Annotated in this window: 47 protein-coding genes and 2 tRNA genes (1 of these 49 running past the window's edge); 18 read left to right on the forward strand and 31 right to left on the reverse strand. The window is 66.0% G+C overall.

What is annotated here, in order from left to right; genetic code table 11:
• Nucleotides 1–1,260 (forward strand): ATP-binding protein (locus ACNTAO_RS01735; protein WP_435160224.1); only part of this gene is annotated, 1,260 nt, incomplete at its 5' end.
• A gap of 57 nt (nt 1,261–1,317) precedes the next feature.
• On the opposite strand, the gene ACNTAO_RS01740 is transcribed toward ACNTAO_RS01735, so the two are convergent.
• The 10 genes from ACNTAO_RS01740 to trpC form a co-directional block, all read right to left on the reverse strand.
• A complete protein-coding gene (locus ACNTAO_RS01740) occupies nt 1,318–2,220 on the reverse strand; it encodes a DUF7504 family protein (protein ID WP_435160225.1) in 903 nt (300 codons plus the stop codon).
• Between the two features lie 204 nt (nt 2,221–2,424).
• Entirely contained in the window at nt 2,425–5,724 is a 3,300-nt protein-coding gene (locus ACNTAO_RS01745) for a PAS domain S-box protein (RefSeq protein ID WP_435160226.1), read from the reverse strand.
• Nucleotides 5,725–5,817: 93 nt separating this feature from the next.
• Nucleotides 5,818–7,101 carry a Glu-tRNA(Gln) amidotransferase subunit GatD gene (gatD, locus tag ACNTAO_RS01750; protein WP_435160227.1) on the reverse strand — a complete coding sequence of 428 codons (1,284 nt, stop codon included), beginning with the start codon at nt 7,099–7,101 and terminating at the stop codon, nt 5,818–5,820.
• A 90-nt stretch (nt 7,102–7,191) separates the two neighbouring features.
• The gene (locus ACNTAO_RS01755) at nt 7,192–7,788 is read right to left on the reverse strand and encodes an NUDIX hydrolase (protein ID WP_435160228.1); all 597 of its coding nucleotides are present in this window, start codon (nt 7,786–7,788) and stop codon (nt 7,192–7,194) included.
• A gap of 474 nt (nt 7,789–8,262) precedes the next feature.
• Entirely contained in the window at nt 8,263–9,345 is a 1,083-nt protein-coding gene (locus ACNTAO_RS01760) for an NAD(P)/FAD-dependent oxidoreductase (RefSeq protein WP_435160229.1), read from the reverse strand.
• A gap of 72 nt (nt 9,346–9,417) precedes the next feature.
• Nucleotides 9,418–10,590 carry a 3-dehydroquinate synthase II gene (locus ACNTAO_RS01765; RefSeq protein ID WP_435160230.1) on the reverse strand — a complete coding sequence of 391 codons (1,173 nt, stop codon included), beginning with the start codon at nt 10,588–10,590 and terminating at the stop codon, nt 9,418–9,420.
• An 85-nt stretch (nt 10,591–10,675) separates the two neighbouring features.
• Complete coding sequence (locus ACNTAO_RS01770; protein ID WP_435160231.1) at nt 10,676–11,467, reverse strand: 2-amino-3,7-dideoxy-D-threo-hept-6-ulosonate synthase; 792 nt, start codon at nt 11,465–11,467, stop codon at nt 10,676–10,678.
• 136 nt (nt 11,468–11,603) lie between these two features.
• Nucleotides 11,604–12,464, reverse strand: a complete 861-nt coding sequence (gene trpA / locus ACNTAO_RS01775; RefSeq protein WP_435160232.1) for a tryptophan synthase subunit alpha — start codon at nt 12,462–12,464, stop codon at nt 11,604–11,606.
• Nucleotides 12,465–13,760 carry a tryptophan synthase subunit beta gene (trpB, locus tag ACNTAO_RS01780; RefSeq protein WP_435160233.1) on the reverse strand — a complete coding sequence of 432 codons (1,296 nt, stop codon included), beginning with the start codon at nt 13,758–13,760 and terminating at the stop codon, nt 12,465–12,467. It abuts the gene before it with no gap.
• Nucleotides 13,757–14,635, reverse strand: a complete 879-nt coding sequence (trpC, locus tag ACNTAO_RS01785) for an indole-3-glycerol phosphate synthase (RefSeq protein ID WP_435160234.1) — start codon at nt 14,633–14,635, stop codon at nt 13,757–13,759. The genes trpB and trpC overlap by 4 nt, the downstream gene beginning before the upstream one ends.
• Before the next feature lie 103 nt (nt 14,636–14,738).
• Here trpC and ACNTAO_RS01790 point away from each other — a divergent pair, with 103 nt between their 5' ends.
• The 9 genes from ACNTAO_RS01790 to ACNTAO_RS01830 all read left to right on the forward strand — a co-directional run bounded on the left by ACNTAO_RS01790 (nt 14,739) and on the right by ACNTAO_RS01830 (nt 25,840).
• Nucleotides 14,739–15,212 (forward strand): MGMT family protein, encoded by a 474-nt coding sequence (locus ACNTAO_RS01790; RefSeq protein ID WP_435160235.1) that lies wholly within the window; start codon nt 14,739–14,741, stop codon nt 15,210–15,212.
• Nucleotides 15,213–15,302: 90 nt separating this feature from the next.
• Nucleotides 15,303–17,282 carry an acetate--CoA ligase gene (locus ACNTAO_RS01795; protein ID WP_435160236.1) on the forward strand — a complete coding sequence of 660 codons (1,980 nt, stop codon included), beginning with the start codon at nt 15,303–15,305 and terminating at the stop codon, nt 17,280–17,282.
• Between the two features lie 153 nt (nt 17,283–17,435).
• The gene (locus ACNTAO_RS01800; RefSeq protein ID WP_435160238.1) at nt 17,436–19,085 is read left to right on the forward strand and encodes a bacterio-opsin activator domain-containing protein; all 1,650 of its coding nucleotides are present in this window, start codon (nt 17,436–17,438) and stop codon (nt 19,083–19,085) included.
• 72 nt (nt 19,086–19,157) lie between these two features.
• Nucleotides 19,158–21,149: an acetate--CoA ligase gene (gene acs / locus ACNTAO_RS01805; RefSeq protein ID WP_435160239.1), complete on the forward strand. Its 1,992-nt coding sequence runs from the start codon at nt 19,158–19,160 to the stop codon at nt 21,147–21,149.
• A 142-nt stretch (nt 21,150–21,291) separates the two neighbouring features.
• Nucleotides 21,292–21,888, forward strand: coding sequence for a DUF4212 domain-containing protein (locus ACNTAO_RS01810; protein WP_435160240.1), 597 nt, complete (start codon nt 21,292–21,294; stop codon nt 21,886–21,888).
• Nucleotides 21,885–23,588: a sodium:solute symporter family transporter gene (locus ACNTAO_RS01815; RefSeq protein WP_435160241.1), complete on the forward strand. Its 1,704-nt coding sequence runs from the start codon at nt 21,885–21,887 to the stop codon at nt 23,586–23,588. Before ACNTAO_RS01810 ends, ACNTAO_RS01815 begins: the two co-directional genes overlap by 4 nt.
• 2 nt (nt 23,589–23,590) lie before the next feature.
• Nucleotides 23,591–24,055 (forward strand): universal stress protein, encoded by a 465-nt coding sequence (locus ACNTAO_RS01820; RefSeq protein WP_435160242.1) that lies wholly within the window; start codon nt 23,591–23,593, stop codon nt 24,053–24,055.
• Nucleotides 24,056–24,062: 7 nt separating this feature from the next.
• On the forward strand, nt 24,063–24,278 hold the full coding sequence (locus ACNTAO_RS01825; RefSeq protein ID WP_435160243.1) for a DUF8119 family protein: 216 nt from the start codon (nt 24,063–24,065) through the stop codon (nt 24,276–24,278).
• A 137-nt stretch (nt 24,279–24,415) separates the two neighbouring features.
• Nucleotides 24,416–25,840 carry a M20/M25/M40 family metallo-hydrolase gene (locus ACNTAO_RS01830; protein WP_435160244.1) on the forward strand — a complete coding sequence of 475 codons (1,425 nt, stop codon included), beginning with the start codon at nt 24,416–24,418 and terminating at the stop codon, nt 25,838–25,840.
• Between the two features lie 53 nt (nt 25,841–25,893).
• On the opposite strand, the gene ACNTAO_RS01835 is transcribed toward ACNTAO_RS01830, so the two are convergent.
• Nucleotides 25,894–28,623: a heavy metal translocating P-type ATPase gene (locus tag ACNTAO_RS01835; protein ID WP_435160245.1), complete on the reverse strand. Its 2,730-nt coding sequence runs from the start codon at nt 28,621–28,623 to the stop codon at nt 25,894–25,896.
• Nucleotides 28,624–28,824: 201 nt separating this feature from the next.
• Between ACNTAO_RS01835 and ACNTAO_RS01840 the strand changes: the two genes are divergently transcribed.
• Nucleotides 28,825–29,019 carry a cold-shock protein gene (locus ACNTAO_RS01840; RefSeq protein ID WP_095635894.1) on the forward strand — a complete coding sequence of 65 codons (195 nt, stop codon included), beginning with the start codon at nt 28,825–28,827 and terminating at the stop codon, nt 29,017–29,019.
• Nucleotides 29,020–29,151: 132 nt separating this feature from the next.
• Nucleotides 29,152–29,943, forward strand: coding sequence for a type 1 glutamine amidotransferase (locus ACNTAO_RS01845; RefSeq protein WP_435160246.1), 792 nt, complete (start codon nt 29,152–29,154; stop codon nt 29,941–29,943).
• Here the strand turns inward: ACNTAO_RS01845 and ACNTAO_RS01850 are convergent.
• Together ACNTAO_RS01850 and ACNTAO_RS01855 are read right to left on the reverse strand one after the other, a co-directional pair.
• Entirely contained in the window at nt 29,920–30,915 is a 996-nt protein-coding gene (locus tag ACNTAO_RS01850) for an agmatinase family protein (RefSeq protein ID WP_435160671.1), read from the reverse strand. The genes ACNTAO_RS01845 and ACNTAO_RS01850 overlap by 24 nt on opposite strands.
• A 219-nt stretch (nt 30,916–31,134) precedes the next feature.
• Complete coding sequence (locus ACNTAO_RS01855) at nt 31,135–31,587, reverse strand: desampylase (protein WP_435160247.1); 453 nt, start codon at nt 31,585–31,587, stop codon at nt 31,135–31,137.
• A 157-nt stretch (nt 31,588–31,744) separates the two neighbouring features.
• On the opposite strand from ACNTAO_RS01855, the gene ACNTAO_RS01860 reads away from it, so the two are divergent.
• A complete protein-coding gene (locus ACNTAO_RS01860) occupies nt 31,745–35,938 on the forward strand; it encodes an ATP-binding protein (protein WP_435160248.1) in 4,194 nt (1,397 codons plus the stop codon).
• 1 nt (nt 35,939) lies between these two features.
• Nucleotides 35,940–37,025 carry a DNA topoisomerase IV subunit A gene (locus ACNTAO_RS01865; RefSeq protein WP_435160249.1) on the forward strand — a complete coding sequence of 362 codons (1,086 nt, stop codon included), beginning with the start codon at nt 35,940–35,942 and terminating at the stop codon, nt 37,023–37,025.
• 25 nt (nt 37,026–37,050) lie between these two features.
• On the opposite strand, the gene ACNTAO_RS01870 is transcribed toward ACNTAO_RS01865, so the two are convergent.
• Nucleotides 37,051–37,287 carry a CDGSH iron-sulfur domain-containing protein gene (locus ACNTAO_RS01870; protein WP_435160250.1) on the reverse strand — a complete coding sequence of 79 codons (237 nt, stop codon included), beginning with the start codon at nt 37,285–37,287 and terminating at the stop codon, nt 37,051–37,053.
• Nucleotides 37,288–37,385: 98 nt separating this feature from the next.
• On the opposite strand from ACNTAO_RS01870, the gene msrB reads away from it, so the two are divergent.
• Nucleotides 37,386–37,802, forward strand: coding sequence for a peptide-methionine (R)-S-oxide reductase MsrB (gene msrB / locus ACNTAO_RS01875; protein ID WP_435160251.1), 417 nt, complete (start codon nt 37,386–37,388; stop codon nt 37,800–37,802).
• Nucleotides 37,803–37,862: 60 nt separating this feature from the next.
• Here msrB and ACNTAO_RS01880 read toward each other — a convergent pair whose 3' ends face one another.
• The 6 genes from ACNTAO_RS01880 to ACNTAO_RS01905 are packed head-to-tail and all read right to left on the reverse strand — an operon-like array spanning nt 37,863 to nt 43,387.
• Nucleotides 37,863–38,564: a sensor histidine kinase gene (locus tag ACNTAO_RS01880; RefSeq protein ID WP_435160252.1), complete on the reverse strand. Its 702-nt coding sequence runs from the start codon at nt 38,562–38,564 to the stop codon at nt 37,863–37,865.
• 56 nt (nt 38,565–38,620) lie between these two features.
• A complete protein-coding gene (locus ACNTAO_RS01885; protein ID WP_435160253.1) occupies nt 38,621–39,778 on the reverse strand; it encodes a pyridoxal phosphate-dependent aminotransferase in 1,158 nt (385 codons plus the stop codon).
• Entirely contained in the window at nt 39,775–40,263 is a 489-nt protein-coding gene (locus ACNTAO_RS01890) for an Lrp/AsnC family transcriptional regulator (protein ID WP_435160254.1), read from the reverse strand. Before ACNTAO_RS01890 ends, ACNTAO_RS01885 begins: the two co-directional genes overlap by 4 nt.
• Nucleotides 40,264–40,321: 58 nt before the next feature.
• Nucleotides 40,322–42,268 carry a threonine--tRNA ligase gene (thrS, locus tag ACNTAO_RS01895; RefSeq protein WP_435160255.1) on the reverse strand — a complete coding sequence of 649 codons (1,947 nt, stop codon included), beginning with the start codon at nt 42,266–42,268 and terminating at the stop codon, nt 40,322–40,324.
• 53 nt (nt 42,269–42,321) lie between these two features.
• Entirely contained in the window at nt 42,322–42,744 is a 423-nt protein-coding gene (locus ACNTAO_RS01900) for a CoA-binding protein (protein WP_435160256.1), read from the reverse strand.
• 40 nt (nt 42,745–42,784) lie between these two features.
• Entirely contained in the window at nt 42,785–43,387 is a 603-nt protein-coding gene (locus tag ACNTAO_RS01905) for a DUF7504 family protein (protein WP_435160257.1), read from the reverse strand.
• A gap of 183 nt (nt 43,388–43,570) precedes the next feature.
• On the opposite strand from ACNTAO_RS01905, the gene ACNTAO_RS01910 reads away from it, so the two are divergent.
• Nucleotides 43,571–43,645 (forward strand) — tRNA-Arg (locus ACNTAO_RS01910).
• A 281-nt stretch (nt 43,646–43,926) separates the two neighbouring features.
• Here ACNTAO_RS01910 and ACNTAO_RS01915 read toward each other — a convergent pair.
• The 6 genes from ACNTAO_RS01915 to ACNTAO_RS01940 all read right to left on the reverse strand — a co-directional run bounded on the left by ACNTAO_RS01915 (nt 43,927) and on the right by ACNTAO_RS01940 (nt 47,237).
• Nucleotides 43,927–44,253: a hypothetical protein gene (locus ACNTAO_RS01915; protein ID WP_435160258.1), complete on the reverse strand. Its 327-nt coding sequence runs from the start codon at nt 44,251–44,253 to the stop codon at nt 43,927–43,929.
• A gap of 197 nt (nt 44,254–44,450) precedes the next feature.
• Nucleotides 44,451–44,714, reverse strand: coding sequence for a DUF8150 family protein (locus tag ACNTAO_RS01920; RefSeq protein ID WP_435160259.1), 264 nt, complete (start codon nt 44,712–44,714; stop codon nt 44,451–44,453).
• Nucleotides 44,692–45,294, reverse strand: a complete 603-nt coding sequence (locus ACNTAO_RS01925; protein ID WP_435160260.1) for a hypothetical protein — start codon at nt 45,292–45,294, stop codon at nt 44,692–44,694. Before ACNTAO_RS01925 ends, ACNTAO_RS01920 begins: the two co-directional genes overlap by 23 nt.
• A 58-nt stretch (nt 45,295–45,352) precedes the next feature.
• The gene (locus ACNTAO_RS01930; protein WP_435160261.1) at nt 45,353–45,691 is read right to left on the reverse strand and encodes a hypothetical protein; all 339 of its coding nucleotides are present in this window, start codon (nt 45,689–45,691) and stop codon (nt 45,353–45,355) included.
• Between the two features lie 15 nt (nt 45,692–45,706).
• Nucleotides 45,707–45,779 (reverse strand) — tRNA-Gly (locus ACNTAO_RS01935).
• Between the two features lie 27 nt (nt 45,780–45,806).
• Nucleotides 45,807–47,237 carry a TROVE domain-containing protein gene (locus ACNTAO_RS01940; protein ID WP_435160262.1) on the reverse strand — a complete coding sequence of 477 codons (1,431 nt, stop codon included), beginning with the start codon at nt 47,235–47,237 and terminating at the stop codon, nt 45,807–45,809.
• An 822-nt stretch (nt 47,238–48,059) separates the two neighbouring features.
• Here ACNTAO_RS01940 and ACNTAO_RS01945 point away from each other — a divergent pair.
• A complete protein-coding gene (locus tag ACNTAO_RS01945; protein WP_435160263.1) occupies nt 48,060–48,239 on the forward strand; it encodes a hypothetical protein in 180 nt (59 codons plus the stop codon).
• 37 nt (nt 48,240–48,276) lie between these two features.
• Here the strand turns inward: ACNTAO_RS01945 and ACNTAO_RS01950 are convergent, their stop codons facing one another.
• The 3 genes from ACNTAO_RS01950 to ACNTAO_RS01960 all read right to left on the reverse strand — a co-directional run bounded on the left by ACNTAO_RS01950 (nt 48,277) and on the right by ACNTAO_RS01960 (nt 53,515).
• The gene (locus ACNTAO_RS01950) at nt 48,277–48,915 is read right to left on the reverse strand and encodes an IS6 family transposase (protein ID WP_435160264.1); all 639 of its coding nucleotides are present in this window, start codon (nt 48,913–48,915) and stop codon (nt 48,277–48,279) included.
• An 836-nt stretch (nt 48,916–49,751) separates the two neighbouring features.
• On the reverse strand, nt 49,752–51,104 hold the full coding sequence (locus tag ACNTAO_RS01955; protein ID WP_435160265.1) for an NtaA/DmoA family FMN-dependent monooxygenase: 1,353 nt from the start codon (nt 51,102–51,104) through the stop codon (nt 49,752–49,754).
• Nucleotides 51,105–51,610: 506 nt separating this feature from the next.
• Nucleotides 51,611–53,515, reverse strand: a complete 1,905-nt coding sequence (locus ACNTAO_RS01960; protein WP_435160266.1) for an ABC transporter ATP-binding protein — start codon at nt 53,513–53,515, stop codon at nt 51,611–51,613.
• A gap of 735 nt (nt 53,516–54,250) precedes the next feature.
• Between ACNTAO_RS01960 and ACNTAO_RS01965 the strand changes: the two genes are divergently transcribed.
• Nucleotides 54,251–54,967: an SDR family NAD(P)-dependent oxidoreductase gene (locus ACNTAO_RS01965; protein ID WP_435160267.1), complete on the forward strand. Its 717-nt coding sequence runs from the start codon at nt 54,251–54,253 to the stop codon at nt 54,965–54,967.
• Between the two features lie 390 nt (nt 54,968–55,357).
• Here ACNTAO_RS01965 and ACNTAO_RS01970 read toward each other — a convergent pair whose 3' ends face one another.
• Both ACNTAO_RS01970 and ACNTAO_RS01975 read right to left on the reverse strand, forming a co-directional pair.
• A complete protein-coding gene (locus ACNTAO_RS01970; RefSeq protein WP_435160268.1) occupies nt 55,358–57,046 on the reverse strand; it encodes a ribonucleoside-diphosphate reductase subunit alpha in 1,689 nt (562 codons plus the stop codon).
• A gap of 2 nt (nt 57,047–57,048) precedes the next feature.
• Nucleotides 57,049–57,671, reverse strand: partial view of a ribonucleotide-diphosphate reductase subunit beta gene (locus tag ACNTAO_RS01975; protein WP_435160269.1) — the 3' portion only. 388 nt of this gene lie beyond the right edge of the window; the window shows 623 of its 1,011 coding nt (coding positions 389–1,011); the start codon falls outside the window, past its right edge — the gene reads right to left on this strand; the stop codon is at nt 57,049–57,051.

Raw genomic sequence — 57,671 nt, forward strand, 5'->3', positions numbered from 1 at the left:
GACCAGTATCGCGCGCTCTTCGAGGGCGGCACCGACGGTCCCGTCTCGACGCTGCCGAACGGGCGACAGACCCGACTCGCGACGGGAGCGGGCGACACCGTCCCGGTCGAGACGAACCTCACGACCGTCGAACTCGACGACGGACCGGTGACGTACGGCGTGTTCCGCGACGTCTCCGAGCGGAAGAAGTACACCAGACGCCTCGAAGCCGTCTTCAACGGGACGGTCCAGCTCACGGGGCTGGTAGACCCGGACGGCACCGTCGTGAGCATCAACGACGCCGCGGTCACGTTCACCGGCACGGGCCGCGACCGGCTGGTTGGAAGTCACCTCAAACACGCACTGTGGACCGATGCGGACGCCGAGGCCGACTTCGACGTCGACGAGGCGATACGTCGGGCGGCGAACGGCGAGTCGGTCAGACGCGAGACGGAGCTCCGCGGGACGGATCGGATCGCGACCGTCGACTTCTCCGTGAAGCCGGTGCAGACCGACGACGGCGACGTGCCGCTGCTCGTCGTCGAAGGCAACGACATCACCGCGCAGAAACGACAACAACAACACCTCCAGGTGCTCCAGCGCGTGATGCGGCACAACATCCGCAACGACCTGAACGCGCTCCGCGGCTGGACGAACCTGCTCGTCGAAGAGCCCGACCCGGACCGGCGGGCGGCCCACTTCGACCGGATCGAACGCGGCTTCGACCGGTGGGAGCGCATCGCCGAGAACATCCACCGGATAGAGCGAGCGATCGGCACGCAGCCGGCGGACGCAGAGCGCGTCTCGGCGGCCACGCTCGCGCGGCGCGTCGTCGACGACCGACGCGACGACCACCCGGCGGCGACCATCCGGGTTCACGCGGACGACGCGGTGGGGACGATCCCGCGGCTGATCGACGTCCCGCTCGGCGAGCTGGTAGACAACGCGGTCCAGGCACACCCCGGCGAGCGTCCGACGGTGGACGTCACGGTGACGCGTCGAGACGGCGGATGGCTGCGGATCGCCGTCGCGGACGACGGTCCGGGGATGCCGCCGATGGAGGCCTCGGTGCTCGAAACCGGCGAGGAATCGCCGCTGAGCCACGGGAGCGGGCTCGGCGTCTGGACCGTGCGGATGGTCGTCACGCACTTCGGTGGCGACGTCGAGGTGAAGACGGCCGACGACGGCACGCAGGTCGTCCTGTGGATTCCGACCGGCGAGACGAGCCACGAGGACGGCCGACCCACCGCACCCTCGTCGGCGGTCGCGAACCACGGCTAACACGTCGCGAGACGAACGGGCAGTGAGGTGCGTGACGGACGACGGGGGTCGAAGGGGCTACTCCGGGGCGACTCCTGCCGTCGGCCGAGACGTCTCGGCCGGCTGTGTCGACTCGTCCGTGACTCGCGGTGATCCGAGCGTCCGCCAGGTTGGATCGACGTCGCGTTTGCCGCGGACTCGCGCTTCGACGGACTCGGCGTCGGCTCGCACCTCGACGACGTAATCGAAGTGGGCGGCTCCGTACGGCTGGTCGCCTCGCGCCGGCGGGACGTGTACGAGCCCGCCCACGTCGTGGTTACGCCACTGTCCGACGAGTTCGTGGAGGAACTGCTCTAGCGGCCTGGACGCGTGGTGTGACCGCAGCTGGGTGACGGTCGACACCCCGAACACCCGTGGTCCGTCACGCTCGGCGAGTCGGTCGGTGACCGACTGTGCGGCGACGCCCATCGCGGTCAGGTCGTCACACCGGAGCGCCTCGCCGCGGCCGGCCGCCTCACGCTCGCGGGCGGTCGCCCCCGGGGTGCAGTCGAGGACGACCGGATCGACGTCCGGGAGTCGGGCCCGCACCGCGTCGTCGGGATACTTTGTCGTGAGCACCGCGCCCGTCTCCGCGACCGAGCGGAACAGCGCGTAGTAGATGTCGTCACAGAGCTGGGTGCTCGGCCCGGCGACGCCGACGATGTCGCCCGCTCCCATCGCGACGTCGTCGGCGAACGCCGGAACGATCGTCTCCGGGTCGGGGTCGACAGCAGAGACGAACGCCTCGCCGGGGTATCGCTCGGCATCGATCAGTTCCTCGACGAGCGGCGAGTCACCGATCGCGTCGGCGTACACCGACGGGTCGACCCACGCCTCGTAGGACTCGGCCGTCTCGTCCGTCGAGCCCATCCGGTCCGCGTCGGCGACGAGCTGTTGGTACTCGTACGAGAGCCTCGCGATGCGGTCGGGCGTCCGACTCACGGGTGGGACACCTCCGTTCGACCGACCGCGACCAGGGAACCGAAGAGCGCCGTGGGACCGACGCCGTCGACGCCGACGCACTGCGGTAAGTTCATGTACGACATCACACTGTACACCCACATATTACCACGCACAGAGATGTGTGCCCGAACGCGACGACACCTCACATGTCCGGTCCCGGACGCACTCGGCGTCGGTCGCCGGTCACTCGTCGAAGAACTCGCGGATGACCTTCGCCTCTGCCGCCCGGAGGTGTTGATGCAGCGTCGACGACGAGACGTCGAATCGGTCGGCGAGTTCGGAGCCGCTCGTCGCGCGCGGGTCGTCGTAGTACCCCTGTCGGAGCGCAGACTCGAGTATCTCGCGCTGGCGGTCGGTGAGTTCGGCCGCGCGGCCGCGGCCGGTCGACCCCGTTCCCTCCGCGGACGCCTGCCGCTTCGCGACGAGCGAACACGACCCACAACGCGACTCGAGCTGTGCGCGGACGGCACCGATCTGTGTCGGGTCACGCGTGTGGAAGCCGAAGACCACCGCGTTCGACCGGGCTCTGGCGCCGACGAGCCGCGTCTCGCTGCGGTCTAACACGTCGAGCAGTGTCCCGACGTCCGTCTGTGGCGTGTCGACGACCTGGAGTTCGACCTCGTGTGTGCCGGTCTCGCGCTTCGTGATCGACTCGAGTTCGAGCCCCGGCGTCCGGGCGACGTACGACCGGACCGTGGGCACGGTGTAGCCGTCCGTGTGCCCGTACAACAACAGCGACGCGTCGCCGCCGACCGCAACCTGATCGACGACCACCGACCCGTCGGGCGGCAGGTCCGGGAAGAAAGCCGGCGGGTCACGACACTCGAGGTCGAACGTCACCGCGTCGGTCCGCTGGCCGCCCGTCTCGAGCGTCGACAGGCGTTCGCCTGCGGCCGCTGCGACCGCCTCGACCGCCTGCCGACGGTCGGCCCCGAACGCGTCGGCGCGCGGGCTCGCGAACTCGGCCACGCCGTGGACCGTACCGCGATGACTCAGCGGGACCGCGATCGACGACCGGTACCCGAAGTACAACAGCTGGGTGGCCCACGCGCCGTGCTCGTCGGTGGCGTCGTCGGCGACGTGTTGGGTCGTGTCGGTCGCGCCGGCGACCACGGCCGGGAATCGCTCGTCGCGTTCGTACAGCTTCGCCGGCCCGCCCGCCGCCGACACGACGGTCGGGTCGACGCGGTCGGTGACGGAGTCGTAGGTGCCGACGACCGCGTAGGCGGCGACGTCCTCGCCGAAGGTCGACACGGCGTCGTACACGGCGTCTATCGTTCGCGCGTCGGCGATGGTCTCGACGGCGCCGACGACTGCCTCCCAGAGCGACCGGTACTGCGCCGCGCGCTCTCGACTCTCCGTGACGTCGTCGGAGAGGCTCTGGATCGATCGCTGTTGTCGGAGCTGCGTGAGCGCCGCGGTCACCTGTCGCCCGACGGCACCGATGAACGACTCGAGCTCCGGGTCGCGGTCGGCGACGGAGACGGCGAGCACGCCGGTGTCGTCGAGCGAGACGGCGAGCACCTCGTCTGCCGCCGGGCCACGGTGCTGGTCGTCGAAGCGGTCGCCGTCGATCCACTGTGGCTCGTCGCTGCCGAACGCACGCCACGCGTCGCCTCGCCCCGGCTCGATCCGGGTCGGAAACGCGCTGCTCGTCGACGCGTCGGCGACGGCTCGCCTGCGAAGCGCGCCGTCGTCCTCGTCGCGCGCGTAGATCGCGACCTGGTCGTTCGAGACGACGTCTGCGACCGCGTCGACGCACGCCTCGAACGCGTCCGACGGGGTCGACGCCTGCAACACGCGGTTGCTCACCGTGTAGAGGTTCGTGAGCTGGCGCTGGCGGTTCAGCTCCGCCTGCACGTCGGTGAGCTCGGTGATGTCGTTGGCGACGCCGAGTACGGCCTCGTCGTCGCCGTCGACCGGCGAGAACGGAATCTTCCACGTCTCGAGCACCCGCTCTGTGCCCTCGGCGTCGGTGAGCGTCTCTTCGGTTCGGTGAAGCGGCTCGCCCGTCTCGAGCACGCGCCGGTCGTCGTCGGTGAACGCCTCGACCTCGTCGGGATCGGAGGCGTAGTCGGCGTCGGTCGAGCCGATGAGGTCGTCGACGGTTGTGCCGTACGCGTCCGCGACGGCCTCGTTCGCGAGGATGAACTTCCCGTCGGAGTTCTTCGCGAAGATCAGCTGTGGGACCGTGTCGATGACCTGCTTGAGCTGGTTCCGTTCGGCCGCGATCCGCTCGCGGGCGTCCTGTAGCCGGCGGCGACGGTCGGCGAGCGTGAGCGCCGTCTGGAGGTGTCTGGCGATGATGACGATCAGCTCGCGGTCCTCGACCGGCACGTCGTCCGCCGACGGCGACCCGACGATCAACACCCCGTCGTCGCCGACCGGGACGATGAACTCCGAGCCGAGCGGCGTGTCCGGGTTGTGGGCGGCCGATTCGGCGGCGAGGTCGGCACAGTACCGCGGCTCTCCGCGCTCGAACGCCTCCCAGGCGACCGACGCGCCGGGCTCGAAGCGCGGCACCGTTTCGACGATGTCGGTTCCCTGCGTCGACACCTCGACCGGGACCAGCGCCTCGGCCGTCTCGTCGTGTGCCCAGTAGCCCGCGAGCGGTCGACCGACGATCACTGTGATGGCGTCGATGACGGACTTGATGACCGACTCGCGGTCCGCAGCAGTCATCACCGTCTCGACGAGCGCACGGGTCTCTTCGATTCGCTCGCGGGTTCGCTCCCGTTCGGTCAGGTCGATGTTGACGCAGGCGAGCCCGCCGTCGGGGAGCACGCCCAGTGCGACCCGCTGGGTGAGCGGCGAGCCGTCTTTCTGCTGACCGACGAGCTCGCCGTCCCACGTCCCCTCGGCTTCGAGGACGGGGAACACCTCGCGCTCGATGTGTTCGGCGACCGTGTCGTCGTAGAACTGCCGCCAGCTGCCGCCGAGCAGTTCCTCGGCCTCGTCATAGCCGAACATCGTGACGTGCGCCTCGTTGAGGTAGGTGTAGTCGCCCTCCTCGTCGAGTAGCGCGATCCCCGACGGCGAGATGTCCATCGCGGCGGCCTGTCGCTCGAGTCGTTCCTGTCGTTCGAGCCGGTCGGTCGCGTCCTGGAACACGCCCACCACGTACGCCGTCTCGCGGTGGGTGACCGTCGTCGACCAGACGTCGACCGGGACGACCTCGCCGTCGCCGCGCTGGATCCGGACCGCCTCTTCTTCGTCTGCGTACACTCGCTGTCGGCGGTCCGTCGGGACCGCGTCGAAGCCCTTTCGACGCTGTGGCTCGTCTCCAGGTGGGTGCAGCTCCGTCTGGTGGGCACCGATGAGTGACGACCGACTCCGCGCGAACAGGCTCGTCGCCGCCTCGTTGACCGCCACGACGGTACCCGTCTCGGCCTCGGCGACGACCAGTGCGGACGGCGCCTCGATGGCCATCCGGGCGAGGAAGTTGCCCGCGTCGTCGCGAGGCGTGATCTGTTCTCGGCTCATCACGCGTTCTCTCCGATACCCACGAGCGTCCCCGTCTTGAGCCTATCGGAGCCGTGATTGCGGGTCTCACCGCCAGGGACGACCCTCGGCGGGTCACCGCCAGGGACGAGATTCGGCCGTGCGTTCGCCGGCGACGTCGCGGCGCATCGCGGCCGCCGGGTCGTCGGTGTTTGCTATCGCCCACATGAGTTTCACCGTGGCGGTCCCGGGGAGGGTGTCACCGGCCTCGACGACGCCGGCGTCGAGGAGGTCGCGGCCGGTGTCGTACACCCGGTCACAGACCCGCCCGGCGAGACACTGGCTCGTCATCACGACGGTCGTCCCGTCCGCGACGAGCGACTCGAGACGCGGGATCAGGTCGGTGTGGACGTGGCCCAGTCCGGTGCCCGCGACGACGACGCCGTCCATGCCGTCGAGGTACGACCACGCGTCCGGGTCCATCCCGGGCGTGAACCGAACGAGCTCGACGTCGACGGCGAGGTCGGGGGCGATGGTCGGGTCCGCGTCGGTGTCTCGTGGCGTCGGCTCGCGGTTCCACGCGACCGCCTCGGTCGCGACCGCCCCATCGCTGCCGGCCTCGGCCGCCCGCTCGTAGTCCACCGTCCCGAGCGGCTTCGCACCGACGGTCTCGAAGGCGTCGCGTCTGGAGGTGTGGTTCTTCCTGACGCGGGTGCCACGGTGGAGCGCACAACGGTCGTCGTTCGGCGTCGCGTGCATACACACGAGCGTCTCCGCGTGGTCGGCCTTGGCGGCCTCGACGGCACACACCGCGTTCATCACGTTGTCAGAAGAAGGGCGATCCGCAGAGCGCTGGCTCCCGGTGAAGACGATCGGCACCGGCACGTTGAGGACGAACGAGAGCGCGGACGCCGAGAACTGCATCGTGTCGGTCCCGTGCATCACGACGACGCCGTCGGCACCGTCTTCGACCTCCTCGTAGACGGCCCGGGCGAGGTCGCGCCAGATCGCCGGCTCCATGTTCTCGGAGAGGATGTTGGCGACGACGCGGCCGCGGTAGTTCGCTCGCCCGGCGAGCTCTGGGACGGCCCGGAGGACGTCTTCGGCGTCGAACCGGGCCGTGACGGCCCCCGTTCGGTAGTCGACCGTCGAAGCGATTGTTCCGCCCGTCGAGATGAGCGCCACCGTGGGGAGGTCGTCGTCGAACGTGATCTCGCTCGACTCGGTCGCACCGGCCGCGTCGTCGACGGCGCGCGCACCGGACTCGATCACCTCGGTCGTCGCCGCCGCACGATCGATGCCGACGTTGTACCCGCCGTCGAGCTTGAGCACGAGGTGCTCGTCGGTCGTCGACGGCAACACCACCCCCTCGTTCGTGACGTCGCCGCGCTCGGCGCGAACGCGATCGCCTGGTTGCATGCGAACCGCTACCCCGGCCGCGGACTTGAATCCAGCCGTTCGTCCCTGGCACGCTCTGGCGGCCGGGTGGGTCGGCTTCGTCGCCTGCGTTCAGGTCGGGAGGTCGGCGTCGGGCCCGACGACCCGGTCTGGGGCCGGCGGTACCTGCCAGTCGGTCGTCCGCTCGAGTAGCTGTACGACGATGCCACCAGTGGCGCCCCAGACGAGGTAGCCGTCGACGTGGAAGAAGTGGAGTCGGTGTGGGTCGCCGTCGCGCCCGACTCGGCGTTCCGACTCGTAGTTCGTCGGGTCAGTGAACGCGTCGACCGGGAGCAGCACGACCTCCGCCACCTCCGACTCGTCAGGAACGTACTCGCGATCGGGCGCGACGCCGACGAACGGCCTGACCGCGTAGTCGCTGGTGGTGGTCACGTCGTCGATGCGGCCGAGGACGTCGACCTCCGCGGGCCGGAGGCCGATCTCCTCGTGGGCCTCACGGAGTGCCGTGTCGTTCAGCGTGGCGTCGGTCGGCTCGCGTCCCCCGCCGGGGAAGCTCATCTGTCCGGGGTGTCGACCGAGGTGTGTCGCGCGCTTGGTGAACAACAGGTGGGCCTCGCCGTCGTGTGCGACGACCGGCGCGAGCACGGCCGCCTCACGGCGCGCTGCGGCGGCAGCGGGGGTGTGCCGACGAATCCCCGACAGGTCCATACGCGAGTGTACGATTCGGGGGTCGTTAACCTTTCTTTGCGGGCGGGCGGGGACCACCGGGTGCGGCGCGGGCGACGACCCGGCGACCGCCTCGTCTCTGGGGCGACTCGCTCTCGTACGTGTGTGGTGATCGTGTGACCGAGACGATCTGCGACAGCCGGGCACCAGTTACCGCCACACCCTCCCCAGCCGATTCGCCCTCGTACGTATGTGGTGATCGTGTGACCGAGACGACCGCACGACAGCCGGACACCAGTTACCGCCACGCCCTCCCGGGCCGATTCGCTCGCATACGTAGTTGGTGGGTGTGTGACCGAGACGAACGCGCGACAGCCGGGCATCAGTTACCGCCACACCCTCCCCAGCCGATTCGCTCGGTCGCTTCGCTCCCTCCCTCATCCCTCGCGCGCGCTCGCGAGCCCGCCTTCGGCGGCTCGCGAGGCGCGCGCCACCGCGAGGGTGGGGGTCGACGTCTCACACCTGCGTCGCAATTCGGTCGCCGACGTCGAGCCCGTTCGCGAGCGCGGCGTGGAGTCGTGCCTCACCGGCGACCCAGTCGCCGAGCACGTAACAGTCGTGTGCGGCGGCAGCGGCCACCGGATCGGGGTCTACGCCACCTTCGGGGATCGCGTAGCGCCACCCTTGGTGGTCCGTCCACGAGGGGTCGAGCAGCCGGTCGTCACCGACGATCTCGGCCGCGTACCCGGCCAACTCGGCCACGTTGTCCGCGGGGTCGTCGTCGTAGTGGGCCGTCGACCACTCGCCGCCGGCCTGGACGACGAGCAACGACTCCCCGTCGGGCACGTGCCCGGCCTTACACTCCTCGCGTGAGATCCACCCGACTGCGTGCTCTTTGTCGGTGTTGACGAGCCCGTAGTACGGCCGGTCGAGCGCGAACGGATAGTGGAGCACGGCGGTCCAGACGGACCGGTACGGCACCGACTCGGCCGCCCGCTGGAGCGACTCTCGGGCCGGCGCGTCCCACTCGGCGTCGGCGAGCAACGCCGCGGTCTGTGGTGCCGGCGGGTTCACCACGACCGCGTCGAACGGGCCCCACTGCTCGCCCTCGTCGTCGACGAGCGTCCACGTGCCGTCGCTCGCGCCGGACGCGTCGGTGTCTCCGTCGCCGGCGGGCACCCGGCGAATCGTCTCGACGCGGGTGCGCCGGTGAACGGTCGCGTCGGTCCCGCCGAAGAGCCGCTTCGCGATCTGGGTCAGCCCCGTCCGATAGCTCCACTTGTGGTCGTCGGCGTCGCGTCCGGGCGACACCTCACCGGCGGCGTCGAACGTGTGTATCGGCTCGGTCGCGTCGACCATCCCGTCGTCCGCGAGCGTCTCCGTCACGAGCGTCGTGACCCGGTCATTTGCCGATTTGAGGTAGTTCGCGCCGTAGTCGTACACGAGCGATCGATCGTCGTTCCGCCTCGTCGCGGCCCGCCCGCAGAGACCGCCCGACTTCTCGAGCACGGTTATCTCTGCGTCTGGCACTGCGCCGTCGAGGACGTGCGCCGCCGCCGCGGCGGCCGCGCCCGCGCCGACGATCCCGATCGTGGTCATCAGTACGCGATCGATGCGGACGCGTGGAGTTAACGGTTGGCTACGACAGACCGCCTCGGTCGGTCGCCGAGGTCACTTCTCGATGATGCTCTCTTCGACGGCCTCGCCGAAGTGGCGCGCGACGTCCTCGTAGTAGACGACCACCTCGTCACCGGTCTCGAGGTCGGTCACCGCGGTGCGTCCCTCGTCCGTGGCGACTTTCACGGTCTCGGCGTTCTGGATCAGCGTCTCGACGCGGTCGACGCCGTCGTCGGTCGTGACCTCCGCTTGGATCCGAAACATGGGTCGCTTCTCGATCTTGACGCGGCCGACGATCGCCTCGCGGGTCCCGCCGTCGCGGTCGACGACCTGTACCTCGTCGCCACTCGACAGCTCGGCGAGGTAGTTCGTTCCTCCCTCGGGGTTGCGCACGTACGCGTGGACGGCACCCGCGTTCACGCGAAACGGTCGGGATTCGACGTACGGCGATTCGGCGGTCTCTGCGTGGACGAAAAAGAGGCCTCGCGAGAGCGATCCGACGAGCATCCCCTCCGCGTCGTCCATCAGCGACCCGGTGTCGATACAGACGCGGTCGGCCATCCCGGTCGCCTCCACTGCGGTCACCGTCGCGGTCGTGAGCTCGAGCGACTCCCGCTCGGCCGCGTCTCGCGCCTCGACGGCCCCGCGGATCTCCTCCGGTGAGTCGGTGTCGAGGAGGACGCCGTCGGCCCCGAGTTCAAGCGTCTCGAAGGCGGTGCGTGCCTCGGCGGCGGTGGTCGCGCCCGCGACGAGGTGTGTCTCGTCGCCGACGCGCGCGATGAGGTTCTCGAGCGGGATGATGGACCAGTCCTCGCCGATGACGACGGTGATGTCGGCCGCCGCCGCCGCCGACTCGGCGAACGCCTCGTACTCGGTACCGAGCACGCGGACGTACGCGCCCTGTGCCCGGTCGTCGCGACGCCGCAGGGTGGTGAGGTCTGCCGAGCCGGTGAAGTCGTCCGGGAGGTCGATGCTGCCGTCGCCCTCGCCGCCCTTCCCGACGAACGTCGCGTCCGCCTCGGCGGTCTCGCCGCCGCCGTCGACGACGTCGGCGTCGGACAAGAACGCCGCCACGTCGATCGCACCGAGGTCACGGACGCGGCCCACGTCGTCTTCGTCGACCAGTACCCAGTCTGCGCCCGCCTCGATGGCGGTCGTGATCCGTCGCTTTCGCGCCTCCCAGTCCCCGACGCTGTCGTCGGCTTTCACCCAGACCGTGCGTGTCATTACCCGTCTCTCACGGCGACCGGGCTTGAAAACTGCGGAAGGGCTCGGTGAGACGCAGGCGTGGGTCTGCGACCGCGTGAGTCCCCTACGCCTCGAGGAACCCGCCCGCGGCGAGCGCCTCCTCGACCGGCGCGTCGTCGTGGACGACCGCCGACACGGCCCGCGCGATTCCACGCGGGTCGTCGTGTTGGAATATCGACCGTCCCATCGAGACGCCGGCCGCGCCGCCGTCGACCGCGCCGCGTACCATCTCGACCGTCTCTCGGTCCGTCCCCTTCGACCCGCCTGCGATGACGACCGGCAGCCGGGTCGACTCGGTGACCCGCTCGAAGGAGGCGGCGTCTCCCGAGTATCCCGTCTTCACCACGTCTGCGCCGAGCTCCTCGGCGAGACGCACCGCGTGTCCGAGCGACTCCGGATCCGCGCTGTCGACGCCCGGGCCGCGGGCGTACGCCATCGCGAGCACCGGCAACCCGAGCCGGGCCGCGTCGTCGGAGAGCCCCGCGAGGTCTTCGATCTGGTTCGGCTCGTGGTTCGAACCAACGTTGATGTGAAACGAGACCGCGTCGGCCCCGGCACGGACCGCGGCCTCGGCGTCGGCGGTGAGCCGTTTGTCCTGTTCGTCGGGACCGATCGTCGTCGAGGCGTTGACGTGGACGATGTAGCCGGCACCGTTCTTGTTCGCGTGGACGCGAGGCGCGATGCCCTTCTGGGTCAACACCGCGTCTGCGCCGCCGCTCGTGACGCCGTCGATGGTCGACTCGATGTCGACGAGGCCCGTGACCGCCCCCATCGTGATGCCGTGGTCCATCGGGACGATGAGGTAGCGGTCGTTCGTCGAGATCCGGTCGAGTCGTGCGGAAAGTCCTGCTGTCATGGTGTGGGGCTCGTTGTGTGAGCGTGTGTCAAACGGAGGTAAGACGGTTTCGTTCGGGGACGAATTGGCTTGCACCGTCAGCGCGTGTGCCGTGGACGCGATACCGACGGGACACAGCGCGTGTGCCTGCGATCGGTCACTGCGTCTCGGGGGCGACGCGTGCTTCGAGCCCACGCTCTGCGCCCGCCTTCAGCTCCCGCGAGCGCGCCGCCAGGTCCTCGGCGACAGCCTCGACGGGCCGGTCACGTTCGTGGCCGTCGGCGACGATGTCGACGAGCGCGGACCCAACGATGATGCCGTCGGCACCGCCTGCGACGATTCGTTCCGCCTGTTCGCCGGTCGAGATGCCGAACCCGACGGCCTTCGGCACGTCGTACGCCGCCAGTCGGTCGAGGCTCTCCGTCGTCTGGTCTGAGACGTCGCTCTTCGCGCCCGTCGTGCCGAGACGCGCCTGAACGTAGACGTAGCCGGAGACCTGGTCCATCATCCGCTCGAGCCGGTCCCCACGGGTCGTCGGCGCGACGATGAACACCAAATCGAGACCGAACTCGTCACAGGCCGCACGGAGCGGCCCCGCCTCCTCTGCGGGGAGGTCGGGGACGACGAATCCCTCGAGGCCGGCGTCGGCCGCGCGCTCGACGAACGGCCGCGGGCCGTCCGCCTCGGCACCGCCGCCGTACTGGTAGATCAGGTTGTAGTAGGTCATACACACGAGCGGCGCCTCCACCGTGAGCTCCTCGACGAACGCAAAGAAGCGGTCCGGCGTCATCCCGCCTTCGAGCGCGCGGACGACGGCCCCCTGGATCGTCGGTCCCTCCGCAATCGGCTCCGAGAAGGGCAGCCCGAGCTCGATGACGTCTGCGCCGCCCCGGTCGAGCGCTTCGACGTACGCGAGTGAGGCGTCGTACGTGGGGTCACCGACCGCGAGGTAGGGTACGTACGCCGCCCCGTCGGCGAACGCGTCGTCGAGCGCGGGGCTGTTCGCACGGGTCGTCACTCACATCCCCTCCGTGAACAACGACATGTCCGGCGCCCCCGGGACGTCGCGTTTGTCGGTCTCTTCGATGGCCGCATCGAGGTCTTTGTCGCCCCGTCCAGAGACGTTGACGACGACTCGATCGCCGAGCGACTCGGTGTGTTCTTCGAGGAACCCGAACGCGTGTGCGGTCTCTAACGCGGGGATGATCCCCTCGGTGTTCGAGAGGCGGTGGAACCCCTCGAGTGCGGCGTCGTCGTCGACTGCGACGGGCGTGACGCGGTCTTCGTCGACCAGACACGCCAGCTCGGGACCGACGCCAGCGTAGTCGAGCCCGGAAGAGACGGAGTGACTCTCCATGATCTGGCCGTCGGTGTCCTGAAGCAGCTTGGTCCGTGCGCCGTGGAGGACCCCCTCTTCGCCGGTGTACAGCGAGGCGGAGTTGGGAGCGACGCCCGCCTCCTCGTCGACCTCGAGCGTCGACCCGCCGGCTTCGACCGCGTGAAGCGCCACGTCCTCGTCGTCGACGAACGCCGCGAACGTTCCCATGGTGTTGGAGCCGCCGCCGGCGCAGGCGACGACGTCGGTCGGGAGCGCGCCCAGCTGGTCGAGCGCCTGCTCGCGCGCCTCCTCGGAGATGATCGCTTGGAAGTCGCGGACCATCACCGGGAACGGGTGGGGACCGACGACGCTGCCGATCACGTAGTGGGTGTTCTCGACGGTCGTCGCCCAGTCGCGCATCGTCTCCGAGATGGCCTCTTTGAGCGTTCCGCGGCCGGCCGTGACGGGGTTCACCTCGGCCCCGTTCAGCCGCATGCGGAACACGTTGGGGCGCTGGCGGTTGATGTCGCGCTCGCCCATGTAGATCTCACACGGCATGTCGAGGTGGGCGGCCGCCATCGCGGTCGCGGTGCCGTGTTGGCCGGCCCCCGTCTCCGCGACGATACGCTCTTTGCCCATGTACTTCGCGAGCAACACCTGCCCGAGCGCGTTGTTGAGCTTGTGAGCCCCCCCGTGGAGGAGGTCCTCACGCTTGAGGTACACCTCGCGGTCGTACCGTGCAGAGAGGCGATCGGCACGCTGGAGCGGGGTCGGCCGGCCGCCGAAGTCCGTGATTCGCTCGCGGAACTCGTCTACGAAGCCGTCCTCGTTCCCCAAGACGTACCGCTCGTAGGCGTCTGCGAGCTCCGTTATCGCCGGCATCAACGCTTCTGGCACGTACTGGCCGCCATAGCGGCCGAACTTCCCGTCGTCGCGGCCGCGGCGTCGTCGCGGTCCGGTACTCGGCTCCGTCGTGGTGGGTTCTGATTCGCTCATGTGTGCGTCGTGACGTCGTGTGTGTCTGTCTCCTCGTGGTCCGTCACCGTATCGCTGGCGGTCCCGCCATCGGTGACCGCGTTGTCAGCGTCCGCGTCGTCGGCTCGCGTCAGCGCCCGAGTCGTAGACTCGACGTCCCCCGCCATGATGGCGCTGCCGACGAGCAGCGCGTCGGCTCCCGCCTCGCGCATCCGCCGGACGTCCGCCGGCGTCGAGATCCCGCTCTCGGCGACGAGAGTCACGTCTTCGGGTGCGTCGGGTGCGACCGACTCGAACGTCTCGAGGTCGACGACGAGCCGTGCGAGGTCTCGGTTGTTCACCCCGACGTACGTTGCACCGGCTTCCACGGCAGCCGTGAGCTCCTCGCGGTCGTGCACCTCGACGAGGACCTGAAAGCCGCGGTCGCGGGCGGCTGCGAGCAGGGACGAGAGGCCGTCGCCGACGAACCGCGCGATGAGGAGGACCACGTCGCTTTCGGCCGCGTCGAGTTGCGCCTCGTCGACGAGGAAGTCTTTCCGGAGGACCGGCACGTCGACCGCCGCACGGACGCGGCGCAGCGTCTCGACGCTCCCGCCGAAGTGGTCGGGCTCCGTGAGGACGCTCAAGGCCGTCGCGCCGCCGGCGACCATCGACTCTGCGAGCTCGACCGGGTCGTCCTCGCGCGTTCCGTCGGTCGTCGGGCTCGTCGGTTTGATCTCGGCGATCACCGGCACGCGGCCGGCAGCCGTCGCCCGGTCGAAGGCCGCTCCGAGATCCCGGGGCTCGACGGCGACGCGGTCGGCACTCGACGCCCCCGTCTCGATCTCGGCCGCTCGATCGCGTGCGGCAGACAGGATCGACTGGACTGCCGGGTCCAACTCCGTGGGTTCCTCCATTAGTGTACACTAATGGACGGATATGTTCATAAGGCTTGCGGGCAGCGAGGCCGCGCCGGGTCGGACCACGGTCGATTTCTGCGGCGAGTGTCTCGTACGCCGCATGGACGAGCACGCGAGCGCAGGCGTCTACGCGCGTGAGTACGAGTCGATCGACGCGGTGGTCGAACTCGGTGTCGCCGGAGGTCGGGTGATCGCGGTGCGGTTCCCCTCCACCACGCCGAGCGACGCGGGACGAGAGCATCTCCTTCTCGATCACATCGGTGCAGCCATCGACGGATCGACCGACGCGTTCGAAGCGCTCGCGACGGCCGAGGTCGGGCTCACCCTCGCGACCGACCAGCGACGCGTGTTAGAGGCGCTCCGGTCGGTCCCGGCCGGCCAGTCGGTGTCGGTGAGCCGGCTCACTCGGCTCGCCGGGTCCGACCCGAACGAGGCCGACGACCTCGAGACGGTGACGGCGGCACTGCGGGCGAACCCGGTGCCGATACTCGTTCCCGACCACCGCGTCGACGGCGGCCCGTACGCGACGCCAGCCTCCGTCCGCGACGCCCTCCGGCGCGCCGAGGGACTCTGATCGGCGGCCGACTCCACGGCCGAACGACCGACCCACCCGCGCGGCGTCGACCCCGAGAAACTATACCGTGGGCCGACGGCGTGTACGAGCATGGACGAGGGGGAGCGTTCGTACCTCGACGCCGGGGCACAGCGGGACGACGCGATCGACCCACGCACGTCGTTTCGGGAGTCGGCCGCGGTCTCGGACCCGACGGTGTACGAGCGGTTCACCGAGACGTGGCCTGACGCCTGGCGAAGGGCGGCGGCGTGTCTCGAGTGGGATCGCGACCCCCAGACGGTCCTCGGCGGCGAGCCGCCGGCGTACGAGTGGTTCCCTGACGGCCGGCTCAACGCCGCCGTCAACTGCGTCGACCGTCACGTGGAGACGCGGCCGAACCAGCTCGCCGTTCGGTGGGTCGGACGGCGCGGCGAACAGCGGTCGTACACGTACGCCGACCTCTCCCGTGCGGTGAACGCCGCCGCCGCCGGGCTCCGTGAACTCGGCGTGGACGCCGGCGACGTCGTGACGCTGTACCTGCCGATGATCCCGGAGCTACCGGTCGCAATGCTCGCGTGTGCGCGTCTCGGAGCGGTCCACAACGTCGTCTTCGCCGGGCTGTCGGCGGAGGCGCTCGCGGCCCGCCTCGACGCGGCCGACTCGACGGTGCTGATCACGTGTGACGGCTACTACCGCCGCGGGGACGCGTTCAACCAGAAGTCCCGCGCCGACACCGCGCGGGTACGGAGCGAGGTCGACCTCGCGGCCACGGTGGTGGTCGACCGGCTCGGCGACGCACTCGAGGTGTCGCTCGGTCCCGACGAGGTCGACTACGGAGCCCTCTGTGCGAGCCACGAGGGCACGACCGTCGACCCCGTCACGCGTCGTGCTACGGACCGGTTGTTCGTGATGTACACCTCCGGGACGACCGGACAGCCGACGGGCGTCGAGCACACGACGGGTGGGTACCTCTCGCACGTGGCGTGGACGACGCGAACCGTGCTCGACGTGCGACCCACAGACACCTACTTCTGTGCGGCCGACATCGGCTGGGTCACCGGCCACTCGTACGGCGTGTACGGTCCGCTCGCGGTCGGGACGACGGTCCTGATGGACGAGGGGTTCTCCGACACGCCCGACCGGATCGCAGAGCGCATCGACCGACACGACGTGACCGTCTTCTACACCTCGCCGACGACGATCCGGTCGCTCGTGAAGCGGGGGGCCGCGGCACTCGAGGAGTACGACTGCTCGTCGATACGGCTGTTGGGGACGGTCGGCGAGTCGATCACGCCGGAGACGTGGCACTGGTATCGCGACCACGTCGGTGACGGCGAGACGCCGGTCGTCGACACGTGGTGGCAGACCGAGACCGGCGCCATCCTCCTGGCGACGCTGCCCGGCGTCACGCCGATGAAGCCCGGTGCCGTGGGGCCCCCGCTGCCGGGGATCGACGCCCTCGTCGTCGACGAAGACGGCGACCCGGTCGACCCCGGTGAGCCTGGTGTGCTCACACTGACCGCGCCGTGGCCCGGCATGTGTCGAGGACGCCACGCGGGCGACGACCGCACCCGCACAGGCGACGACCGCACCCGCGAGACGGACTGGGTCGAGACCGACGACGGCTGGCGATACCGGACTGGTGACCGCGCAGTCGTCGACGAGGACGGCTACGTACGCATCCTGGGTCGCGTCGACGACGTGCTCAAAGCGTCCGGCACGCGATTCAGCGTCGGTACGCTCGAGGCGGCGATCGTCGGCGTCGACGGCGTCGTCGAGGCGGCCGCGGTGACCGACGACCGTGGAGCGATCGTCGCGTACGTCGTCACGCGCTCCGACGGCCGACCGAGGGCCGACCACCGCGAGGCCATCGCCGCGGCGGTCGAGACGGACGTCGTCGCCGCCGCGGTTCCCGACCAGATCGTGTTCACCACGGATCTCCCGAAGACCCGATCCGGGAAGGTGATGCGTCGACTGCTGGCGGACGTCGCCCGCGACGAGGCGTTGGGTGACGTGAGCGCCCTTCGCAACCCCGAAATCGTCGGTGAGATCGCCTCGGCCGTCCGCGAGGACGCCTCGACGCCGGAGTGAGCGGCGACGTCTCGTTTCGGAATCGTCGTGTAAGCCGAACGTCGTTCTGAGCTCCACACCAGCCCGGGACGTCTCCCGCTCGTGCGCGGGAGGATCCACCGACGCGACCGATCGAAACGTTCTCACTTCGGACTCGCATACGGATCCGAAACGATGGGCGAGACGCTGTCACGGGCGTCGTACGACGCGCTGGTCGCGGCGGCGACGACGACGCGGGCCGAGATCGTCGTTCGCCTCGCTGGGGAAGCCGGGTTGCGCACGAGCGAGCTGCCGCGGGTCCGACCGGGTGACCTTCGCGAGCCGCCGACGTCGTCGGTCGCGCTGCTCGCGGTCCCGACGGCAGACGGCGACGCCGTCGACCGCGAGGCTCCGGTGCCGGCGTCGCTCGCGGCGTCGCTTCGGGCGTACGCCGAACGGATGGACCTGGACGACACGGATCCGTTTGTGCCGGTGTCGACGCGTCGCATCCAGATGCTGGTGCGCGAGACCGGCACACGTGCGGCCGAGACTCGGCCGGATCCGGCGCTGTCGTCCGTCACTCCTCGGGCGCTCAGGGAGCGATTCGCCCGCTGGCTGCTCCGCGACCGCGGCCTCGATCCGAACGTCGTCCGCGCGGCGGGCGGCTGGGAGACGCTGGCCGCGCTCGATGACCACCTCGAGTCGCTCGACGGAGACGCGGTCGCGGCGGCGCTTGACCGCGCCGACCGCCCCGACGTGGTGCCCTTCCTCGAGGCGGTCGAGGCCGCGACGGAGGCGACGGGCCGCGACCGACTGTTCGAGACCGTGACGGCGCGGCTGGCAGCGAGCGATCGCTTCCGGGACGCTCGAGTGGTCCGGCGAACGCCGTCGACGGACCGCGTCGAGCCGGGCGATCCGCCGTGGCGGGAGGCGATCGAGGGGGGGACGGTGACGACCGCTGTCGTCGACGGCGTGCGGTGGGTCGCGGCCCCGGTTCGCCACGGCGAGACGACCTACGGCGCGCTGTGTCTCGCGGTCGACGACGCGCTGTCGCCGACGGCTGCCGACCGGCGAGCGACCCAGACGGTCGGGCGATGTCTGGGGTGGGCGGTCACCGCCGGCCGGTGGCGCGAACTGCTCCACTCGGACGGCGTCACCGCCGTCGAGTTTCACACGGCCGCGGCGGCGGACGTCCTCGCGTCGACGAGCGCGGCCGTAGAGTGCGAACTCACCCTCGAGTCGACGGTCCCGGTCTCTGCGGACGCGGCACGGTGGTTCCTCACCGTGACCGGAGCCGGCCCACAGGCGGTTGCCGACGCGCTTACCGCCCCCGACGCGGTCGGGTCACTCAGCGTGGTCGAGACGCGTGCAGACGGCTGTACGGTGTCCGTTCGGGCGACCGGCGGGTCGATCGTCCACGCACTCAGCGCGCGCGGTGCACGAATCCGCGAGGCGACGGCCGTCTCCGGGTCCGTGCGCGTGGCCGCCGACTTCCCAGACGGGACCGCGATCCGACAGGTCGCCGACGACCTGCGGCGGGCGTACACTGGCACCCGACTCACGAGTAAGGAGTCGACGACCCGGCGGGCGCGTACCGAGTCCGCGCTGCGCGAGGACGCCACAAGCCGACTTACCGACCGGCAGCTCGCCGCGCTGTCGGCCGCCTACCACAGTGGGTACTTCGACTGGCCGCGCGACAGCACGGCAGAGGAGGTGGCCGACGCGATGGACGTCTCCTCGCCGACGTTTCACAACCACCTCCGGAAGGCCGAGCGGGCGATGTTCGACGCGCTCTTCGAGCCGGCGAGCGCCGAGCCACGCCGAGACGCCGATCGCCACTCGTGAATAACTATCACGATCTTTCCGTATTTAGGGTGGTTGTTTATGTAAGGGGGGTCGGTGTATACGATCGAACGCATGACAGACGATGACGGACAGCTGGAAGCGCGGTTGGAAGCACAGGACGTGTTCGAGCCGTCCGACGCCTTCGTCTCGCAGGCGAACGTCTCGGATCCGGACGTGTACGAGCGGTTCGACGCGGAGTGGCCGCACTGCTGGGAGGAGGCCGCCGACCTGCTCACCTGGGAATCACCGTACGACCAGGTGCTCGACGACAGCGACCCGCCGTTTTTCGAGTGGTTCACCGGGGGCGAACTGAACGCCTCCGCGAACTGTCTCGACCGACACCTCGACGAGCGTGGCGACGAGGCCGCCATCGAGTGGGTCGGCGAGCCGGTCGACGAGGCGAACCGGACGTACACCTACGAGGAGCTCCACCGGGAGGTGAACGAGTTCGCGGCCGCGCTCCGCGAGCAGGGCGTCGAGGCCGACGACGTCGTCACGATGTACATGCCGATGATCCCGGAGCTGCCGGTCGCGATGCTCGCGTGTGCGCGCATCGGTGCGCCACACAGCGTCGTCTTCGCGGGCTTCTCGGCCGAGGCGCTCGCCACGCGGATGAACGCCGCCGACTCCGAGTACCTGATCACGTGTGACGGATACTACCGCCGCGGCGATCCACTGGACCACCTGGCGAAGGCGAACGAGGGACTCGCCGACGTCGAACACGACACCACGACTGTCGTCGTCGACCGGCTCGGTCCGAACGGCGACGACTTCGGCCACGACCTCGGCGCGGCCCAGCACGACTACGGCGACCTCGTCGGAGCCCACGCCGGCGCGACGGTCGAGCCGGTCACGCGGGACGCAGAGGACATGCTGTTTCTCATGTACACCTCCGGCACCACGGGCCAGCCGAAGGGGGTCAAACACACCACCGGCGGCTACCTCTCGTGGGTGTCGTGGACCTCGCAGGCCGTCCTCGACGTGAAGCCCGAAGACACGTACTTCTGTGCGGCCGACATCGGCTGGATCACCGGCCACTCGTACATCGTCTACGGCCCGCTCGCACTCGGGACGACGACGATGATGTACGAGGGGACGCCCGACTACCCGGACCGCGACCGACTCTGGGAGATCGTCGAGGCGTACGACGCGACGCAGCTGTACACCGCGCCCACCGCGATCCGCGCGTTCATGAAGTGGGGCACGGAGTACCCGGACCGACACGACCTCTCTTCGCTCCGGCTGCTCGGCACGGTCGGCGAGCCGATCAACCCGCGTGCGTGGACGTGGTACTACACGCACATCGGCGACGACTCGTGTCCAGTCGTCGACACGTGGTGGCAGACCGAGACCGGCGGAATGATGATCACGACGCTGCCCGGGGTCAAAAAAATGAAACCCGGGTCGGCGGGGCCGCCGCTGCCGGGCGTCGACGTCGAGTTGGTCGACGCGGCCGGCGAGCCGATCGAGCCCGGGCAGGCGGGATACCTCACCGTACAGAAGCCGTGGCCCGGGATGCTCCGGACGCTGTATCGTAACGACGAGCGGTACATCGACGAGTACTGGGCCGAGTACTCAGACGTCGACAGCGACGACCCCGACGACTGGGTGTACTTCCCCGAAGACGGCGCGAAGATCGACGAGGACGGCTACATCACCGTACTCGGTCGGGTCGACGACGTGATCAACGTCTCCGGACACCGGCTCGGCACGATGGAGATCGAGTCGGCCATCGTCGGCGTCGAGGGCGTTGCCGAGGCCGCGGTCGTCGGTGGCAACCACGACATCAAAGGCGAGGCCGTCTACGCGTACGTCATCACCGAAGACGGCTACGAGGGCGACGAGACGCTGCGCGAGGCGATCGTCGCGGGCGTCGAGGACGCGATCGGGCCGATCGCCCGACCCGAACAGGTCGTCTTCAGTCCCGACCTGCCGAAGACCCGGTCCGGGAAGATCATGCGCCGGCTCCTCGAGAACATCGCAGACGGCGAGGAGATCGGCAACACCAGCACGCTCCGGAACCCCGAGATCGTCGCCGACATCCAGGCACAGGTGACCGAGTAGCGGGCAGTCGCCCGGACGTTCGCGAGGTCGCCGGCCATCGGCGACGACACGCCCGACCTCGACACGCCCGACTTCGACGCGCACCACACACGGCCACGATACATGCACACGACACACGCGACCACGACGCACGACACGATCTATGACAGATAACGACACGCACGCTCGACCCGACCGCGACCGACCACGATCGACCGACGAAACCGTCCCCGACCGGCCGCCGACGGCCACCGGAGACGCCCGCCAGCGGCGGACCGGCCACGTCCACGCGAGCGCCGACGGCGACCCGGCGAGTCGGCTCCGCACCGACGGCGGAGCCGCCGACTCCCACCGAACCGACGGCGGCCGCACCGACGTCGAACGCGAACGCGAGATAGACTACCTCGACGTCGAGATCAACCTGTTGAACCCGGCGACTCCGTTCATGCGGGACCACCTCCGGGTGATCTGGATCGGGTTCGGCGTCTGGGCGCTCACGACGTTCGGACCGATCACGGCGACCGCGATCGCGCCCGACGCGATGACGACGACGCTGCCGGTAATCGGCTTCCCGTTCCACTACTTCGCCATCGCGATAGGCGGACCGACCGCCGCGCTGTTGTTGTCGGTGTGGTACGCCCGCCGACGAGACCGGATCGACGAGAAGTACGGCATCGTCCAACCGTCCGCCGACGCGCCGCCTGACGCCGAGCCGGACGCCGAGCCGACGACCGCGGTTGACGGAGGTGTCGAGCCGTGAGCGCGGTCCCGACCCTCCTCCAGGCTGATCTCCTCCCCGAGGGCCTCGAGATCGGGTTCAAGATCGTCCCCGCGGTCATCGTCGTCGGGATGATGACGCTGTTCCTCGGAGTCGGCTTCGCGTTCAAAGTCGCCGACACCGACGACATGTGGGTCGCCGGACGCTCCATCGGGAACCTCGAGAACGGGATGGCGATCGGCGCGAACTGGATGTCCGCGGCGTCGTACCTCGGCATGGCCGCGCTCATCGCGCTCTCGGGCGTCTACGGGCTCGCGTTCGTCGTCGGGTGGACGACCGGATACTTCGTGTTGCTCATCTTCATGGCCGCTCAGATGCGACGGTTCGGCAAGTACACCGCACCGGACTTCGTCGGCGATCGATTCAACTCCGACACCGCGCGGGCGCTCGCAGCGGTCACGACGTTCCTCATCGGGTTCGTCTACGCGATCGGCCAGGCGCGCGGCATGGGGCTCGTGGGAATGTACATTCTCGGTGACATCACCCAGGTCGTCCCCATCCCCGGACTCGACGCCTACCAGGCGATGATGATCCTGTTCATGCTGCTCACGATCGGGTACCTCACGCTGTCGGGGATGCTCGGCGCGACCAAGAACATGGCGCTGCAGTACATTATCCTCATCGGCGCGTTCCTCGTCGGGCTGTTCGCGACGGGGTGGGCCGCCGGCTACTCGACGTTCGTCCCCCAGCTCCAGTACGGAGCGCTGATCACCGCACTGGGCGCGGAGTTCTCGGCACCGTTCGCCGGTGGGAGCTACTACCTTTGGATCGCCACCTGTTTCAGCCTCGTCTTCGGGACGTGTGGGCTCCCGCACGTGCTCGTGCGATTTTACACGGTCGAGAACGAGCGGACCGCTCGGTGGTCGTGCGCCTGGGGGCTGTTTTTCATCTCCATCCTCTATCTGAGCGCGCCGGCGTTCGCCGCGTTCGGGACCTCGCTGTACGGCGACCAGGTCGGTGCGGTCTACGGTGACCCCGGGATGAGCAGCGCGGCCGCCGACGTCATCGTCGTGCTCGCCGCCCAGCTCGCGAACCTTCCCCCGTGGCTGGTCGGCTTCGTCGCCGCCGGCGGGATCGCCGCCGCGATCGCGACGGTCGCGGGACTGTTCATCGCCGCCTCGTCGGCGATCTCACACGACATCTACGCGAACATCGTCAACGAGGACGCCACGCAGCGACAGCAGGTGCTCGTCGGCCGCCTGAGCATCGTCGCCATCGGGCTCCTCACCATCGTCTTCGCGCTCGACCCCCAACAGCCGATCGCGGCGCTCGTCTCGTACGCGTTCTCACTCGCCGCCATCGTGTTGTTCCCGATGTTCTTCCTCGGCCTCTGGTGGGAGAACACGAATCGGCAAGGCGCGCTCGCAGGGATGACCACCGGACTCACCGTCTGGTTCGTGCCGATGCTCAACGAGGCGAACTTCGGGATACTCACCACACCGGAGGGCCAGACCGCGTTCGTCCCATTCCTCGAGACGTGGATGCCCGCCATCGGGGCGGCGCTGGTGGGCGTTCCGATCGTCTTCGCGGTGACGATACTGGTGTCTGCGGTCACCGACGAGCCACCGCTGCGAACCAAACAGATGGTGCGACAGTGTCACAGTCCGGAGCCGATGCCGAAGAACACGACGGCCGCCGAGGTCGTCGCCGACCGAACCGGTGAGACGCCGGCGGACGACTGATCATGTACGACGACATCCTCGTTCCCACAGACGGAAGCGACGTCGCGAACGCGGCCGTCGACCACGCGGTCGACGTCGCAAGCAAGTACGACGCCACGATACACGCCCTGTTCGTGGCGGACACGGACATGGTGGCGTACAGCCTCGGCACCGAGCAGGTCGACCGGATCCGCCAGGGGAACTTCGCGGAGATGACGGAGCTCCGCGAGGACGCCGAGGCGGCGACGGGACGCGTCCTCGACCGTGCGACGGCGGCCGGCCTCGACGCGGTCGAGCGGCACGCCGGCGGCCGGCCCCAAGACGTCATCGCCGACTACGCCGAGGAGGCCGGCGTCGACCTGATCGTGATGGGGAGCCACGGCCGGTCGGGGGTTCGGCGGGCGCTCCTCGGGAGTGTCACCGAACGAACGCTCCGGTCGACGCACGTCCCGGTGCTCGTCGTCGACTACGTCGAGGAGGAGTCGTGAGAAATTCGTGAGCGGCCGCCTCCGCGACCACGTCCGGACGCATCGGACCGGGATGGTGTTCGACCTCGTCTTCGCGCTCGGGTGGGTGACGCTCGTCTCGCTGTTGTTCGAGTACCCGTTCGCGACCGCTCCGCAGTGGGCGTACGTCATGTTCATGCTCGCCGGCGTCCCCGCGTACTTCGGGTTCGTGTTCTCGCTGTCGGCGGCGAAGGAGACGGCCTGACCGGGTCGGGCCGGCCGCCAGCCGAGCTCACCGCTCGAACCCGCCACCGTCGACCGTCTCGCAGCACGGACTCGCGGCCACCGGCGACGGGTGCCGCGACCACAAGGGCGAGGATGTGGGCCGTCGTCCGACCCGGCATGACCGACGATTCGACCACGGCGAGAGACGACGACCCCGTCGACCGCGCGGTGACGGCACGGCTCGACACCTACAGAGAGCGGCTCTTCGAGCTGCTCGCACAGCCGAGCGTCTCGGCGACCGGCGAGGGGATGGAGGCGGCCGCACCCCTCGTCGGCTCGGTCCTCGACGAGTGTGGCATGGTCGTCGAGCAGGTCGAGACGGGCCGATACCCGCTCGTGTACGCCGAGTACGTCCCCGACGCGGTCGCTGACGCGTCGGCTACGGTCCCCACCGTCCTGTTCTACGGCCACTACGACGTCCAGCCGCCGGGGGACCCGTCGGCCTGGACGACACCCGCGTTCGAGCCGGCCGTCCGCGACGGCGCGGTGTACGCCCGCGGAGCCGGCGACAACACGGGCCAGTTCGCCGCACACGCGTTCGCCGTCGACGCGCTCTGCGCCGCGGACGCGTTCCCAGACGTTCGGGTGAAGCTACTCGTGGAGGGCGGCGAAGAGAGCGGCAGCGAGGGACTCCGCGAGTACCTCGGAGCGGACCCCGACGAACTCGCCGACGTCGACCTCGTGATGGTCGCCGACGGGCCGCGGCACGCGGTCGCCGACCGCGACGGAACGCCAACCGGGGTGCCCACGCTGCTGTACGGCAACCGCGGCGTGCTCTCCGTGCAACTCAACGTTCGAACGGCGAACGCCGACCTTCACTCCGGCAACTTCGGCGGGCCGGTCCCCGCCGCCACGAACCGACTCGTGGAGCTGCTGGCGTCCATGCGCGCCGACGACGGCGACGGTATCGCGATCGATGGCTTCGACGATGACGTTGCGATCACCGAGGCAGCCCGGGCGCTCGTCGAGGCGATCCCCGACGACAGCGCGGCGATCCGTGAGGCGCTCGACCTCGACGGGTTCGCCACCGACGATCCGTACTACGAGCGGCTCCTGACGCGACCGAGCATGACGGTCAACGGCCTCGAGGGCGGCTACCAGGGCGAGGGCGGCAAGACCGTGCTCCCGGCGCGCGCGTCGGCGAAGCTCGACTTTCGACTCGTTCCCGACCAGGAGCCACGGGCGGTCTTCGAGGCGGTTCGCGACCACCTCGAGGCCCGCGAGCCCGGCGCCGACGTTCGATATCGGAGCAGCTTTCCGCCGATGCAGACGCCCGTCGACACGCCGGCCGCAGCGCCAGTCAGGGCGTCCCTGCAGGCGGTGTGGGGTGAGGAGCCGGTCGAACTGCCCCTCCTCGGCGGCAGTCTGCCGGCCGCGTACTTCCGCACCGTGCCCGCACTCGCCGACGTCCCGGTCCTCGTCGTGCCGTACGCGAACCACGACCAAAGAAATCACTCACCGAACGAGCACCTCGACCTCGGCTGCTTCGAGAACGGGATCCGCACGAGCGCCCGGCTGATCGAGTCGCTCGCCGAGCAGTGAACACGCTCGATCGCCCGACCCAACGGAGAGTGCCGACGCTCGCTCGGCTCCCGTCAGGCGAACAACCGACGGAACGGACGCGTGAGCAGGAACCGGTAGTCGTGGTCCGGCGTGTACCGCCGGAACGCGAGGCTGTTCGTCATCACCGACACCGACGACCCGGCCATCGCCGCACCGGCGACGGCGGGATTCAACAGCCCGAGCGAGGCGAGCGGCACGAGCGTCGCGTTGTACGCGAGCGCCCAGAACAGGTTCTGTCTGACCTTCGCGATGGTCGCCTCGGAGACGCGAAGCGCCTTGAGCACGTCACGCGGGTCGTCACGCATCAGCGTCACGTCCGCGGCTTCGATCGCCACGTCGGTCCCGGAGCCGATGGCGACGCCCACCGTCGCGGTCGTGAGCGCCGGCGCGTCGTTGACCCCGTCGCCGACCATGACCGCGTGGCTGCCGTCTGCCTGGATCGATTCGATGGCGTCGGCTTTGTCCTCGGGGAGAACCTCGGCGCGGACCCGGTCCGGGTCGATGCCGACCTGCGCGGCGACGGCTCGCGCGGTGCGTTCGTTGTCGCCGGTGAGCATCGACACCGCGACCCCTCGATCGTGGAGCGTGTCGACCGTCTCTCGTGCGCTCTCGCGAACCGTGTCTGCCGTCGCGACGACCCCGAGGAGTTCTCCGCCCGCGTCCGTCGACCCGGTGTGTGCGACGGCCATCGCAGTCTTCCCCTCGTTCTCTAATCGACGCATCGTCTCCTCTGCGGGACCGGGGTCGACGCCGTGGTCGCGGAGGAGCGCGCGGTTGCCGACGACCACCTCACCGGTCTCGGTCGTCGCGCGAACGCCGTGTCCGGGGACGGCCGTGAACGCCGTCGGTCGCTCCACGTCGACGCCGCGCTCGCGGGCCCCGTCGACGATCGCCTCGCCGAGCGGATGTTCGCTGCCGGACTCGGCGGTCGCGGCCGCACGGAGGAGCCGCCGCTCGGGCTCGGTCGCCGGAACGGTGGCGTCGTCGCCGGCGTCGGTGACGTCCGAATCTGCGGCCGGGTCGACCGCGACCCCCCCGTCTGGGGCGGGTGTTGTCCCCTCATCGGAGGCGGTCTCACCGGCCGGTTCGCCGTCCACGAACGCGACCACGTCCGTGAGTGCCATCGCCCCGTGGGTGAGCGTACCCGTCTTATCGAAGACGACGGTGTCGACGTCACGAACTCGTTCGAGCACGTCGCCGCCGTCAAAGAGGACGCCGTTCGTCGCTGCGACCGTCGATCCGACCATGGTCGCGGCGGGCGTCGCGAGCCCGAGCGCACAGGGGCACGCGATCAGGACCGCGGAGGCGAAGACGACCATTGAGAACTCGAGGATCGACACCCCACCGGCGACGGGACCGCCACCGACCGGCGTCCACAGCGGGAGCCACTCCACGACGGCCGCGAGCGTCTCGGGGAACAGTGCCCAGAGGACCGCCCACAGGAGCGCGTTGGCGATGACCGCTGGGACGAACACGCTCGACACGCGGTCGACGAGCCGCTGGACGTCCGGCTGTCGCGACTGGGCCGCCTTGACGCGCTCGACGATCCGGCTGACAGCCGTGTCGCTGCCCACCTGCGTGGCCTCGACGAGCAGCACCCCGTTCTCGTTGACCGTGGAGCCGACGACCTCGTCGCCGGGCGTCTTCTCGACGGGGACCGACTCGCCGGTCAGCATCGACTCGTCGACCGCGGACTCGCCGTCGACGACCACGCCGTCGGTCGGAACGCGCTCGCCGGGGCGAACCTTCGTGACGTCGCCGACGTCGACCGCCTCGACCGGGACGGTTCGTTCCGTTCCGTCGTCGTCGACGATCGTCGCCTCGTCGGCACGCAAGCGGAGCAACTCGCGCAGCGCGTCGCTGGCGCGGGCCTTCGAGCGCGCCTCCAGCCAGTTGCCGACGGTGATGAACCAGAGGATGAACGCGACCGCCTCGAAGTAGAGGTCACCGACGAGTGGGGCACCGACGAGCGGCGAGACGAGCACCGCGGTGCTGAAGCCGTATCCCGCGGTCGTCCCGACCGCGACGAGCGTGTCCATGTTCACGTCGTGACCGTTCTGCCAGGCGCGCCAGGCGCCAGCGACGAACTCCCGCCCCAACGTCGCCATGAGCGTCGTCGCGATGGCGAACTGGATCCACCCGAGGTTGACGCCGGCGACCGTCTCGGGCACGGTGTAGAGCCCGACCATGTCGCCCATCAGGAACCAGAACGGGAGGGTGAGGAGACCCCCGGCGAGGACGAGTCGTCGCTGATGGACGAGCTCTCTCGTGGCCGCGCTCTCGTGAGAGCCCGGTTCGTCGGCGACTCCATCCGTCGCGTCGGGGAGAGCGCCGTCCGACTCGTCCGTGATCGGCTCGAACCCTGCATCGTCGATCGCGGCGTAGACGTCCTTGAGCGACGCTTCGGCCGGATTGTACTCGACGCGAGCCTCGTCCGTCGCGGCGTTGACGTCGACGTCGATCACGCCCGACACGGCGTCGACCGCCTCCTCGGTGGTCGCCGCACACGTCGAACAGCTCATGCCGCCGACCCCGACGGTCACGGTCTCGGTAACCGGGTCGTAGCCGGCGTCGCGGATCGTCTCGAAGAGCCGGTCGACCCCGACGCGATCGGGGTCGTACGCGACGGTTCCCTCGTCCGTCGCGACGTTCACCGACGCCGTCTCGACGCCCTCTAGCGCCTCGAGTGACTCCGTGACGGTCCCTGCACAGGTGGCACAGGACATCCCGCCGATCTCGAGGTGGGTGGTCTCGGTGGTCATGCTGTGTATAGATACGAGTCCCCTACTCATTCCGATTGTGGTTACGATAATTCGACTCTCGAGACGCGATACTTCAGATTCCAAAGTCCAGCCCGGATTTTGGGCCGGGTTCGCGGTGACGCGAGGGGTGCTGTGTGACAGTCGCCCGGGGAGTCGGTATGGCAAACACTTATTGTGTGGTTTCGCGTCTGTGCGGACGCGATGGCGACAGGCAAGGTCGACTTCTTCAACGACACCGGCGGTTACGGATTCATCGAGACTGACGACGCTGACGAGGACGTGTTCTTCCACATGGAAGACGTCGGCGGCCCGGACCTCGAGGAAGGCCAGGAGGTAGAGTTCGAAATCGAGGAGGCAGACAAGGGGCCGCGCGCGAAGAACCTCACACGTCTCTAGGTCACCGACAGGCGTCCGTCGGGATCGCCCTCGAACCGCGTCTCGTGTATATTCTCCGCTGAGCGGCCGCGCCAGGTACGCACCCACTCGCCGTGATAACGCTTAACACGAGGTGGGGCCGATAGAGGATCGATGTCCGGAGAGACGGCCGCCGACGGACCGGTCGATACGCGTGAGCAGACAGACCGCGACGCCGTAGACGAGGGCGACCCCGAGTCGGCGGACGAGCTCTACGTCGTACACAGCGAGCCGGACCCGGAAAGCACCTATCACAGTGACGCGCTCGCCTCGTGGTTTCCCGAGGCGACGCCCGTCGACTTCGTACACGGCGAGCGGGTCCCTCTCGATCGGGCCGCCGGCGTCGTGCTCACCGGCAGCACCGCCGGGGTGTACGAGGCCGACGACCGCCCGTGGATAGCCGACCAGGCAGCGCTCGTCCGCGAACTCGTCGACCGCTCGATCCCGACGCTCGGCGTCTGTTTCGGCCACCAGATCGTGAACGCGGCGCTCGGGGGGACCGTCGAGCCGGTCGGCACGACGGCCGCGCTCGTCGAGGCCGGCCTCGCGGAAGACCCACTGTTCGACGGCGTCGCGCCGGTCGTCGTCTCCCTGCACGGCGACGCCGTCACCGAGGTCGGTGAGGGGCTCTCGGTCGTCGCCAGCGCCGACCACGCGCCGGTGTTCGGGACCCGTCACCAAACAGCCCCCGTGTGGACCGTCCAGTTCCACCCCGAGATTGGGGCGCACCACCGCGAGACCCTCGTCGACCGCTTCGCGTGGGACGAGCGCGACCACACGTTTGCAGACGTCACCCGCGGGCGCGTGTTCGAGAACTTTCGGCGGCTCGTCGATGAGCACCACACCGAAGCGCGAGCCACCGAGACAGGACGCGTGGCCGGCTCACCGGGCGAACAGTCCCTCTAGAAGGCTCACGAGGAGGTACGAGGCGAGCCGCTCCGTGCCCTCCGTCGGGTCGTACTGTGGAGCCACCTCCATGAGGTCGACCGCACCGACTGCGTCGTGGCCACCGACGACTCGCATCACCTCGAGTGCTTGGTGCGCGGTCAATCCACCGGGCGTGGGGGTCCCCGTCCCAGGCGCGACACCGGGGTCGACGGCGTCGATGTCGAACGTGACGTACACCGCGTCGGTGTCGGCAGCAGCCGACGCGATGGCCTCGGAGACCACCCGCTGGATCCCCCGGTCGTAGACGTCTCGCATGGTGTACACAGAGAGCCCCCGCTCGTCTGCGAACTCGAAGAACTCGGGCGATTCGTAGCCGCGGATACCGACCTGGCTGATCGACGCGTAGTCGACGCCCGGGAGGTCGGCGATGCGGGCGGTACTCGACCCGTGGAAGTCGGTCCCGAAGACCGGACTCTCGGAGACGGTGTCGCTGTGGGCGTCGATCTGGAGGAGTCCGACGCGCTCGTACTCGCTCCCCTCCAACAGGCCGCGAACCGCCGGGTACGTACAGTAGTGGTCACCGCCGAGCATCACGGGCATCGTCTGTGTGGCGAGCGTCGCGGCGTGTGCCGTGATGCTCGCAGCGGTCGTCTCGGCGTCCATCGGGAACACCGGCACGTCGCCCACGTCGGCGACCGCGAGGTCGTCGAAGTCGACCTGAGCGCCGGTCTGGACGTTGGTCAGTGCGCCCTTGTAGTCGGAGAGGTACGCCCACCACCCGCTCGCCCGCCGAATCGCCGTCGGTCCATATCGAGCGCCCGGCCGGTTCGAGACGGCACCGTCGTAGGGGACGCCGTAGACGGCGACGTCGACGTCTGCGACGTCGTCGATGGCTCGCGGGTCGCCTTTCAGGAAGGTCTCTCGACCCGCATAGGCCAGTTCCACGTCGGCACCGGTCGTCGCCGCCGTGAACGCGGCAGCACGGTCGATCGGGTCGCCGTCGGTGGCGATCGGGTCGCCGTCGGTGGCGATCGGGTCGCCGTCGGCGTCCGGACCGGTCGGGTCGGTCACGGCCTGCCCTCCACGACCGAGTGGGTGGTCGGCGTCTCGATAGCGAGCGGTCGGCGCGGTTCGGCGTGTTGGCTCCGCATGGGTGTTCGGACTACCCGACTCGGACCGTATGAACGATTCGCCCGAGTGGGTCGTTTCTCACGAGCCGTCGCAATCTGCCACGCGCAGCGACTCCTGCTCGAATCCCGTCGATGACCCACGCCACCGCCACGCCCCGAGTGCGGGGTCGGCTGTCGGGGTCCAGATGACGTACGCGTAGCCGCGCCAAGTCGCCCGTGCGGTGTCCGTCTCGCTCGGCTCGGCGGGACCGGTCGGGTGCGAGTGGTAGAACCCGACGACGTCGAGTCCCTCGGCGTCGATCCGCTCGAGGACCGCGAGCTGTCGCTCGGGGTCGATCCGATACCGCGTCCGCGGCGATTCGGCGACGTTCTCGGTGCGGTACACGTCGGTCACGCGGTCGGGCTGGACGTCGCCGTCGGACTCCGAGGACCGACCGCGAGAGCCTGCGAGAACCCCGCACACCTCCGCCGGAGCGCCCTTGCTGGCGTGGTCGGCCACCGCGTCCGCGGCCTGCCGGGTGAACATGAGCATGGTTGACAGCCGGGCGAAACGCGCATAAATCCGGTGGCGACCGGCTGTTCATGAGCTGTCGCTGCACGGTCATGTCGGGTGCGTCTGTCGGCCCCGTTCACTTTCACCCCGCTGGCGGTTCGTTTTTATCCCCCTCGGCAGAAGGTAGGGGCACCGAATGACGTCCTTCCAGTCGAGTCTCGGCGAGGACGAGGGGATCGCCGCCGAGCTGGCCGAGAGCCAGCGGGCGATCTCCATCGCCGAGTTCTTCGAGAAGAACAAACACATGCTCGGGTTCGACTCGGGCGCGCGTGGGCTCGTCACCGCCGTCAAGGAGGCGGTCGACAACGCGCTCGACGCGACCGAGGAGGCCGGCATCCTCCCCGACGTCTACGTCGAGATCACGGAGGTGGGCGACTACTACCGGCTCGTCATCGAGGACAACGGGCCGGGGATCACGAAAGAACAACTCCCGAAGGTGTTCGGGAAGCTGTTGTACGGCAGCCGGTTCCACAAGCGCGAGCAGTCGCTGACTCCGGACCAACAACTGCTCGTTAGACGGGACGGAACCGTCGAGTACATTCCCATCGGGGTACTCTGTGACGCGTACCTCCCGGGCGACGGAGACGCGACTGCACCCATCCCCGACGCGATTGAAGTTCCGTGCTTCAATCGCGAGACGCAGGAGATGAGCTGGCAGCCGGTTACTCACGCGATTCGCCACGAGACGGACGAGCGTACGTACGAGATAGAGACGCAGAAGGGAAGAACGGTCGAGGTGACCGGGAACCACAGCGTGTTCGGCGTCGACGCGAACGGCGACACACAGGAGCTGAAGGCCGGCGAACTCGGATCCGGAGACACGCTCCTCACGCCCCGTGCGCTACCGTCGACCGACCGAACCGTCGAGGAGATCAATCTCCTCGAACACGTGGACCGCGGAGCGTTTTCGGATCGGCGCGTCTACGTCTACGGGTTCGATCGAGAGACGCTCAAGCAGCTCCAGACCGAAGAGACGATTCGCCGGAGGCCGTCGGACGAGAGCGACCGAAAGCGGACGTACTACCGATACGACGGTGTCGAGATCCTGAAGGACAGCCTCGATCAGAACTACCTCGAGAAGGGGTACCTCCCGGCGGAAACGGTCTTGGAACTCGGTTGGGAAGAGAGGGCGGCCGACTGCGAGTTCAAGACGTACCGGGTGGGCGGCGACGAAACGACGCTCCCGGTGTCGTTGCCGGTCGACGAGTCACTGGTCGAGATGCTGGCGTACTACGTATCGGAGGGACATGCGGGACCGCGACAAGTCGGCTTCACGTTCGGAAGTCACGAATCCGATCTGATCGAGGCGACGGAACAGGCGGTACAGACGCTCGGCGGGGCGACAACGACGGTCGAGCGAGAGCGCAACTCGACGCGTATAAAAGCGTTCGGTTCGCCGCTGGCGCTGTTCTTGAAATCCGTCTGTGGCGATGCTGCCAGGAACAAGCGGGTTCCGGAGTTCGTATTCGACCTCGATCCGGACCTCCAGCGTCGATTTATCGGAGCGCTCTACGAGGGAGACGGGTCCGATTCGCACCCGAGCAACGAACTGTCTCACACGACGCGAAGCGAGACGCTGGCTCGGCAGGTCTCGACGCTCTGGAACATGCAGGGCGTCCTCGCGAGTACGGAGGTTTCAGAAGACAACGACGGGTACGGTGACGGTATGTCCACGAAGTATCGGACGACGGTGTACGGGTCTGATATCGACACCGTCGATGCGCTCAAAAGTTCGGAATCACCGCGAACACAGCAGTACAAGCGAGTCCCGACCGCGCTACTTGACGAGGTTCGCGTCAGCGAATCCGATACTGAGACGGTGCCCGATACGATTCCCGGACTGCTGATGGGTGCTGGAGTTGGGTCGAAACGCACGGATGCAGAGACGTATGCCTCGCTGATCGAACGCGCTCTGGACGGGGAGCCGATCGACGAGCCGAGGTACGCACACACCCTCCAGGAGTATGGCCTCCTCGACGGTGCCGGCTTCGCAACCGACTCGCTCGAATCGCTCTGGGAAACGGTCACCAACCTACACGGGGTCACGGACACAGACATGTGCCTGCTCTCGGTGAAGAGCGTGACCGAGACCGAGCCCCCGGAGCACGTGTACGACATCTCTGTTCCGGGCGAGTCCGGGACCGACGAAAACTTCGTCGTCTCCAACGAGGGCGCGCTGAGCGTTAAAAACAGCCGAGGACAACAGGGCATCGGGATCTCGGCCGCCGTGCTGTACGCACAGCTGACCTCGGGGCAGCCGGCGAAGATCACCTCACGACCGAAGGGTCAGTCGCGGGCGCAGTACTTCGAGCTCATCGTCGACACCGACACCAACGAGCCGGAGATTCAGGCCGACGAGGAGACGACGTGGGACCGCCCGCACGGCACCCGGATCGAACTGGAGATGGAAGCGAACATGCGTGCCCGAGGGCAGCTCCACGACTACGTGAAACACACCGCGGTCGTCAACCCGCACGCGCGGCTCGAACTGCGTGAGCCCGGCCTCAACGAGCCGCTGAAGTTCGAGCGTGCCACAGAAGACCTCCCGGCCGAGACCGAGGAGATCCGGCCGCACCCGCACGGCGTCGAACTCGGCGCCTTGATCAAGATGCTCGAGGCGACCGAGTCGTACTCCGTCTCCGGCTTTCTCAAAGAGGAGTTCACTCGGGTGGGGACGAAGACCGCCGACAGCGTGATCGACGCCTTCCGCGACCAACACTACGGACGGGCCCTCGCGTGGTCACCGCCAGGGACGGACTCGACGCTCGCCGATCACGCGCCCGAGGACGTCGAGGCCGCCGTCGAGTCGGCCGTCGCGAACAAGGGGGCTGCGGCGACGGCCGCCTTCGCCGAGGGGATCACAGAGACCGTGGGTGGCAACGCCCACCTCGCTCGGTTCGAACTGGCGGCGATCGTCGAGACGGTAGCAGAACGGGTCGAGTCGGAGACCGACCGGCGCTTTGGTGCGACCGTTCGTGAGAAGGCCGTCGAGGCGGCCTGGAGCGTGATCACGGGCGTAGAGCCGGTAGACGAAGACGAGTCGTCGACTGCGCCGGGTGACGAGGCGGTGACCGGCCGGGCGGAGGCGGTGCCGCTCGTCGCCGACTGTTATGCCCTCGTCGACGACGCCACCTCGACGCAGAAGGACGACGAGACGGTCCGCGCGATGGCTGAGGCAGTCGCTCGCCGGGTCGTCGACCACGATCCGACGCGGTTCCGTCTCACCCGCGACGCGCTCGAGCGCCTAGTCGCGGACGCCGCGACGTTCGTCGAGGACCAACACGACGCCACGTTCGGAGACACCGCCCGTGACAACGTCGTGGAGGCGGTGTGGGCGCGTGCACGCACCGTGCCCGACGACCCGCCGGGGGTGTCTGCGGTCGCCGACGACCGCGACGCTGCCGCCGACCTCCTCGAGGGGATGCGGGCGACAGACATCCTCGCACCACCGACGGACTGTCTCGCGCCGATCACTGCCGAACTCGTCGAGGCCGGGCTTCGCAAGGAGTACGACGCGGACTTCTACGCCGCGGCGACCCGAGACGCCGAGGTCCACGGCGGCGACCCGTTCATCGTGGAGGCGGGAATCGCCTACGGCGGCGAGATCCCGTCGGAGGGGAGCGTCGAGCTGCTTCGGTTCGCCAACCGGGTGCCGTTGGTCTACCAGCGCGGCGCCTGTGCGACGACCGACGTGATCCGCACCATCGGGTGGCGGAACTACGGCCTCGACCAGCCCGGCGGGTCGGGGATGCCGAACGGCCCGGCGGTCGTCTCGATCCACGTCGCCTCGACGAACGTCCCGTTCACGAGCGAGTCGAAAGACGCCCTGGCGAACGTTCCGGCGATAGAAGACGAGATCGAACTCGCGGTGCGTGAGGCCGCCCGCGAACTCAAGTCGTACCTGAACAAGCGCCGGTCGATGAAACAGCGTCGGGAGAAACAGAACGTCCTCGGCACGATCCTCCCCGAGATGGCCGAGAAGGTCGCGGAGGTGACGGGGCGTGAACGGCCCGACATCGACGGCGCCCTCGCACGGATCATGAACAACGTCAGCGTCGAGCGCGCGGTCGACGGCCGGGCGGTCACCCTCACGGTCGAGAACCACTCCGACGTCGAAGAGACACTCGAGGTGACCGACATCGTCTCTGCCGAGCCACGGGACCTCTCTGTGGGGTCGGTCGTCGAGATGGACGACGAGTGGTTCGTCCAGTGGACCGTCGAGGTCGCCGCCGGCGCGGAGGCGACGCTGACGTACACGACCGACCCAGACGCCGACTTCGACGTCAGCGTCGGCGGCGTCGACGCGGAGAAACTCACGGTGAACGCCTGATATGACGACAGCAACCGACGCACGCGAGCAGCTCATCGACCTCGCCGCCGAGTTCTACGACCAGTTCGCCGGCGGCACGATCCCGGAGATGGAGCTGCCGACACGGACGAAGAACAACATCGAGTACGACGAAGAAAGCGGCGTCTGGACGTACGGCGACCGGACGTCGACGCGCACGGCGAACTCCGTTCGTGGGGCGCGAAAGCTGCTGAAAGCCACCTACACCATCGAGTTCTTATCCGACCAGCTCGACCAAGACCGCTCGTCGACGCTGCGTGAGCTGTACTACCTCTCTGAGTCGTGGGACAACGACGAGGCGCAGTTCTCGACTCAAGACGAGTCGAACGACCTCGTTGAGGACCTCGAGGTGGTCACCGGCGTCACACGAGAGGACTTCCACATGCGGCCTGAGGAGTCGGGCGCGACGCTCATGGGGCCGCTCCGCATCCGCGAACAGACGCGGCGCGGCGAGCGCGAAATCCACTGTCAAGAAGACGTCGGCGAGGGCGGCTATCAGATACCGAACAACCCGGACATGATCGAGTTCCTCGACGACGACGTCGCCTTCGCGCTGGCCGTCGAGACCGGTGGGATGCGGGATCGACTCGTCGAGAACGGCTTCGACGAGGCGTACGACTGTCTCGTGGTACACCTCAAGGGGCAGCCGGCGCGTGCGACGCGTCGGATCACGAAGCGGGTTCACGACGAACTCGACGTTCCGGTGGCGGTGTTCACCGACGGCGACCCGTGGTCGTACCGGATCTACGGCTCGGTGGCGTACGGCTCCATCAAGTCGGCACACCTCTCTGAGTACCTCGCGACGCCGGAGGCCGCGTTCGTTGGCATTCGTCCACAGGACATCGTCGAGTACGACCTGCCCGCAGACCCACTCTCCGACTCGGACGTAAACGCGCTGGAGTCGGAGCTCGAGGACCCGCGGTTCCAGACGGCGTACTGGCGCGAACAGATCGACCTCCAGCTCGAGATCGGAAAGAAGTCCGAACAACAGTCGCTCGCTAGCCGCGGGCTCGACTTCGTCACCGACACCTACCTGCCCGAGCGACTCGACGAGATGGGTATCCTGTGATCGGGGCGAGTGGCGGTCGCGTCTCTCACTCGTTCGCGTAGACGATCTCGGCGATCTCGTGTCGCTCGCCGTCCGCTGTGTCTCCCTCGTACACGTAGCGGACGCCGTCTGCTTCGTCGGCCGTCGCGTTGTGCGAGCCGTCACAGAAGATCCCGTCGTCTGAGAGCCCACACTGACAGATGTAGACGGCGCCGTCGCCGGCGAGGTCGTCTTCGGTGAGTGGCTTCGGGCCCGTCGCCTCGTGTGTCACTTTACGTGCCATAGTGTGTCATACACAGGGCGCGACATAGTCCTTGTGGCGGAAGTCGAGGCCGACGAAATCGGCACAACGGGTTTGTCCGTGGGTCTCGTAGTAATCGTATGAGCTCACCGAGCGAGTCAGACGCGGTCGACCCGGCCGACCTCTCGGACGACGAGTGGCGCGAACGACTTTCCCCGGAGGCGTACCGTGTGCTTCGCGAGAGCGGCACCGAAGCCCGGTTCTCGGGGGCGTACGTCGACCACGACGAGGACGGGACGTACCACTGTGCCGCCTGCGGACAGCTGCTCTTCGACGCCGAGACAAAGTATCACTCCGGATGCGGTTGGCCGGCCTTCTACGCCGCCGAGTCCGACGCGGTGACGCGGACCCTCGACACGAGCAACGGCATGCGGCGGACCGAAGTTCGGTGTGCAGCGTGCGACTCACACCTCGGACACGTGTTCGAGGACGGACCAGAGCCGACGGGCGAGCGGTTCTGTATCAACTCCGTCGCGATGACGTTCGACGAGGAGTGAGCGGCGAGAGCCAGCATCAACGCACGTCGCGTCAGCCACGGCCACCGGTCGCCGTTCGACTCACGACACGAGTGGGAGCCGAATCACGAAGATCGCGCCCTTCGGCTCGTTGCCTTCGACCCACACCTCGCCGCCGTACCCCTCGACGAGCGACCGAACCAGGTAGAGCCCGATGCCGGCGCCTGGGCTGTCGAGTCCCTTCTCGCCTTTCCCGAAGATCTCCTCGCGCTGCGGTGGGGGAACGCCCGGCCCGTTGTCGGCGATCCGAACAACGGCAGCCTGGTCGGCGTCGTCCACGCGTGCAGTCACGTCGATGACCGGGAGCGTCTCGTCGTTGTGTTGGACCGCGTTTCGCAAGACGTTGCGGAACACCGAGCCCAACATCTCGTCGGCCAGAACCTTGACCGATGGGATCGTCCCGTCGACAGTGAACACCGCCTCGCCGTACGACGACCGGACCTCCTCGACCTGCTGGGAGAGGACGCGGTCGAGTGCGACGCCTTCCGGCTCGACGTCTTCGCGCAACATGACCCGTGAGAGGTCTCGGACCGTGGTCGTTAGCCCGACCGCGCTTTCGGTGTTCTCTTTGATTACCTCGAGGTACGACTCGCCCTCCTCGTCGACGTGGTCGTCGAGCAGCTCCGCGTACGCTTCGACGAGTTGGAGGTCGTTCCGGATGTCGTGGCGCATCACCTGGTTCAACAGGCGGAGGTCGTCTCGCTGTCGTTTGAGACGGGCTTCGGGGTCCTGTGAGTCGCCCATGTACCGGGTCGAAGACGGCCACCGACGTAGTTCTTTCAGTCGGACCTGACGGTCGGTCAATCAGATCTGAGCATCGGTCGCTCTTCGAGGAACGCCTCGATGCGGTCCGTCGCCTCCTTCAGCTCCCGCATCGAGGTCGCATACGAGACGCGGAGGTGGCCCTCACCGCCCGCACCGAACACCGATCCGGGGACGACGGCGACCCCCTGTGACTCGAGCAACGCCTCGGCGAAGGCCTCGTCGTCGCCGCCACAGCGAGGAAACGCGTAGAACGCGCCGCCCGGCTCGAACGTGTCGAGGCCCATCTCGTTGAACCGCGACACGACGAGCCGGCGGCGACGGTTGTACTCGTCGACCATCCGGGTGACCTCCTCCTCACAGGAGCGAAGCGCCTCCACGGCGGCGTGCTGGGCGGTCGTCGGCGCCGAGAGCATCGTGTACTGGTGGATCCGGTTCATCGCGTCGACGGCCGACGCCGGACCGAGTGCGTACCCCAGCCGGAGCCCGGTCATGGCGTACGCCTTCGAGAATCCGTTGACGACCACCGTTCGCTCTCGCATCCCCGGTTGTGTCGCGATCGAGGCGTGGTCCCGCTCGTAGGTGAGCGCCGCGTAGATTTCGTCGGCCACCACGCGCAGGTCGTTCGATCGACAGAACGCGGCGACGTCGGCGAGCTGGTCGTCCGACATCGTCGCACCCGTCGGGTTGTTCGGGTAACAACAGACGAGGAGGTCCGCGTCGGCGGCACCGGCGGCCTCCAGTCGCTCGGGGGTGAGCGCGAAGTCGTCTGCGGCGTCCGTGGGCACCGCGAGCGGCTCTCCGCCGGCGAGCTCAACGCCCGGGGCGTACGAGATGTACGTCGGCTCGTGTAACGCCACGACGTCGCCCGGATCGACGAGGGCCCGAAACGCCAGGTCGACGGCCTCCGAGGCGCCCGTGGTGATGAGCACCTCCGTCTCGGGGTCGTACCGCTGGTCGTACCGCTCGTGGTGGTCGGCGACCGCCGCTCGAAGCGGAGCCATCCCTCTGTTCGACGTGTACGAGGTTCGCCCGCGTTCGAGCGCTCCGATGGCGGCGTTTCGTGCGGCCCACGGCGCCGAAAAGTCGGGTTCGCCGACGCCAAGTGAGATGACGTCGTCGCGCGACTCGGCCAACTCGAAGAACTTTCGAATTCCTGACGCTGGAAGCTGGCGGGCGCGGTCAGCCGTTCTCATGGTGAAACCGAGAGCCGATCGTCGTCGTCGCCGTCGGCAAAGCGCACGCCCCCGTCTTTGTACGTCTCCATGATGTAGTGGGTGACCGTCTGCGTCACCTCGGGCATGGGTGCGACCTGCTCGGAGATGAACTCCGAGACGTCGTGCATCGAGCCACCGAGGACCTCGACCGCGAAGTCGTAATCACCGGAGACGAGGTGTAACGCGTCGACGGCGGGGAACCGAGCGATCCGGTCTGCGACCTGTTCGTAGCCGGTCTCGCGGTCGAGTTCGACGTTGATCTCGGCGATGGCGCGAATCTTTCCGTCGGGGGCGCGGTCCCAGTCGACGACGGCTTGGTAGCCGTGAACGATACCATCGGACTCGAGCGACTCGATGGCCGTCTCGACCGTGTCCGCGTCGAGACCAGTCTGGGCGGCGATATCCGCGATGTCCTCGCGGGCGTTCCGTGCCAACACGTCGAGTACCTCGCGCTCGGCTTCCATACGAACACGTCTCGCGGCGAGGATTTGAATATGGCGGCCGGCGCCGCCTCGTGATCCCTTACGTCGAAACGAAGTCCGGTTCGACGCGCTTCTCGTCGCGCTCGGCCGCGAGGTGCTCGAGGAAGATCTCGAGCGGGACGTCACCGCGCTGGTTCTCGAATCGGTCCCGCACGGAGACCGTCCCGTCGTCCGCCTCGTTGTCGCCGACGACGAGCATGTACGGGAGCCGGTCGTCGTGTGCGGCGCGGATCTTCCGACCGACCGTCCAGTCGCGGTCTTCGACCTCGACACGGAAGCCCGCGTCGGCCAATTCGTTTTTCACGCGGTGAGCGTACCCCAGCGTCTCGTCGGAGACGGGGAGAATTCTGACCTGCTCGGGAGCGAGCCAGAGCGGAAAGTCGCCGTCGAAGTGCTCGATGAGCACCATGAAGAATCGCTCGTAGCTGCCGTACAGCGCGCGGTGGATCATCACCGGCCGGTGCTCGTCGTTGTCCTCTCCGGTGTAGGTGAGCCCGAATCGCTCCGGCATGTTGAAATCGAGCTGCACCGTCGGACCGTCCCAGACGCGACCGAGCGCGTCCTCGAAGCCGAAGTCGATCTTCGGCCCGTAGAAGGCCCCGTCGCCGGGCTCGACGTCGTACTCGTAGCCGCCGGATTCGAGCACGTCGCGGAGCTGTGACTCCGCCGACTCCCAGATCTCGTCGCCGCCGACGGACTTCTCGGGCCGCGTCGCGAGCGCCACCTCGACTTCGAGGTCGAGCGTCTCGACGACCTCGAATATCATCCCGATCACGGACTCGATCTCCGCGCGAATCTGGTCCGGCCGAACGAAGAGGTGGCCGTCGTCGATGGTGAACGACCAGACGCGTGAGAGCCCCGAGAGCTCACCGCGCTGTTCTTTCCGGTACACCTTGCCGTTCTCGAAGTACCGCTCCGGGAGGTCGCGGTACGACCACGACTGCTGGTCGAATATCGTCGCGTGACCCGGACAGTTCATCGGTTTGAGACCGTACTCCTCGTCGTTGACCTCGAGGAGGAACATGTCGTCTTTGTAGTTCTCGTAGTGACCGGACTGCTTCCACAGCTCCGTCCGGAAGACGTGCGGCGTCTCGACCTCCTCGTAGCCGTGCTCGCGGTTGAGTTCGTTCGCGAACGTAGACAGCTCACGGAGGACCGTCTTTCCGGGCGGGTGATACAGGGGAAGCCCCGGCCCGGTCACCGTGGGGATCGAAAATAAGTTCATCTCCTGGCCGATCTTTCGGTGGTCACGCTCTTTGGCTCGCTCGCGCATCTCGAGGTGTTCTTCGAGGTCGCCCTCGGAGGCGAACGCCGTCCCGTACACACGCGTCAGCGTGTCGTTTTCCTCGTCGCCGCGCCAGTAGGCGGCTGATACCTCGAGTAACGCCGCGGCCCCGATCTCGCCCGTCGACTCGACGTGCGGCCCCCGACACAGGTCCTGCCAGCCGTCCTGGACGTAGAAGGTGACGGTGTCGTCGTCCGCCTCCTCGGCGAGTATCTGGCGTTTGTACTCGTTGTCGGCGTATATCTCCTCGGCGTCGGCGTGGCTTCGCTCGACCCGCTCGATGTCGTAGTCGGCCTCGATGATCGACGCCATCTCGGCTTCGATGGCGTCGAGGTCGTCTTCGTCGAGGTCCACGTCGGTCACGTCGTAGTAGAACCCCTCGTCGGTGGGTGGGCCGATCGTGAGCGTCGCGTCGGGAAACAACCGCTGAAGCGCCTGTGCGAACACGTGGGCGGCCGAGTGGCGGAGCACGGTTAGGTACTCGTCTGACTGGTCGGTGACGATCTCTACGCGTGCGCCGTCGTGAACCGTCGCGTGCCGCTCGACGAGCTCGCCGTCGACCTTCCCCGCGACGGTGTCGCGACCGAGCCCGGGGCCGATCTCGTAGGCGACGTCCTCGACTGTCGACCCGGCCGGTACGGTGAGTGTCGATCCGTCCGGGAGGACGACCGTCACGTCGGCCTGCGCATCGGTCTCGCTCATACCTCTCTGGAGCCGGACGAACACAATAAGTGTGTTCGATCCGCCGCCGGTCGTCACCCGATCAGGCGCTCGTGTTCTATCTTCATACACCGGTCTTCGACGACGTCGAGCCCGTCGGCCTCCGCCGCCGCGACGGCGTCGTCGTGGCGAATGCCCAGCTGGAGCCACGCCGTCTCTGCGTCGCCGCGGTCGGCGTGTCGCGTTCGCACGGCATCGAGGATCGTCGGTACTTCCTCGCTCGGCCGGAAGACGTCGACGACGTCGACCGGTGACTCGACGGCCGCCAGCTCGTCGTACGCGGGCTCTCCAAGCACGGCGTCGGCGAACGGATTGATCGGGATCACGCGGTAGCCGTGTCGTTGGAGGTACGCCGGAACGTCGTGGGCGGGCTTTCCGGGCGTCGTCGAACAGCCGACGACCGCGACCGTCTCGGCGTCGAGCACGCGGCGAACGTCGGCGTCGGTAGTGAGTGGCATAGCTCCTCGTCGGCTACCGAGGCGTATAACGATTGATGGCTCACTCGAGCCGGGCGACGACCCCGTCACCGTCCGTCGAGAGCCTGACCGTCGCGTCGAAGAGCGGATCGAGCGTCCGGAGACTTTCCTCGTCGTGTGCGGTCCGGTCGACGGTGTACAGCCCGAGACCACCGGCGTGGTCGACGCGGCGGGTGAAGACGTGGAGGAACCGAAACACCGTCTCGAGGTCGGCGTACGCGAGCAGCGTCGACACCGAGTGAAGCGTGACCCGCGACCGATCGAAGCCCTCGCGCTCGAAGCGCTCGAGGGTCTCCGAGAGCGCGACGCCGATTCGGGTCAGATCCGACGGCGAGGCCACGTACGTCGTCTGGTCGGTGTCACCGACACGCGTCCCACGGTCGCGTGTCACGCAGTCGACGACCGAGAGAGACGGGTCCACCACACTCGTGCGTTCCCGAACCTCGCGTCGGACCGTCTCGGCACCGGTGGTGGCCGTCACCGCGACGCCGGCCTCCCCCGACTCGATGCCGGCCGCGAGCACGTCGGTGACGAACGCTTCTGCTGCTGTGAGGCAGTTCGCGCTGACGAGGAGGCTCGTTCCTGGGTCGACCGCCGTGTCGAGCGGCGCAGTGAGGTCGTACATGGAGGTGACACAGTGGATCGGTGCGACGGCCCTCGGCGCGGGCGATCTGTCGAGGCGGCCGTACCGATCGATACTGTTTCGACAAATTATATATCTGTTTTGATGTCCACAGCGGGCCGGCCTGCGTGGCTCGCCCGACGAATCGCGGGAGTTAAAACCGTCACCGAGGTACTGTATATTCACGGGCGCTTAGCTCAGTCTGGATAGAGTGCTTGGCTTCGGACCAAGTTGTCGCGGGTTCAAATCCTGCAGCGCCCATCATTCTGCGTGACGAGCAACATTTGGCAGACGGCAGTACGATGGTTATAAAGGAACCCCTATCCGGCCGATCTGATCTCATCACGCTGCGTGATGGGGGTCACCGGTGTCATGCGATTCGTTTTCATTTGAATGACATCGAAGTGATATAATATTTAGGTAGAGAGTGTAATTGGCGACGCGCGCGAGAGACTTTTGCGTCCAACTTCGGCCCTCTTTCCACCGCTCAACTCGGCAATTCTGATATGGATCACGTCTGCATCCGCGCAGTTCCTCGTACCTCAGATCTCCTGTTCCATCTTCTCAAAAAGGGTACGCCATCGTTCAGGCACGTCGTCAGTCTCGTACACTCCTTCGTTCGCCAGTTCTAAGAGCCGGATGGCTTCCTCATCGGTGAGGTTCTGAAGATTCAGCTCCTCCACGGTCTTTTCACGCGCCCATTCCGTGCTCATTGGTCGGTCGCGTTTGATCGCTCCGTAGAAATGGAACCAGAACATGAGATTGCCTTCGGACGGAACGGGTTGGCGCTTATCCTTACGTACTCGGTCGGGGATCAGCGGAAGTGACGGTAGTGCTGAGAGAGTCCCGAGGAACAACCGTCGAAACATGCCGTTGACAAAGTGACTCCCCTTCTAAAATCTACCTCCGCCTCGGGTACGTGCCTATGTACGTACTCACGTAGATACGCAGGTGCGTGTGTGAGCACTCACCTGGTGGTGTAGGCTGGTCGGAGTATTGTCTAACGGAATCCGTTCAGTAGACGCGACAACATGTCCCTATTCGGGTAATGCTGCGAGTGACTCGGCTACTTCGATTCAGCGTCGGACTCGCTGCTCGCTTCGATTATCTCGGCCGCCACGTCCTTTACATGTTGCTGATGCGACGCCGAAGTCTGCACGCTTTGGGCTGCATCAAGTTGGTCGTTGACGACCGCATTCTGCTGCGACCCCCACGTCTCCGGTGACTCTGATTTGATGTATTCGACCCAGCGCTTGATACCCTCTATGCGTTGCTGACGGTTGCGTTCGTGCTTCGCGTCGAGGTGCTCAGGCGCGTTTGAGTCGCTCATATTCGTCTTCGACATCAAGTCGCGTTACCCATTCTTCGAGGCGGGGCATACTAAGACTTTCCTCAAAAAGCGTGTAGAGGTGAACCGCGTCCTCGATGTCCTTCTGTGCGCTGAGGTGGAGCTTGTATGCGATCTGGAGTTCTAACGGTCCAATCGAAATCGCTTCGTCACCAATTCTGGCCGTGATAGCGTTTTCCAGGGACGCGCGGTCGAACTCGTCACGCGCGAACTTCACTTCGAGATGCGGCGTAATCTGGTCTTCTGGGGCGACCCAGATGTTGTCGCCGTTATCGAGCATTTCGTACATCGAAGTGAGCGGCATCGCCGGGCCCCAGAACCCCTTCTCGTCAAGCGTCTCTGCGAGTTCGTCCGCAGTCTCCTCGTCGATTTGTTCGATGAGGACGTCGACGTCTTCGGTAGAGCGCGCCCGCCCAGCGAGAATGGAGACGTAGCCTGCGATATAGACGTGCTTGATGTCGAACTGCCCGAGAATCTCGGAGCATCTGATCGCCAGCTCGTCGAGCTGATTCGGCTCTCGTTCGACGACGAGCGTTCCATTCCGGAGCTCGATACCACCCATAGATGTTCCTCAGCAGGTGACCGCATAAATCGTCGGGAAGGGCGGTGTCCGAGTCAACTCATCCGATCCGCTCAATTGACTCAAGGCCCGGAACCTCGGCGAGCCGTCTCCTCACCTGCGCATCGGTCATTGTCGTGGTCCAACGAACAGTTATGCCGACGGTGATGACTGTTGCCGAAAGCTTCGGAGCGATACCGTGCAGATCGTCAACCCTGACGGTATCGATGTCCTCGGGACGTGAGAGGCGCTCTTCAGCGTCGGTGACGAGGTCGCCGTCTGCGCCACACGGGATGCGGATCGTGACGACAACAGTCGTCGTCGGTTCGGGGTCGTTGTCACTGGAGATTGCCATAATGTCACCTCTGCTGAAGAGCGTCGCTCGGACTGTCTGATTCACGAGCTGCGCTCCGAGTGCGCGAGGGACGATTCGAACGCCCGTCTCGGTCGTGGCACGACCGCGTGATACCGAACTACACTACTCGCGCTTGACGGAGAAAAATGAGAAGACCGCGCTATGTAGGCTCGAAGGTCTCGATTTCATCGATGACCTGCTTCGGGTTTTCGGCGTGTTCGATGAACGAGAGGACGTTCTCCGACCAGCCGGAGACGTTGTAGACGTTCTCGTATCCCTCCGGCGTCACGAGGTCGCCGTAGGACGCAAGATCGACGAGATACAACGCGGTGTCCGAGGAGACCTCGTCCCGATACGCATCGAACGCTGCCTTGACCGTCTGGGTATCGCGCGCCGTGAATGGCGTGCTGTCCCAGATCTGCATGTCGGTGAAGACGACGATACGCTCAACGGGTTCGCCTCGGTCGCGGAGATACTCCAGTGCCTTCCAGCCGTTCGTCGAGTTCCCGACGTCCTCGTCGATGGCCAGCACCGCACCTTGGCGCTGCAGTACTGGCGTGTCGATGTGCATCGGAACGGTCTGGAAGTCGTCACCGAACCCGCCGATCTCGGCACCTTGGTCGGCCAGGATCGCACCGAACAACGCACCGATCTCCTTCAGCCTGAGCGTGCTGTTCTTGGACAGCGCCATGTCCATCGATCCCGAGAGGTCCACGGCGACGAATGTATCTCCGAGTCCGTCGGGCACCGTCTCGACAGCGACGTCAATTGCGTCCTCCAGCCACCGATCAACCGCCGGTGCTTGGACGTCCGCATTCTGGAGCGCGGTGTACGCCTGGTAGTACCGGAACGGGTACAGCGGCGCGTACCGGACTGCTGCCAGGTCAAGATGTTCCACGATGGTATCCTCGTCGACGCCGGCTTCGAGCATGTTCCGGAGGTTCCGGATTGACGCGAAGATCGGCAGCGAGTACTCCTCGCCCTCGATGAGCGTCTCCCACGCGTCTCGGGTGTTGCCACGTTCGGAGATAACTGTCTCCCACGTGTTGGGCGACGGCAACGGTTCGACGTCCGGATAGTCGTCGAGATCGCCGCGCATGAATCGCTCGAACAGCACCGCTTGCTCGTCGTCGATAGGCGTGGGGTGGACGCGGTTGAACACGTCGTGCAGCGTCACCTCACGCCGCGACAGTTCGTACTTGCCCAGCGTGTAGGCGTCCGCCATCGAGACGAGCGCGTCTTCGATGCCGCGGCGGAGCGGCCACGGGGCAGTCCCGCCGAACAACTGGTCGTAGATAGCGAGGGCGGTCGCCGTTTCATCCATCCGCTGGATGATCGCCGGTGCCCACTCGCGGATGAGTGACTCGGGTGAGTCATCCTTGAACCGGTCGTCGTTGGCTGCCAGTACGAGCAGGACCTGTGGAATGTCCCGTAGGTAGAATTCCTGGCGCGCGTACGCGGCGAGCTGCAGGACGAACTCCGGATCCTCGTCTGCCGCGGCGTCGAACCGCCGGACGACAGCAGCGAGTTGCTCGTCATCGGTTTCGTAGAACGAATCCTCCAGCAGCTGGTTGATCGTGCGCTTGTACAATGCGAGTCGAGGGTCGACAGGCTCGAACGCTTCCCCACCTTCGTAGTTGATACTCGCCGAACACGCGACCCGCGGCTAAGCAAGAACGAGCACGCCGCGGTTTGAAGCGAGTATCGACCATGTTGCGAAATTCTCCGTTTTCGGGATTTGTTTCGGGCGTCAATTACGGAATATCGTGGCAACTGTATTAAAGTTAGTCAGGGTGTGGTAACTACAGACAAGAAGGTCGTGAAGTCCTGTGCCAGGTACATTATTAGAGGTCACTGCTGGAGCGCACAGAAACTATTTACAGCAAACTGCTGTCTATTATTGCAGATGGTTGGTCTACCGTCGGTCCGGTTCTAGCCGGGAACCCAGTCACAGACGTGACTGATGGTTCTCGGTTAGAGACCAATGACCGAGAATACTGACGCAGGCAACTCTGAACAGACAGAGTGTAGCGACGCGCCTCCCCAACCGATTGACCCTACCGACTGTTCTTCGTGTCGGGAGACAAGCTCCATCCTGGCGTGCGATGCGTGCGACACCACGCACTATGCCGAACTCCACGATGTCTCGCTTGGTGACTCTGAGTACGATGTGTGTAGCGACTGCCTCCAGTTGCTCGTCGATCAGGTGGAGCGATACTACTGGTGGGAACGCCTGACTGAGGCGCACTACAACCGCGCAGCGGAATTTCTCCGGTCACTCGATGAAGTTTGGTGCGTCAAGGATCAGGCGTACGCTGGCGGCGAGTTATGGGTTCATACGCCCTATTGTGATGCGGCAGTCGTCAGAGATGTTTGCGACCACTTCGGGTTCCAAATCCGGTGGTTCAGCGTCGTGACTCCCACTGACGAAGGATTTGATTGCGTCTCAGATCATGGACCCTGTATCGAACTTAACCTCACCTACACGAATCGCCCCTCGAACCCGCTCCCGTTAGAATACGACATCCAGGATGACGTGACGTACCACGAGATCGAGTGGCTCGAGAACCATCACCGTCTGTTCGACCAGTGACTGATTGGAACAGGATACGGTAAACCAATTGATCGCGTTAACTTTGGCGTGAATTGTGGTAGACTGCGAGGGCTTCGAGCCGTTCTTCAGCTGTCTTGAGCGCGACATTGCTAAAACTATTCGCAAACGAGGAGGTGCGGCGTTCTATTTCCCAAAAGACACGTTCAATTGCATTCCGATTTCCATGGCGAATTACCTGAAATCGATAGCCGTCTTCGGCGAGAACTGGTCCGAGATAGTCTGCGTCATCGACGAGAAATTCAACCGTGTCGGGCTGATAACGCCGGTGTAATTCGCTCAGAAACCATCGTGTTGTCTGCTTATCTGCCGTCGGATAGAGACTCACGTGAAGGATCTCGTTCGTATACGGATCAACCGCGCCGTACAGCCAGAACTTCTGGCCGTGGAGGCGGATCATCTTTTCATCGACCACGAGCTGATCCTCGGAAACGGTCGAGATCGGCTGTAGATCAGCTTTATGAACCCAGTTGTGGACCGCGACATGACTTCGATCGATCCCAAACAGTTCAAGATATCTACTCACCTCTCGAAGTGACATACCGGTTAAGTGACAACGGATTCCTATTTCAATCGCCCAGCGCGGCGTCCGATCTCGCTCCACAAACGACAAGTCGATCCACGTAGTACGTTCGCTGAGGCGGTCGAATTCTGGCATAAGCACTCAGAAATCGTCCGCCTCATACTCTAACTTAACGCGACCAGGGATGTATCCGACAAACCCTCTACAACCGACATTATCAAGTAGCCCGGCGTCATATCGTGATTAAGATAACCCGCGTAAACTCTCAATCGGAAAACTCGGGGTCGCTTCCCGCTGATACGGACGGTTCCACGCCCACCGCCGGCAAAACCCGGTGGGGAGTACGTGATTAAGATTCGTTCGTCGTCCTCACAGTGCCCCTACCCGTCACTGGAGACGGTCGGCAATGACCGCGCACACGAGGGGGCGACAGCACACCAAAACACGCCCCGTTCGCGGTTGTACTCCGCCGACGAAGGCGGAGTACGGTCGATGGCACGACCCGTGTCCGCCCACTGTTCAAAGGTGGGTGGTTGCCCGGTATTTGGACGCCCCAGTTTAGGCGGTATCGGGTACGGCATAAGCGGATACCACGTCCCTCTCGGACGCCGAATACGCCATACCCTCGTTTCGAGGGCCGACGTGTAGCGCACGAACCGGTACTCACCACGCGGGGTGAGGAAGTTGCCTTCGGGGTTGCGTCGGACGGCCCGACGCCCCACGAAGGAATCCTCGCGCTTCAGCGCGGGGAGGATGTCAACGGAGTCGCTATGGGTTGTCCGAGTGGTCCTCTATTGATTGCCACAGGAGGGATGCGTTCCTCGCACCCTCCTCCGCGTGAACGTGGAGGAATCCTAAACGTTAGAGATATCAGGTTTCCGTAACAAGCTATCGTCCCTGCAGCGCCCATCCAGCCGCGTAGAGAATCGAACGCAGTTCGGTCACGGTTCAGCGGGCGCACGTGGAGGAGATCAGTCGGGGTCTACACGTCCAGGGTGCGACTCGGGGAGGAGTGACGACCCGAAGAGCCGCTCTCGTAACGTCTGCGGCTGGGTACCATCCAGGGTATTCCTCGATGGGACGTGCCCACGGGCGTGCAGTTCTGGAACGAGGTCCGTACACACCGCTCGAAAGGTGCGAGGAACGACAGGACCCATTATGACGAACCCGTCTGCGCCGGCTTCTCCCCACCGCTCTAGCTCGTTCGCGACCGTCTCGGGGGTGCCGACGAGTTCAGCGGTCGGATAGCGCGCGTATCTGATGGCCGCCTCACCGACCGTCCAATCGCGGTCGTCGGCGACGAACGCCTGGAGTGCACCCCTGATGCCGTCTGCGTCGATCGCCTCCAACGGAGCGTCACGGTCGTACCGACTGTAATCGTGGTTAAGATGATTCGACAGTCGCACGAGTCCCGTCTCGGGGAGGATCGTCTCGACTACCTCTCGATGGAACCGTTCCGCGGCGGCAGTCGTCGACGCGACGTACGGCGTCACCGCCGGGTACAGCCGGTACTGATCACGGGAGCGACCGGTCGCACGCATCTGTTCTCGCACGTCACGAGCGTACGACTGGAACGCAGTGCGAGAGAGGTGAAACGAGAACAGCGCCTCAGCGTGACGAGCTGCAAACGCGCGACCGCTATCGGACTGCCCGGCTTGAAACAGGACCGGCGTTCGCTGTGGGGTCGGCGCACACATGTGTGGGCCAGGGACCTCGTACGCAGCCCCGTCGTGGTCGATGAACGACACCGCGTTCGGATCGGCGAACGTACCGGTCTCCGGGTCTCGCAGGATAGCGTCCGCCTCCCAAGAGTCTTCCCACAGGGCGTAGCACACTCGCATGAACTCGTCGGCTCGCTCGTACCGCTCGTCGTGAGGGACGTACTCCCCGACGACGTTCTCGAATTCGAGCTGGCCGGCGGACGTGACGACGTTCCACCCGACACGACCGTCGGTGAGGTCGTCGATCGTCGAGAGCTTCTTTGCGAGCAGATATGGCGGGTACAGCGAGGTCGAAGCCGTTGTCACGAGTCCGATCCGTTCTGTGACCGCTGCCACTGCAGACAACAACGGTAACGGGTCGTTCTCGGGAAGTTGTTCGCCGCGTCGAACGGTCGGATCGATGCTTCCTTGATAGTTGTTCGCAACGTTGTACGCATCGGCGAAAAACATTCCTGTGAAACCACCGTCCTCGAGCAGCTCCGCCAGGTCCGTCCAGAACGCTACGTCGGTATACCCGTCGGGCTGGGTGTGGTCCGAGAGCTGCCACGCATCTTCGACCGTCGGAGAGTGACTACAGTTGAGGTACGCAAAGAGATCGAACATACGTGGTAGGACGAGGCGGAACCGATTATACCTCACGCACTCCGTAAGAACTGATCGCACACGCGCCTACCCATCGTCGATCACCACCTCGTGTCGACGAGTCCGATCGTCGTCTTGGAATCACGTTGCCGGCGTGTCACCATCTTCAAGCTCGGTGACGCCACGTTTGGCACGGCTGTATAGTAGCTACTACACACAGTGGCGGGAGACCACCCGGGCGTCCCCGCGTGTATCAACGGCTCGGTACACGTCCGACGCTGCCTTCGAGCACTCGTCTGCGAGCGGCTCGCTCGTCAGTGCTCATCCGCTCACGTGGACAGTCTCAGTTGTGCGGTCACGAGTGCAGGTCCAGACCACGGCCACCGCTGAGGTGGTCGGTCTCTCCCCGGACACGGCCTCTGTGCTCGTGTCGGTCGGCCCAATTCGCACCGGTAGACTGGGCCAGCCGTTCAGCTCACCGACCAGCGGAGAGTCAGTGTCGTGTGCCGACGAAACCGTACCGAGAGTCAGTCGTCGGCAGGAGAAGCCTCAGCTTGCCCCTGCCAGAGGTTCGCGTACGTCCCCCCAGCCGCGATCAGTTCCTCGTGAACCCCCCGCTCGACGATCTGACCCTGATCCATCACGACGATCTCGTCGGCGTTCTGAATCGTCGAAAGCCGGTGGGCGATGACGAACGCGGTTCGCTCCTCGACTAGCCGCTCGAGACTTTCTTGGATCAGTTCCTCGGTCTCTGTGTCGACGTCTGACGTCGCCTCGTCGAAGACGATTATCTCGGGGTCATTGAGCAGTGCCCGAGCGATGGCGAGGCGTTGACGCTGGCCACCAGAGAGCTTGATACCTCGCTCGCCAACTCGAGTGTCGTATCCGCTGGGCAGGTCTCTGATAAACTCGTCGGCCGCGGCGGCCGCAGCCGCCCGCTCGACTCTGGCCCGCGCGCTCTCGTCGGAGCCCTCCAGCCACTCGGCCTCCAGCGTCTCGCGGTCGCCGTACGCGATATTCTCCGCGACAGTTCCCGAAAACAGGTAGGGATTCTGCTCGACGATAGCGATAGCGTCTCGCAACGACTGGAGATCGTACTCTCGGACGTCGGTCCCATCGACTCGGACGACCCCTTCGTTGACGTCGTGAAACCGAAGAATGAGCTTCAGGAGTGTCGATTTACCCGCCCCGGTCGCCCCAGCGAGTCCGATAGTCGTTCCCGACGGAACGTCGAGCGAGACGTCGTGAAGCACGGGCTCACGGTCGCCGTAAGCGAAGGTGACGGCATCAAACGTGACTCCCCCGTCGATCGACGCTGGGACGTACGCCTGTTCGGGGCTGGTGATCGTGGGTTCGCGGCCGAGCAACCCAAACACGCGCTCAGCACTAGACTTCGCGAGCTGGTACTTGTTCGCCGACTTTCCGACCCGACGCATCGGCGAGTAGAGCCGCCGCAACAGGAGAAAAAATAGCGCGAACCCTCCGAGGGTCAACGCCCCTGCCTCGCCAGGGACGCCGGTGATGACATCGGTCCCACCGACGTAGAGAACGAGGACGAACACGACGCCCGTCAACAGCCGCAAGGTGGCGAAGAATCCACGTCGGATTCGAAGCGCCCCGACCTTCTCGTCGTGGTACGCCTCGCTCTGCTCCGCGACCCGACGTTGCTCGAAGCCGTATCGGTCGAACGCCTTGATCACCGCAGCACCACCGAGGTTGTTTTCGAGCCGCGTGTTCAGTCGAGCGACGGTCTCACGGATCGATTTGTATCGAGGCTCGATCCAGGTGAGAAACTGGCTGCTAGCCAGTCCGATGATCGGGACCGGTGCTAGCGCGACGAGCGCGAGCTTCGGCGAGTACGTCCAGAGGATGACCGCGATCCCACCGACCGTCGCGACCACACGGATGAGTTGTCGGAACTCCGTGTTGAGAAACTGCTCGAGCCGATTGATGTCGCTGTTGAGGATCGACATCATGCCGCCGGTCTGATGGTCGGCGAAGAAATCCATAGAGAGTCGCTGGAGATGGCCGTAGGTGTCGTTTCGCAGATCACGCTGGACCTTCTGTGCCGTCGCTTGAAGCAGATACCGGGAGACGAAACGGGCGACCGACCGGACCAGGTACGCAAGAACCGCGATGAGCACGAGCTGTTCGAGTAGCGCGAGGCGAGCCGCCTCGCCGGTGATCTCACCCTGCGGCAGCAACCCCACGTCGGTCAACAGACCCGCGTCGGCCGAACCGCGGATCGCTCGATCGATGGCTGCCGCGACGACGATCGGGGGGACAAGTCGAGCGAACCGAGTGAGGAACGCCGCAAGCACGCCGAGCGTGAGGGTCGGCCAGTAGCGCTTGGCGTAGCCGAGTAAACGCACCATCGGGTGGCCGTCGACGTTCTCCCGAACGTGCTCGAATCCACCGTGATCGTCAGTCACTGTGATCGGTACCGTTCTCGCGCACAAGTATCCGGTGACATCGCATCGGTACTGCCGGCCCGCATTGGTCGGCGTGTTGCCGGTCCTGGAGTCGCTTCGTGTTAGACGCACGGTATGGACTTCTCGAACCGGATTATCGCGTTCGGGGACACGTTCGGTATCCGCGATCAAGTGCAATATGCTGCGTATGTTAACCGCCTGTCGCACAAACTGCCGTTCTACAAGTTCGAGAAGTGCATCTCGACCAAGCCAATGTGACAAGATGCCGACAGACGCTGTGGATACCTAGTACACTCGAAGACGCGTTAGTGCTGTGGTGAGCGTGGGTATCGGCAGGGACGACGGTTCCACTGTACGAACGACGAGTGTGAGGTGGTCACGACCACGCCGACCGGAAGGCGTCGATAGATACCACGTGGCGTGAGAAGGCGAAACTCAACGGCAACGACGCGGATTACCGGACGCACAAAACCCAGCCGCAGGTGGGGGTGGCGCGTCTGTCCGGGTCGAGACGCGTAAGCCGCCCACCCCCATCTGCTCGCTGGCCGAGCAGGGAGTACTACGCACGGCTGAGGGAGCAAATAACAGCCTCGGGCCACTGTGCCCGAGTATCGCGTGCGCATTCAGTCCGCTGGCATCAACGTCGTGTGGGCGGAGGCCTACGCGTCGACAGCAGTGCGTGCACGACGTCTGACACACCGCTGTGCTCTACTGTGCTGAGGCCGAGGGACTCGTATGGCGAGTCCAACCGAAACCGTCGAGATCAAATCAGACCTCACCGACGACGTCGCGCTCGTCACCGGCGCAACGCGGGGGATCGGGGCCGAGATTGCAGCAGCGCTCACGGAGCTCGGCGCGACGGTGTACGCTGGCGCACGCACGCGCGGCGACGTCACCGCACCGGACCAGCAGCCACTCACACTCGACGTAACAGACGATGCGGCAATCGAGTCGGCGATCGATACGATTCGGCGCGAACAGGGTCGGCTGACGATTCTCGTGAACAACGCTGGGATCTTTCCGGAGACAGGTCCGCTCCACGAGCTCGATCTGGATGCATTCGACGACACGCTCGACGTGAACCTTCGTGGCCCGGTCTCGGTGACGAAACACGCGCTCCCACTTCTGCTTGAGGAGCCTGGGAGCCGCGTGGTGACGCTCTCTTCGGGACTCGGTCAGTTCACCGAGGGACAGATGGGTGGTCAGTATCCAGCGTACCGTATCTCAAAGGTCGGGGCGGGTGGGCTGACAGCGTACCTCGACGCAGAGTACGGCGACGAGGGTCTCGTCGCGAACGCAGTGTCTCCAGGATGGGTTCGCACCGACATGGGTGGTGAAGACGCCCCTCGAACGCCTGCAGAGGGGGCTGAGACGCCCGTCTGGCTCGCCCGCTTTCGCCCGAGTAGTCCAGCAGGACACCTCTGGAAAGACAACGAGATCGTTCCGTGGTAGCACTGGCACGAAGGTCGTGACGGTATCGGACGTGGGTCGGCCACGTAGCGACGTGACGCCGAGCGATACGACCCGAGGGTCACGACGGTGTATTCGTTTGCGATCGGGCCGGTAGAGTGACCATTCGGAAAGATGCGCTCCGCGACTGGGAGTACGCGAACGACGGAGAGTTGGCCGCCAGACACATCGCCGGCAGCGACGCCGATGACGGCGTCACGAGTAAAAACGTACCGTGTCGTTCGCGCTCGCGAAGAAGGTGACAGCAAACCGCTCGTGGTCCGGACGACGCGGTCACCGTCGAGGGCGAACCGACCAAGTCGCTCGGGAACGCATCCGAACCATCACTGTCGGCGTGATTGTCGATGAACCGCCCTCTTGTGCAGTATAGTATCAGCTCTCGCAGGCCTTACATTCGAGGATATTTCGGCTGAACTTCTGTGCGGCGTTCACACTTTTTTGATAGTAGAGACTCTTGACACCCTTCTCCCACGCATCGATGTAGAGTTGGTTGATCTCCTTCGTGCTGACTTCACTTGGATCGATCGAGACGTTGATACTCTGTGCCTGATCGATGTACTCCTGTCTCTGCGCTGCCTGGTTGATGATGGCCATCTGTGGGATCTCGGCCATCGTCTTGAACACGTCCTTCTCTTTATCTGTTAGGCAATCAAGATGTTGTACGCTCCCATCTCGACTTGCGATACTGTCCCAGGTCTCTCTGCTGTTCTTGCCGCGCTCTTCCAAGATCGCTTCGAGGAATCGATTTTTTTGCGTCGATTTGAGCTTCGCGCTGTCTCTCACGAAGTAGTTCGCTTTCAGTGGTTCGATGCTTGGGCTTACCTGCCCGAGGATAACGCTGCTCGACTTTGTCGGGGCGACGCTCATCGTCGTCGTGTTCCGCCGCCCGTACCCTTCGAGTACCGCTGGTTCGCCAAACTCGTCGGCGAGCCGTTCACTCTCTGCGTAGCTCTTTTCTTTGATCGTGTGAAACACGGCCTCGTTCTTTTGCATCGCTTCCATGCTGTCGAACGGGATCATGTTGCTCTGGAGATAGCTGTGCCATCCGAGGACACCGATGCCGATAGCGCGGTGCCGTTTGGCAAATCGCACAGCTCGTTCCATGAACTGTGTCCCTTCAGTTTTCTGGATGAACTCCTCCATCACAGCATCGAGGAAGCGGGTCAGCGTCTCGACTGCGTCAGTGTCCTTCCACTCGTCGTAGTGGAGCGCGTTCATCGACGAGAGACAGCAGACGAAACTCTCATCGGGGGTGGCGGGGAGCGCGATCTCAGTACACAGGTTCGACGCATTGATCTGGTAGTCTTTGTCTTTGTACACCTGCGGCTTCCCCTCGTTCATGTTGCCCCTGAAGATGATGTATGGGACGCCGATATTGATCCGCGTCTCGACGATCTTCGCCCACTTCTCTCGCTTCGCCGTGTCGCCGTCGACCATCTCTTGGAACCAGTCGTCGCCGATGATGACGCCGTAGTAGATGTCTTGCACCGGGTCGCCTTCGGTCTTGATGTTGAGCCACTCGTCGAGGTCGTCGTGCTCGACGTCGATGTAGCCCGCGAACTGGCCCCTCCGAGTTTCACCCTGACTGACGACGTTGATCGCAGTGTCGAAGAGCTCCGTGAAGCTGTAACTGCCGTTGCTCTTTCCGTTGTTCGTGATCGGGCTCCCTCGTGGACGTATTTCACCGAAGTATCCGCTCGTGCCACCGCCGAGCTTCGTCATCTCACCCACCTCGGCGTGGGTGTAGAGGATGCTCTCCATGTTGTCTTCGATATGACTGCCGAAGCAGCTGATGGGGAGGCCTCTGTCTAACCCGAAGTTCGCCCAGATCGGGCTGGCGAGGCTGTAATACCCTCGGCTCATGTACTCGTAAAACCGGTCTGCAAAGCCGTCGTCGTCGAGGATCGCTTCGGCGTTCGCTGCGATCTGTCTGATTCGTTCTTTCGGATCGACACCCTCGAGCAGGTATCCCTCTCGAAGGAACGCGATGCTGTCGTCGTTCAACCAGTAGAACGGCTCTTGGTGTTCTTTTTCAACGGCTGTGAGTTCTGCTTGCGACATTATTAGAACATCTCCTCTGCTGTGACGCTCTGTGTGTGTTTGTTGTATGTAGTCGACCGCTTGCTGAAGAAGTCGTTGTCCTTGGTCATCATGATATCTTCGTCGAACCACCGAGTTTCCTCCAGTAGATCATCGTCTGTATCGAACACTGCGTCCACGTCGACGTTCTCGAGACTTTGATTAAACCGGTCTTTCAGGAATTCGTCGACGTGTGCTCGCGGGAGGAACTCCAACTCGCCGTCCTCGAATATCCAGTCGAGGATGTCCATCTCGGCCTCGTAGGCCTGCTGACAGGCCTCTTGAACGTCTGCTTCGAGTTCGTCGTCGAACATGTCGGGGTGTTCTTTTTTGATCGTCTCGACTAGTTCGACCCCGAATAGCCCGTGGATCTGTTCTTCCTTGCTGGTTGCTTCGACGGCGTTCGCAATCCCCTTGAACTTCTTTTCGTACTTGTCGAAGCTCGTCATGATCAGGAACTGGCTGAACAGTGAGACGTGCTCGACGAACGTGCTGAATAAGAGGATGTTCTTCACGTACTCCCGTTTATCATCTCCCCCGTTGGTTTCCAGACACCGATCGAGATACTCGATTCTGTTCTGGATGGCCGGCACCTCGGTCAGCTGCT

Source organism: Halorubrum zhoui, assembly GCF_051194155.1.
Classification (GTDB): Archaea; Halobacteriota; Halobacteria; order Halobacteriales; family Haloferacaceae; genus Halorubrum.

Coding starts and splice junctions, on each gene's coding strand:
- ACNTAO_RS01915 (WP_435160258.1), bottom strand. CDS start 44,253: ATGTTTCGACGGTTGTTCCTCGGGACTCTCTCAGCACTACCGTCACTT.
- acs (WP_435160239.1), top strand. CDS start 19,158: ATGACAGACGATGACGGACAGCTGGAAGCGCGGTTGGAAGCACAGGAC.
- ACNTAO_RS01965 (WP_435160267.1), top strand. CDS start 54,251: ATGGCGAGTCCAACCGAAACCGTCGAGATCAAATCAGACCTCACCGAC.
- ACNTAO_RS01970 (WP_435160268.1), bottom strand. CDS start 57,046: ATGTCGCAAGCAGAACTCACAGCCGTTGAAAAAGAACACCAAGAGCCG.
- ACNTAO_RS01760 (WP_435160229.1), bottom strand. CDS start 9,345: ATGACCACGATCGGGATCGTCGGCGCGGGCGCGGCCGCCGCGGCGGCG.
- ACNTAO_RS01890 (WP_435160254.1), bottom strand. CDS start 40,263: ATGGAAGCCGAGCGCGAGGTACTCGACGTGTTGGCACGGAACGCCCGC.
- ACNTAO_RS01860 (WP_435160248.1), top strand. CDS start 31,745: ATGACGTCCTTCCAGTCGAGTCTCGGCGAGGACGAGGGGATCGCCGCC.
- ACNTAO_RS01835 (WP_435160245.1), bottom strand. CDS start 28,623: ATGACCACCGAGACCACCCACCTCGAGATCGGCGGGATGTCCTGTGCC.
- ACNTAO_RS01845 (WP_435160246.1), top strand. CDS start 29,152: ATGTCCGGAGAGACGGCCGCCGACGGACCGGTCGATACGCGTGAGCAG.
- ACNTAO_RS01755 (WP_435160228.1), bottom strand. CDS start 7,788: ATGGACCTGTCGGGGATTCGTCGGCACACCCCCGCTGCCGCCGCAGCG.
- ACNTAO_RS01880 (WP_435160252.1), bottom strand. CDS start 38,564: ATGGGCGACTCACAGGACCCCGAAGCCCGTCTCAAACGACAGCGAGAC.
- ACNTAO_RS01745 (WP_435160226.1), bottom strand. CDS start 5,724: ATGAGCCGAGAACAGATCACGCCTCGCGACGACGCGGGCAACTTCCTC.
- ACNTAO_RS01820 (WP_435160242.1), top strand. CDS start 23,591: ATGTACGACGACATCCTCGTTCCCACAGACGGAAGCGACGTCGCGAAC.
- ACNTAO_RS01865 (WP_435160249.1), top strand. CDS start 35,940: ATGACGACAGCAACCGACGCACGCGAGCAGCTCATCGACCTCGCCGCC.
- gatD (WP_435160227.1), bottom strand. CDS start 7,101: ATGCAACCAGGCGATCGCGTTCGCGCCGAGCGCGGCGACGTCACGAAC.
- ACNTAO_RS01790 (WP_435160235.1), top strand. CDS start 14,739: ATGGACGAGCACGCGAGCGCAGGCGTCTACGCGCGTGAGTACGAGTCG.
- ACNTAO_RS01900 (WP_435160256.1), bottom strand. CDS start 42,744: ATGCCACTCACTACCGACGCCGACGTTCGCCGCGTGCTCGACGCCGAG.
- ACNTAO_RS01885 (WP_435160253.1), bottom strand. CDS start 39,778: ATGAGAACGGCTGACCGCGCCCGCCAGCTTCCAGCGTCAGGAATTCGA.
- ACNTAO_RS01950 (WP_435160264.1), bottom strand. CDS start 48,915: ATGCCAGAATTCGACCGCCTCAGCGAACGTACTACGTGGATCGACTTG.
- msrB (WP_435160251.1), top strand. CDS start 37,386: ATGAGCTCACCGAGCGAGTCAGACGCGGTCGACCCGGCCGACCTCTCG.
- ACNTAO_RS01855 (WP_435160247.1), bottom strand. CDS start 31,587: ATGCTCATGTTCACCCGGCAGGCCGCGGACGCGGTGGCCGACCACGCC.
- trpC (WP_435160234.1), bottom strand. CDS start 14,635: ATGGAGGAACCCACGGAGTTGGACCCGGCAGTCCAGTCGATCCTGTCT.
- ACNTAO_RS01840 (WP_095635894.1), top strand. CDS start 28,825: ATGGCGACAGGCAAGGTCGACTTCTTCAACGACACCGGCGGTTACGGA.
- ACNTAO_RS01765 (WP_435160230.1), bottom strand. CDS start 10,590: ATGACACGCACGGTCTGGGTGAAAGCCGACGACAGCGTCGGGGACTGG.
- ACNTAO_RS01770 (WP_435160231.1), bottom strand. CDS start 11,467: ATGACAGCAGGACTTTCCGCACGACTCGACCGGATCTCGACGAACGAC.
- ACNTAO_RS01920 (WP_435160259.1), bottom strand. CDS start 44,714: ATGAGCGACTCAAACGCGCCTGAGCACCTCGACGCGAAGCACGAACGC.
- ACNTAO_RS01810 (WP_435160240.1), top strand. CDS start 21,292: ATGACAGATAACGACACGCACGCTCGACCCGACCGCGACCGACCACGA.
- trpB (WP_435160233.1), bottom strand. CDS start 13,760: ATGAGCGAATCAGAACCCACCACGACGGAGCCGAGTACCGGACCGCGA.
- ACNTAO_RS01955 (WP_435160265.1), bottom strand. CDS start 51,104: ATGTTCGATCTCTTTGCGTACCTCAACTGTAGTCACTCTCCGACGGTC.
- ACNTAO_RS01925 (WP_435160260.1), bottom strand. CDS start 45,294: ATGGGTGGTATCGAGCTCCGGAATGGAACGCTCGTCGTCGAACGAGAG.
- thrS (WP_435160255.1), bottom strand. CDS start 42,268: ATGAGCGAGACCGATGCGCAGGCCGACGTGACGGTCGTCCTCCCGGAC.
- ACNTAO_RS01795 (WP_435160236.1), top strand. CDS start 15,303: ATGGACGAGGGGGAGCGTTCGTACCTCGACGCCGGGGCACAGCGGGAC.
- ACNTAO_RS01905 (WP_435160257.1), bottom strand. CDS start 43,387: ATGTACGACCTCACTGCGCCGCTCGACACGGCGGTCGACCCAGGAACG.
- ACNTAO_RS01870 (WP_435160250.1), bottom strand. CDS start 37,287: ATGGCACGTAAAGTGACACACGAGGCGACGGGCCCGAAGCCACTCACC.
- ACNTAO_RS01800 (WP_435160238.1), top strand. CDS start 17,436: ATGGGCGAGACGCTGTCACGGGCGTCGTACGACGCGCTGGTCGCGGCG.
- ACNTAO_RS01830 (WP_435160244.1), top strand. CDS start 24,416: ATGACCGACGATTCGACCACGGCGAGAGACGACGACCCCGTCGACCGC.